The organism is Streptomyces argenteolus, from assembly GCF_042902585.1.
GTDB classification, from domain to species: Bacteria; Actinomycetota; Actinomycetes; order Streptomycetales; family Streptomycetaceae; genus Streptomyces; species Streptomyces argenteolus.
In genome coordinates this window covers 222629-280046 of sequence record NZ_JBIBEG010000008.1, presented here as the reverse complement: position 1 = coordinate 280046, position 57418 = coordinate 222629, and the positions used below count along the sequence as shown (strand labels likewise).

The 57418-nt window shown below is 71.2% G+C and carries 48 protein-coding genes and 1 riboswitch (2 of these 49 cut by a window edge); of the genes, 18 read left to right on the top strand and 30 right to left on the bottom strand.

What is annotated here, in order from left to right; genetic code table 11:
* The 4 genes from ACFY8O_RS26755 to ACFY8O_RS26740 all read right to left on the bottom strand — a co-directional run.
* On the bottom strand, positions 1–269 hold the 5' portion of the coding sequence (locus ACFY8O_RS26755) for an ABC transporter ATP-binding protein (protein ID WP_145808975.1). Its footprint begins 676 nt before the window's first position; 269 of the gene's 945 nt are visible here — the first part of the coding sequence; its start codon is at positions 267–269; the stop codon falls past the left edge of the window.
* Positions 270–273: 4 nt separating this feature from the next.
* Complete coding sequence (locus tag ACFY8O_RS26750; protein WP_387906548.1) at positions 274–1179, bottom strand: ABC transporter permease; 906 nt, start codon at positions 1177–1179, stop codon at positions 274–276.
* On the bottom strand, positions 1176–2171 hold the full coding sequence (locus tag ACFY8O_RS26745; RefSeq protein ID WP_387906545.1) for an ABC transporter permease: 996 nt from the start codon (positions 2169–2171) through the stop codon (positions 1176–1178). The genes ACFY8O_RS26750 and ACFY8O_RS26745 overlap by 4 nt, the downstream gene beginning before the upstream one ends.
* An 85-nt stretch (positions 2172–2256) precedes the next feature.
* Entirely contained in the window at positions 2257–3990 is a 1734-nt protein-coding gene (locus ACFY8O_RS26740; RefSeq protein WP_387906542.1) for an ABC transporter substrate-binding protein, read from the bottom strand.
* A 224-nt stretch (positions 3991–4214) separates the two neighbouring features.
* On the opposite strand from ACFY8O_RS26740, the gene ACFY8O_RS26735 reads away from it, so the two are divergent.
* The 3 genes from ACFY8O_RS26735 to ACFY8O_RS26725 all read left to right on the top strand — a co-directional run bounded on the left by ACFY8O_RS26735 (position 4215) and on the right by ACFY8O_RS26725 (position 8754).
* Positions 4215–5234 (top strand): LacI family DNA-binding transcriptional regulator, encoded by a 1020-nt coding sequence (locus tag ACFY8O_RS26735; RefSeq protein WP_387906541.1) that lies wholly within the window; start codon positions 4215–4217, stop codon positions 5232–5234.
* 124 nt (positions 5235–5358) lie between these two features.
* Positions 5359–6171: an ABC transporter ATP-binding protein gene (locus tag ACFY8O_RS26730; protein ID WP_387906537.1), complete on the top strand. Its 813-nt coding sequence runs from the start codon at positions 5359–5361 to the stop codon at positions 6169–6171.
* A 57-nt stretch (positions 6172–6228) separates the two neighbouring features.
* Positions 6229–8754 (top strand): ABC transporter permease, encoded by a 2526-nt coding sequence (locus ACFY8O_RS26725; RefSeq protein WP_387906534.1) that lies wholly within the window; start codon positions 6229–6231, stop codon positions 8752–8754.
* 67 nt (positions 8755–8821) lie between these two features.
* Here ACFY8O_RS26725 and ACFY8O_RS26720 read toward each other — a convergent pair whose 3' ends face one another.
* The 14 genes from ACFY8O_RS26720 to ACFY8O_RS26655 form a co-directional block, all read right to left on the bottom strand.
* Positions 8822–10126 (bottom strand): class I SAM-dependent methyltransferase, encoded by a 1305-nt coding sequence (locus tag ACFY8O_RS26720; protein ID WP_387906532.1) that lies wholly within the window; start codon positions 10124–10126, stop codon positions 8822–8824.
* 251 nt (positions 10127–10377) lie between these two features.
* Positions 10378–11784 (bottom strand): NAD(P)/FAD-dependent oxidoreductase, encoded by a 1407-nt coding sequence (locus tag ACFY8O_RS26715; RefSeq protein ID WP_145808986.1) that lies wholly within the window; start codon positions 11782–11784, stop codon positions 10378–10380.
* A 448-nt stretch (positions 11785–12232) separates the two neighbouring features.
* Positions 12233–13174 carry a Ppx/GppA phosphatase family protein gene (locus ACFY8O_RS26710; RefSeq protein ID WP_387906530.1) on the bottom strand — a complete coding sequence of 314 codons (942 nt, stop codon included), beginning with the start codon at positions 13172–13174 and terminating at the stop codon, positions 12233–12235.
* 34 nt (positions 13175–13208) lie between these two features.
* Positions 13209–13745: a DUF501 domain-containing protein gene (locus ACFY8O_RS26705; RefSeq protein WP_387906690.1), complete on the bottom strand. Its 537-nt coding sequence runs from the start codon at positions 13743–13745 to the stop codon at positions 13209–13211.
* Positions 13746–13815: 70 nt separating this feature from the next.
* Complete coding sequence (locus ACFY8O_RS26700; RefSeq protein ID WP_145808989.1) at positions 13816–14286, bottom strand: FtsB family cell division protein; 471 nt, start codon at positions 14284–14286, stop codon at positions 13816–13818.
* 94 nt (positions 14287–14380) lie between these two features.
* The gene (gene eno, locus ACFY8O_RS26695) at positions 14381–15667 is read right to left on the bottom strand and encodes a phosphopyruvate hydratase (RefSeq protein WP_145808991.1); all 1287 of its coding nucleotides are present in this window, start codon (positions 15665–15667) and stop codon (positions 14381–14383) included.
* 362 nt (positions 15668–16029) lie between these two features.
* Positions 16030–16716, bottom strand: a complete 687-nt coding sequence (locus ACFY8O_RS26690; protein ID WP_387906527.1) for a transglycosylase family protein — start codon at positions 16714–16716, stop codon at positions 16030–16032.
* A riboswitch (cyclic di-AMP (ydaO/yuaA leader) is annotated at positions 16717–16856 on the bottom strand.
* 322 nt (positions 16857–17178) lie between these two features.
* Complete coding sequence (locus ACFY8O_RS26685; protein WP_387906524.1) at positions 17179–18174, bottom strand: transglycosylase family protein; 996 nt, start codon at positions 18172–18174, stop codon at positions 17179–17181.
* Positions 18175–18279: 105 nt separating this feature from the next.
* Positions 18280–19575 (bottom strand): cytochrome P450 family protein, encoded by a 1296-nt coding sequence (locus tag ACFY8O_RS26680; RefSeq protein WP_387906522.1) that lies wholly within the window; start codon positions 19573–19575, stop codon positions 18280–18282.
* Positions 19572–20558, bottom strand: coding sequence for a nucleoside triphosphate pyrophosphohydrolase (locus tag ACFY8O_RS26675; protein WP_145808999.1), 987 nt, complete (start codon positions 20556–20558; stop codon positions 19572–19574). The genes ACFY8O_RS26680 and ACFY8O_RS26675 overlap by 4 nt, the downstream gene beginning before the upstream one ends.
* Positions 20559–20587: 29 nt before the next feature.
* On the bottom strand, positions 20588–21244 hold the full coding sequence (locus ACFY8O_RS26670) for a SurA N-terminal domain-containing protein (RefSeq protein WP_387906519.1): 657 nt from the start codon (positions 21242–21244) through the stop codon (positions 20588–20590).
* Between the two features lie 169 nt (positions 21245–21413).
* Positions 21414–22970: a serine/threonine-protein kinase gene (locus ACFY8O_RS26665; RefSeq protein ID WP_387906516.1), complete on the bottom strand. Its 1557-nt coding sequence runs from the start codon at positions 22968–22970 to the stop codon at positions 21414–21416.
* Positions 22967–23590, bottom strand: a complete 624-nt coding sequence (locus tag ACFY8O_RS26660) for a hypothetical protein (protein ID WP_387906513.1) — start codon at positions 23588–23590, stop codon at positions 22967–22969. The genes ACFY8O_RS26665 and ACFY8O_RS26660 overlap by 4 nt, the downstream gene beginning before the upstream one ends.
* A gap of 148 nt (positions 23591–23738) precedes the next feature.
* On the bottom strand, positions 23739–25847 hold the full coding sequence (locus ACFY8O_RS26655; RefSeq protein WP_387906510.1) for an N-6 DNA methylase: 2109 nt from the start codon (positions 25845–25847) through the stop codon (positions 23739–23741).
* A 214-nt stretch (positions 25848–26061) separates the two neighbouring features.
* On the opposite strand from ACFY8O_RS26655, the gene ACFY8O_RS26650 reads away from it, so the two are divergent.
* Positions 26062–26883, top strand: coding sequence for a DUF4190 domain-containing protein (locus tag ACFY8O_RS26650; protein WP_387906507.1), 822 nt, complete (start codon positions 26062–26064; stop codon positions 26881–26883).
* 212 nt (positions 26884–27095) lie between these two features.
* On the opposite strand, the gene ACFY8O_RS26645 is transcribed toward ACFY8O_RS26650, so the two are convergent.
* Positions 27096–27854 carry an N-acetyltransferase gene (locus ACFY8O_RS26645; protein WP_145809010.1) on the bottom strand — a complete coding sequence of 253 codons (759 nt, stop codon included), beginning with the start codon at positions 27852–27854 and terminating at the stop codon, positions 27096–27098.
* A 214-nt stretch (positions 27855–28068) separates the two neighbouring features.
* Entirely contained in the window at positions 28069–28395 is a 327-nt protein-coding gene (locus tag ACFY8O_RS26640; protein WP_387906504.1) for a hypothetical protein, read from the bottom strand.
* A gap of 152 nt (positions 28396–28547) precedes the next feature.
* Between ACFY8O_RS26640 and ACFY8O_RS26635 the strand changes: the two genes are divergently transcribed.
* Positions 28548–29318, top strand: a complete 771-nt coding sequence (locus ACFY8O_RS26635; RefSeq protein ID WP_387906688.1) for an HNH endonuclease family protein — start codon at positions 28548–28550, stop codon at positions 29316–29318.
* 15 nt (positions 29319–29333) lie between these two features.
* Here the strand turns inward: ACFY8O_RS26635 and ACFY8O_RS26630 are convergent, their stop codons facing one another.
* On the bottom strand, positions 29334–30200 hold the full coding sequence (locus ACFY8O_RS26630) for an SCO6745 family protein (protein WP_387906502.1): 867 nt from the start codon (positions 30198–30200) through the stop codon (positions 29334–29336).
* A 102-nt stretch (positions 30201–30302) separates the two neighbouring features.
* Here ACFY8O_RS26630 and ACFY8O_RS26625 point away from each other — a divergent pair, with 102 nt between their 5' ends.
* Positions 30303–30905, top strand: coding sequence for a TetR/AcrR family transcriptional regulator (locus ACFY8O_RS26625; RefSeq protein ID WP_387906499.1), 603 nt, complete (start codon positions 30303–30305; stop codon positions 30903–30905).
* Here the strand turns inward: ACFY8O_RS26625 and mfd are convergent.
* On the bottom strand, positions 30883–34413 hold the full coding sequence (gene mfd, locus ACFY8O_RS26620; RefSeq protein ID WP_145809016.1) for a transcription-repair coupling factor: 3531 nt from the start codon (positions 34411–34413) through the stop codon (positions 30883–30885). The genes ACFY8O_RS26625 and mfd overlap by 23 nt on opposite strands.
* A 181-nt stretch (positions 34414–34594) precedes the next feature.
* Here mfd and ACFY8O_RS26615 point away from each other — a divergent pair, with 181 nt between their 5' ends.
* Together ACFY8O_RS26615 and ACFY8O_RS26610 are read left to right on the top strand one after the other, a co-directional pair.
* Complete coding sequence (locus ACFY8O_RS26615; protein WP_351270147.1) at positions 34595–34837, top strand: type II toxin-antitoxin system Phd/YefM family antitoxin; 243 nt, start codon at positions 34595–34597, stop codon at positions 34835–34837.
* Positions 34837–35211, top strand: coding sequence for a type II toxin-antitoxin system VapC family toxin (locus tag ACFY8O_RS26610; protein WP_387906494.1), 375 nt, complete (start codon positions 34837–34839; stop codon positions 35209–35211). The genes ACFY8O_RS26615 and ACFY8O_RS26610 overlap by 1 nt, the downstream gene beginning before the upstream one ends.
* 99 nt (positions 35212–35310) lie before the next feature.
* Here ACFY8O_RS26610 and ACFY8O_RS26605 read toward each other — a convergent pair whose 3' ends face one another.
* Together ACFY8O_RS26605 and ACFY8O_RS26600 are read right to left on the bottom strand one after the other, a co-directional pair.
* Positions 35311–37890, bottom strand: coding sequence for an ABC transporter permease (locus ACFY8O_RS26605; protein ID WP_387906491.1), 2580 nt, complete (start codon positions 37888–37890; stop codon positions 35311–35313).
* A complete protein-coding gene (locus ACFY8O_RS26600) occupies positions 37887–38675 on the bottom strand; it encodes an ABC transporter ATP-binding protein (protein ID WP_145809020.1) in 789 nt (262 codons plus the stop codon). Before ACFY8O_RS26600 ends, ACFY8O_RS26605 begins: the two co-directional genes overlap by 4 nt.
* A gap of 338 nt (positions 38676–39013) precedes the next feature.
* Here ACFY8O_RS26600 and ACFY8O_RS26595 point away from each other — a divergent pair, with 338 nt between their 5' ends.
* A complete protein-coding gene (locus ACFY8O_RS26595; protein ID WP_387906487.1) occupies positions 39014–40633 on the top strand; it encodes an MFS transporter in 1620 nt (539 codons plus the stop codon).
* A gap of 21 nt (positions 40634–40654) precedes the next feature.
* Here ACFY8O_RS26595 and ACFY8O_RS26590 read toward each other — a convergent pair whose 3' ends face one another.
* Positions 40655–41269 carry a helix-turn-helix domain-containing protein gene (locus ACFY8O_RS26590; protein ID WP_145809023.1) on the bottom strand — a complete coding sequence of 205 codons (615 nt, stop codon included), beginning with the start codon at positions 41267–41269 and terminating at the stop codon, positions 40655–40657.
* Between the two features lie 333 nt (positions 41270–41602).
* Here ACFY8O_RS26590 and ACFY8O_RS26585 point away from each other — a divergent pair, with 333 nt between their 5' ends.
* Positions 41603–43045, top strand: coding sequence for an NCS2 family permease (locus tag ACFY8O_RS26585; protein WP_145809025.1), 1443 nt, complete (start codon positions 41603–41605; stop codon positions 43043–43045).
* 285 nt (positions 43046–43330) lie between these two features.
* Here ACFY8O_RS26585 and ACFY8O_RS26580 read toward each other — a convergent pair whose 3' ends face one another.
* From ACFY8O_RS26580 to ACFY8O_RS26570, 3 genes are all read right to left on the bottom strand, one after another.
* Complete coding sequence (locus ACFY8O_RS26580) at positions 43331–44227, bottom strand: cellulose-binding protein (protein WP_387906484.1); 897 nt, start codon at positions 44225–44227, stop codon at positions 43331–43333.
* 189 nt (positions 44228–44416) lie between these two features.
* Positions 44417–46969, bottom strand: coding sequence for an SUKH-4 family immunity protein (locus tag ACFY8O_RS26575; protein WP_387906685.1), 2553 nt, complete (start codon positions 46967–46969; stop codon positions 44417–44419).
* 5 nt (positions 46970–46974) lie between these two features.
* Complete coding sequence (locus ACFY8O_RS26570; RefSeq protein ID WP_387906481.1) at positions 46975–47952, bottom strand: SMI1/KNR4 family protein; 978 nt, start codon at positions 47950–47952, stop codon at positions 46975–46977.
* A 238-nt stretch (positions 47953–48190) separates the two neighbouring features.
* Between ACFY8O_RS26570 and ACFY8O_RS26565 the strand changes: the two genes are divergently transcribed.
* Both ACFY8O_RS26565 and ACFY8O_RS26560 read left to right on the top strand, forming a co-directional pair.
* Entirely contained in the window at positions 48191–48712 is a 522-nt protein-coding gene (locus tag ACFY8O_RS26565; RefSeq protein WP_145809026.1) for a YwqJ-related putative deaminase, read from the top strand.
* Between the two features lie 10 nt (positions 48713–48722).
* Positions 48723–49241: an SUKH-3 domain-containing protein gene (locus tag ACFY8O_RS26560; RefSeq protein WP_145809027.1), complete on the top strand. Its 519-nt coding sequence runs from the start codon at positions 48723–48725 to the stop codon at positions 49239–49241.
* 58 nt (positions 49242–49299) lie between these two features.
* Here ACFY8O_RS26560 and ACFY8O_RS26555 read toward each other — a convergent pair whose 3' ends face one another.
* Entirely contained in the window at positions 49300–50619 is a 1320-nt protein-coding gene (locus ACFY8O_RS26555; RefSeq protein ID WP_145809029.1) for a sensor histidine kinase, read from the bottom strand.
* 155 nt (positions 50620–50774) lie between these two features.
* Between ACFY8O_RS26555 and ACFY8O_RS26550 the strand changes: the two genes are divergently transcribed.
* From ACFY8O_RS26550 to ACFY8O_RS26525, 6 genes are all read left to right on the top strand, one after another.
* A complete protein-coding gene (locus ACFY8O_RS26550) occupies positions 50775–51659 on the top strand; it encodes a hypothetical protein (RefSeq protein WP_387906476.1) in 885 nt (294 codons plus the stop codon).
* Positions 51660–51841: 182 nt separating this feature from the next.
* Positions 51842–53290, top strand: a complete 1449-nt coding sequence (gene glmU / locus ACFY8O_RS26545) for a bifunctional UDP-N-acetylglucosamine diphosphorylase/glucosamine-1-phosphate N-acetyltransferase GlmU (protein WP_387906473.1) — start codon at positions 51842–51844, stop codon at positions 53288–53290.
* Positions 53291–53409: 119 nt separating this feature from the next.
* Positions 53410–54387, top strand: a complete 978-nt coding sequence (locus ACFY8O_RS26540; protein ID WP_145809032.1) for a ribose-phosphate diphosphokinase — start codon at positions 53410–53412, stop codon at positions 54385–54387.
* Positions 54388–54605: 218 nt separating this feature from the next.
* The gene (locus ACFY8O_RS26535; protein ID WP_145809033.1) at positions 54606–55193 is read left to right on the top strand and encodes a 50S ribosomal protein L25/general stress protein Ctc; all 588 of its coding nucleotides are present in this window, start codon (positions 54606–54608) and stop codon (positions 55191–55193) included.
* A 111-nt stretch (positions 55194–55304) separates the two neighbouring features.
* Positions 55305–55898, top strand: a complete 594-nt coding sequence (gene pth / locus ACFY8O_RS26530) for an aminoacyl-tRNA hydrolase (protein WP_145809035.1) — start codon at positions 55305–55307, stop codon at positions 55896–55898.
* 75 nt (positions 55899–55973) lie between these two features.
* Positions 55974–56444: a hypothetical protein gene (locus ACFY8O_RS26525; protein WP_145809036.1), complete on the top strand. Its 471-nt coding sequence runs from the start codon at positions 55974–55976 to the stop codon at positions 56442–56444.
* Positions 56445–56471: 27 nt separating this feature from the next.
* On the opposite strand, the gene ppc is transcribed toward ACFY8O_RS26525, so the two are convergent.
* Positions 56472–57418 carry the end of a phosphoenolpyruvate carboxylase gene (gene ppc, locus ACFY8O_RS26520; RefSeq protein WP_145809038.1) on the bottom strand. Its footprint extends 1783 nt past the window's final position, so 947 of the gene's 2730 nt are visible here — the last part of the coding sequence; the start codon falls outside the window, past its right edge; its stop codon occupies positions 56472–56474.

Sequence of the window (57418 nt, the reverse complement as noted above, 5' to 3'; positions counted from 1 at the left end):
GAGATCTTGTGGAAACGGTAGGCGTTCATCGCCCGGTCGTCGGACAGCGGCAGTTCCTCGCCGTCCAGCGTCACGGTGCCGCCCACGTGCCTCATCCGGCCGTCGAGCCGGATCAGGGCCTTGCCCAGGGTGGTCTTGCCGCAGCCGGACTCGCCCGCCAGGCCCAGGATCTCGCCGTCCGCGAGGTCGAAGCCGACGCCGTCCAGGGCCCGGACCTCGCCGCGCAGCGTGCGGTAGTGGACGCGCAGATCGTTGACGGTCAGGGTCATCTGCTCAGGACTCCCTCAGCTTCGGGTTGAAGACCTCGTCGAGGCCCACGTTGGCGACGTAGAGCGCGCCGACGATCGCGGTGATCCCGGCGCCCGGTGGGATGAACCACCACCACATGCCGAGTTGCAGGGCGCTCCACTGCTGGGCGCTCTGCAGCATCAGCCCCAGCGAGACGCCTTCGGTCGGGCCGAGCCCGATGAAGTCCAGCGAGGAGGCGATGAGGATGGAGCCGCCGAAGAGCAGGATGAACATCATGAAGAGGTACGAGCTCATGTTGGGCGCGATCTCGCGGAAGACGATCCGCCAGGTCCCGCTGCCGCTGAGCCGGGCCAGGTCCACGAACTCCCGGGTGCGCAGCGAGAAGGTCTGCGCGCGGATCGCGCGGGCCGCCCAGGGCCATGAGGTGAGGCCGATGAACAGGCCCTGCACGGCGACGCTGCGCACCCCCATGTAGGCGTTGATGATCAGCAGGACCGCGAGGGCGGGGATCACCAGCACGACGTTGGTGAGCATGTTGAGGATCTCGTCGGTGATGCCGCCCCGGTAGCCGGCGAGGAAGCCGACGACCATGGCGATGACGGCGGCGATGGCTCCGCCGACGACGCCCACCAGGAAGGTGGCCCGCAGCCCGTGCACGAACTGCGCGTACACGTCCTGGCCGAAGGTGGTGGTGCCCATCCAGTACGTGCCGTCGGGCGCGGACGCCTGGGGGCCGACGTACTCGTTGGGGTTGCCGTTGCCGAGCAGCATCGGCCCGACGACGCCGATCGCGAGCAGGATCACGACCAGGCTCACACCGATGATCAGCTTGGGGTTGCGCACCGCGTAGTGCAGCGACTCGCGGCCCGGCTTGGCCACGGGCGCCTCGGCCGAGGGGGCCTCCGGCGCCGGGTCGGGCAGTGTGCTCATGACGTGCCTCCTGCCATGCCCGTACGGGTGCGGGGGTCGACGACGACGTACACGATGTCGATGAGGAAATTGGCGATCAGTACGCCGATGACGATGAACAGGAACGCGCCCTGGAGCAGGAAGAAGTCCTGGTTCTGGATCGCGGCCAGGATCAGCGACCCCAGCCCCGGGTAGGCGAACACGATCTCGGTGACGAGCGCGCCGGCGACCAGCACGCCCAGCTGGAGCGCGAGACCGGTGACCTGGGGCAGGACGGCGTTGCGGAACGCGTAGCGGCGGATGAGGCGCTGGGGTGCGCCGAGGGCCGCCAGATAGGACGAGTAGTCGGACTCCAGCTCGTAGATGATCATGTTGCGCATGCCGATGGCCCAGCCGCCGAGCGCGACCAGGAACAGTGAGAGGAACGGCAGCACCCAGTGGTGCAGTGCGTCCAGCGCGAAGTCGGCGTTCCAGCCGGGCTGGATGTCCAGGCTGTAGCCCCCGGATATGGGGAACCAGCCCGCCTTGGCCCCGAGCGCCCAGGCGAGGATGACGGCGATCCACATGTACGGCATGGCGGTGAGCAGGTAGCCGGCCGGCAGCACGGTGTTGTCCAGGACCTTGCGGCGGGCGGACAGCGCGCCGATCCAGTTGCCCACGAACCAGCTGAGCAGGACGGCCGGGATCATCAGGCCGAGGGTGTACGGGAGCGCGTCGAGCAGGACGTCGCCGACGGGCGTGGGGAAGACGAAGATGGAGATACCGAAGTCGCCCTGGAGCAGCGCCCCCCAGAAGTGGAGGTACTGCTGCCACAGCGGCTCGTCGAAGCCGAACAGGTTGTTGTAGTACGTGCGCATCGCCTCCGCGGCCTCGGGCTGCGAGACCCGGGCGCGGGCGACCATGGCGGAGACCGGGTCTCCGGGCATGAAGCGCGGGATCATCCAGTTGACGGTGACGGCGACGACGAAGGTCAGTCCGTAGATGAGAAGTTTGCGGGCGAAATAGCGGCGCAAGGGTGTGCTCCCCTGGTGGAGAGCCCCGCCGTGCGCGCACGGTCAGGTGTGCGCACACGGCGGGGCGGTCATGGAGTCGGCGTCGTCACTTGGCGGGCTTCAGCTGGGTGAGCGTCTCGAAGCCGCCCATCTCCAGCCAGTTGCGCCACAGGGCCGGTGCGGTCTTCGGCGCTCCGGCGGCGTCCGACGGCCAGTTCTTCCAGGTCCCCGTGGTGGACTGCGACCACAGGCCGTTGTACCAGAGGGGGATGATGGGCATCTCGGTCAGCTGGATGTCCTGGATCTTCGACACGGCGGCCTTCATGCCCGCGGTGTCGTCGGTCTTGATCCCGCCGAGTTCCTGCACCAGCTTCCAGGCCTCTTCGTTCTCGTAGCGTCCGAAGTTGACCGTGTTCTGCTGCTTCTGGATCGGCATCTGGAAGATGTAGTCGTAGTACGTCCAGGGGGTGTTCGACAGCTGGCGCTCGTTGTTGATGACGAGGTCGAAGTCACCCTTGCCGCGCTGCTCGTTGAGGGCGTTCTGGTCGGGGAACTCGGTGCTGATCCTGATGCCCGCGTCCTTGGCCCCGGAGGCGATGACCTTGGCCGCCTCCATCCAGTCGGTCCAGCCCGAGGGCACGGCCAGCTTCAGGCTGAGGGCGGAGCCGTCCTTGTTCTCGACGAAGCCGTCGCCGTTCCTGTCCTTGTAGCCGGCGTCCGCGAGTTCCTTCATCGCCGCGGCGGCGTCGTGCGTGAAGCCCTTCTCCGCGATGAGGGCCTTGTCCTCGTACTGCTCCCACTGCGGCAGCAGACCCGTCGGGGAGGCCGGCTTGACCAGGTCGCCGTACACCCCCTTGACGATCTTCCCGGTGTCGACGGACGCGGCGAGCGCCCTGCGGAAGGCGGCGTCGTCCATCGGCTTCTTGGTGGTGTTGGGCACCAGCCAGGCGGTGTTGGCCGAGAGCATGTACGGGGCCTTGTCGTAATACGACACGACCTTCTTGCTCTTGATCAGCGACGAGGCCCCGGGCAGGAAGTTGTTGCTGAGGTCCAGCTGACCCTGGCCCAGCTGGCCGATGACTACCTCGTTGCTCGGGTTGGAGACGTCGACGATGTACCGCGGGGCCGGCGTCATGCTCAGCGCCTTCGTGCCCCACCAGTCGTCGCGCCGCTCCCAGACGACCCGGTCCTGTGTCTTGCTCTTCAGCTTGTAGGCACCGGTGCCGACGGGCTTGTCGTTGACGCCGTTGAGGATGTCCTCGTCGGTGCGCGAGCTCCACACGTGTTCGGGGACGATCGGCTGCCCGTAGAGGGTGTAGTCCCACTCCTGGTAGCGGGCCTCCTTGAAGGTGAACCGGACGGTGGTGGCGTCCACCGCCGTCGCATCGGACAGCCAGCTCCACAGCGAGTGGAAGGCGGAGGCCTCGATCTTGCCGAGGCCGTAGGAGTACGCGACGTCCTTGGCGGTCAGCGGCTTGCCGTCGGCCCAGGTGATGCCCGGACGCAGCTTCACCTCGTACGTCTTGTCACCGGTCCAGCTGCCCGACTCCGCGAGCCAGGGGGTCAGCTTGCCCTCGTTCGGGTCGAAGTGGAACAGGGTCTCGTAGACCAGCCCCTTGGTGCCGGTCGCGTGGTCCCAGTTGCGCAGCGGGTTGTAGTTGGCCGGGGGCCCCCACTGGGTGCCGGTCGTGTAGAGCGTCTCGTTGCGCGGCAGCGAGCCCCCCTTGCCGACCGGGCCGCCGGTGCCGCCCGAGCCCGAACCGCCCCCCGTGCACGCGGTCGCGGCGAGTGTGAACACGGCGAGTGCGGTGGTGACCCGCAGCCGGGTACGCGTACCCATAGCCCCTCCTTTTTCCCCGCGCCGTCCCTGCCGAGCGGAGTTACTGAACCGGGTAAGTGCCGTGAAGGTATGGGGGCACCGGAATCGTGTCAAGAGAGCGGGAGCGCTCCCATACGAGTTTTTCCAGGGATTCCCGGAGAGGTCTGGACCGCGCGAGGGAAGACAGAGGTCAGGGACCTGCGGGTAGGATGCCGCCGGAACACGAACCGGTTAAGCGAGGTCGCATGTCCAAGCACCGCCCCACGATCACCGACATCGCCCGTCGTGCCGGGGTCTCCAAGGTCGCGGTCTCGTACGCCCTGAACGACCGCCCCGGGGTCTCCCCCGCCACCCGCGCCTCGATCAAGGCCATCGCGCAGGAGATCGGCTGGCGCCCCAACAGCGCGGCCCGCGCCCTCACCCACGCGCGCGCCGGAACCGTGGGGCTCGCGCTGTCGCGTCCGGCCAGGATGCTGGGGGTCGAGCCCTTCTTCATGGAGCTGATCAGCGGCATCGAGACCGAGCTGTCCGCCCGGGGCTGCGCCCTGCTCCTCCAGGTGGTCACCGACCCCGCACAGGAGCTGGAGATGTACCGCCGCTGGTGGGGCGAGGGCCGGGTCGACGGGGTGTTCCTCGCCGACGTGCGCTCCCCCGATCCGCGGATCGAGGGGGTCACCGAGCTGGGCATGCCGGCCGTGGTGATCGGCCACCCCTCGGCGGCCGGATCGCTCACGCCCGTGTGGTCGGACGACGCCGCGGCACTGCGGGACACCCTGACGTATCTGAGCGCGCTCGGTCACCGCTCCGTCGCCCGGGTCGCGGGCCTGCCCGAGCTGATCCACACCCAGCTGCGCGACCGCGCCCAGCGCGAGATCAGCACCGAACTCGGGCTGGACGAGCCCGTGGTGGTGCACACGGACTACTCCGGCGACGAGGGCGCGCACGCCACACGGCGGCTGATCAGCTCGGCCGCCCGGCCGACCGCCGTCATCTACGACAACGACATCATGGCCGTCGCCGGTCTCTCCGTCGCCCAGGAGATGGGCCTCGACGTGCCCGCCGACCTCTCGCTCGTGGCCTGGGACGACTCCCAGCTCTCCCGCGTCGTGAGGCCGCCGCTGACCGCCCTGAGCAGGGACATCTCCGCGTACGGCAGCCACGCGGCCCGCACGCTCCTGGCGATGGTGGCCGACGGCACCGCCCCCGGTTTCGAGGACGCGGCGGCCCGTCTCGTGCCCCGTGGATCCACCGCCCCGCCCCGGTGACCACCCGGGCCTCTCGGGGGCGGTCTCCTACCTCAGACGTACGCCGTGGACGGGCGGATGCGACTCAAGAGGGCCCCCGGAACGGGCACGGGGACTGACGACCGGGCGGGAAACGGCGGAGACGATGGTGGTGTCCCAGCGACCAGCCCGCCGAACCAGGAGTACCCCTGTGACCACCACCACCGTTCACCGCACCACCGCGGTCGCCGCCCGTGCCACGGAGCTGTCGAAGGTCTACGGCCAGGGTGAGACCCAGGTCGTCGCTCTGGACCGGGTGACCGTGGACTTCCCGCAGGGCGAGTTCACCGCGATCATGGGCCCCTCGGGTTCCGGCAAGTCCACGCTGATGCACTGCGTCGCCGGTCTCGACAGCTTCAGCAGCGGCTCCGTGCGCATCGGCGAGACGGAGCTGGGGACACTGAAGGACAAGCAGCTCACCCAGCTGCGCCGGGACAAGATCGGCTTCATCTTCCAGGCCTTCAACCTGCTGCCCACGCTGACCGCGCTGGAGAACATCACGCTCCCGATGGACATCGCCGGCCGTAAGCCCGACGCGGCCTGGCTGCAGAAGGTCATCGACATGGTGGGCCTCTCCGACCGGCTGAAGCACCGCCCCACCGAGCTCTCCGGCGGCCAGCAGCAGCGTGTCGCGGTGGCCCGTGCGCTGGCCTCGCAGCCGGAGATCATCTTCGGTGACGAGCCGACGGGGAACCTCGACTCCCGTTCCGGCGCCGAGGTCCTCGGCTTCCTTCGCAACTCCGTGCGCGAGCTCGGCCAGACCGTGGTGATGGTGACCCACGACCCGGTGGCCGCCTCCTACGCGGACCGCGTGATCTTCCTCGCGGACGGTGCCGTCGTCGACGAGATGACCCGGCCCACCGCGGACGGGGTGCTCGACCGGATGAAGGCGTTCGAGGCGAAGGGCCGCACCAGCTGACGCGACGGCTGCCGTACCTCCCCTCCGCCTCCCGCACCCTCCCCAGGAATTGACGACATGTTCCGTACCGCCGTGCGCAATGTCCTTGCGCACAAGGCCAGGCTGCTGATGACCGTGCTCGCCGTGATGCTCGGCGTCGCCTTCGTCTCCGGCACCCTGGTCTTCACCGACACCCTCGGCAACGCCTTCCGCAACCAGTCCGCCAAGAACTACGACGACGTGGCGGTCGCCGTCACGACGTGGGCCGAGCGCGGCGACGAGGAGACCGCCGCCGTCGACAAGGCCACGCTGGAGAAGATCCAGGGCCTCGACGGCGTGGCCGAGGCCACCGGACGGGTCTCCGGCTTCGCCGGCGTCGCCGACCCCGACGGCAAGCTCATCGGCAACGGCTGGTCCAACACCGGGTCGAACTTCGCCCCGGGAGCGGACGGCGAGGACGCCCAGTACGACTTCACCGAGGGCACGGGCCCGGTCGAAGCCGGCCAGGTCGCCCTCGACCGGGCCACCGCGGACAAGGGCGGCTACCGCGTCGGCGAGAAGGTCCGGGTCGCGACGAACGGGCCGGTGGAGGAGTACACCCTCTCCGGCGTCTTCACCACCGAGGACGGCGCCGTGAACGCGGGCGGCAGCCTCGTGCTCTTCGACACCGCCGTCGCCCAGCGGCTGTACCTGCGGCCGGATGAGTTCCGGGACGTCACCGTCGTCGCCGAGCCCGGCGCCTCCGACAGCGCGCTGCTCGCCGCCGTGAAGCCGCTGCTGCCCGAGAACGCCGAGGCGAAGACCGGGGCGGTCCTCGCCGACGAGCAGGCCGAGGACATCGAGTCCGGTCTGAAGAACCTCAACCAGATCCTGCTCGTCTTCGCCGCCATCGCCCTCTTCGTGGGCATCTTCCTGATCGCCAACACCTTCACGATGCTGGTCGCCCAGCGGACCAGGGAACTGGCGCTCATGCGCGCCGTGGGCGCCTCCCGCCGGCAGGTCAAGCGCGCGGTGCTGCTCGAAGCGGCCGTCGTCGGCGCGATCGCCTCCGTGGTCGGCTTCGCGCTCGGCCTCGGCCTCGCGGTCGGGCTGCGCTCCGCCACGAGTCTCTTCGGCGGCAAGATCCCCGGGGGCCCGCTCGTCATCTCCCCCACCGCCGTGCTCTCCGCGTTCGGTGTCGGCGTCCTGGTCACCGTGCTGGCCGCCTGGCTGCCCGCGCGCCGGGCCGCGAAGATCCCCCCGGTCGCGGCGATGAACAGCGTCAACGCCGTGGCCACCCCCCGCTCGCTGGTCGTGCGCAACTCCATCGGCGGGGCGATCTCCCTCCTCGGCGCGGCGGCGATCGTCTCGGGCGCGCTGATCGGCAACGACGGGCGCATGATCATCGGTGTCGGGGCGTTCTTCGCGCTGATCGGCGTCATCGTGCTGATCCCGCTGCTGTCGAGGCCCGTGATCGCCCTGGTGCGCCCGGCGCTGAGCAAGCTCTTCGGGGTCTCCGGGAAGCTGGCCGCCCAGAACGCCGTCCGTAACCCGCGGCGCACCGGAGCGACGGCCTCCGCACTGGCGATCGGGCTCACCCTGGTCACCGGCATCTCGGTCCTGGGCGTCACGCTCGGCCAGGCGATCGACCGCATGACCACCGATCACATCAAGGCCGACTACCACGTCTCGATGGCCAGTGGCGGCCCGCTCGACGCGTCGGCGCTCACGGCCCTGGAGAAGGCCGACGGCGTCGAAGCCGTCTCGCCCCAGCAGTCCGTCTGGCTCACGGTCGGCGACGAAGGCCTCTCGGCGTCCGGTGTCACCCCCGGTGACGTGGAGAAGGTGCTCGCCATCGACACGGTCTCCGGCTCCCTCGGCTCCCTCGCCGACGGTGAGATCGCCGTCGCGGAGAAGACCGCGAAGTCGAACGGCTGGAAGACCGGCGACAGCGTGCGGGTGACCTTCCAGGACGACAAGAAGGAGACCCTGAAGATCGGTGCGGTCTTCGAGCAGAACGAGTTCGTCTCGCCGGTCCTGGTGTCGACGGACGTGGTCGGCCCGCACGAGTCGATGCCGAGCATCGTCGAGATCTACGTGAAGATGGAGGGCGGCGCCTCCGACGCCTCCGAGCAGGCCGTGGTCGACGCGCTCGGGGACAACCCCGCCATGAGCGTCATGGACCAGCAGGGCATCCGGGACATGTTCGGCGGCTTCGTCAACACCGCGCTGAACCTCATGTACGGACTGCTCGCGATGGCTCTGGTCATCGCCGTGCTCGGTGTCGTGAACACGCTGGCCATGTCCGTCTTCGAGCGCCAGCAGGAGATCGGCATGCTGCGGGCGATCGGCCTCGACCGGCGCAGGGTCAAGCGCATGATCCGGCTGGAGGCCGTGGTCATCGCGCTCTTCGGAGCGGTGGTCGGGGTGGCGCTCGGCACGTTCCTCGGCTGGGCGATCGGTGAGACCATCGCCGCGTCGGTGCCCGGCTACGCCCTGGTCATCCCGTGGGACCGGCTCGCGCTCTTCCTGGCGCTGGCGGGCCTCGTGGGCGTCCTGGCCTCCCTCTGGCCCGCCCGCAGCGGGGCGAAGCTGAACATGCTGACCGCGATCAAGACGGAGTAGCCCGTCCCGCTCCCCGCGGAAAGGGCCGGTACCCACGGGTACCGGCCCTTTCGTGCGCGCGGACCGATCAGCCGTTCGCCGACGCCGTCCACTCACGGGCCCGCAGCGGCATGCCCGCAGCGCCGCCCTCCCGCGGACGCACCGCGAGGATCTGGTTGACGCCGATCTTGTTGTGCTCGAAGGAGAGCGCGGAGGCGGCCATGTAGAGCCGCCACACCCTGGCCCGGCCGGGCGACGTGGCCCGTACGGCCTCCTTCCAGTGCTGCTCCAGGTTGGTCACCCACCGGCGCAGGGTCAGCGCGTAGTGCTCCCGGATCGCCTCGACGTCCCTGGCCTCGAAGCCGGCCGCCTCCAGGGTGGCGACGGTGCTCCCGACCGGGGCCAGCTCCCCGTCGGGGAAGACGTAGGAGTCGATGAACTCGTCGATGCGGTACGCCGACTCGTCCTTCTCGGGGCGACGGGCGATCTGGTGGTTGAGCAGCCGGCCGCCGGGCTTGAGGAGTGCGTAGAGGTCGTCGGCGTACTCGCGGAAGCGGACCGAGCCGACGTGCTCGGCCATGCCGATGGAGGAAATGGCGTCGTACGGTCCGTCCCTGACGTCCCGGTAGTCCTGGACCCGGATCTCGATCCGGTCCGTGAGGCCTTCCTCGGCGATGCGCTTGCGGGCGAAGGCGGCCTGCTCGGTGGAGAGGGTCACCCCGGTGACCCGGGCGCCGTACTCGCGGGCGGCGTGGATGGCCATGGAGCCCCAGCCGCAGCCGACGTCGAGGAGGCGGTCGCCCTCCTTGAGCGCGAGCTTGCGGCAGACCAGGTCGAGCTTGTCGCGCTGGGCCTCCTCGAGGGTGGAGCCGTCCTGCCAGTAGGCGCAGGAGTAGACCATGGACGGCCCGAGGACCATGGCGTAGAAGTCGTTGCCGACATCGTAGTGGTGGCTGATGGCCGCCTTGTCGCGGCGCCTGGTGTGCAGCGGACCCGTGCGGCGCCGCACCTCCTCGGCGGGCGGGGGCGGCGGGGGCCAGGGACCCGCGATCTGGACGAGGCCCCGGGCGAACGCCCGCACCTTCGGGTCCCGGACGGGATGGACGGTGTCCTTCGCGTCGGCGCCGCGCTCCCAGAGCAGCGAGGCCAGGGAGTCCAGCACGGCGTAGAGGTCGCCGTCGACGTCGATCTCACCGGCCACCCATGCGCGGGCCAGTCCCAGTTCGCCCGGCTTCCAGAGCAGCCGGCGCAGGGCGCGGCGGTGACGCAGGACGAGGGTGGGCGCACCCGGCGGCCCGGACTCGCTGCCGTCCCAGGCCCGGATCCGGACCGGCAGGGGTTCTCCCAGCAACTCTTCGGCAAGAGCGGTCAGCCGCGATGCGGCGTCTGCCATGGCGCACACCTCCGTGGTGGTGTTTCCGAACGTGCCTAAATTCGCATAGACGCACCCGAACCGGGCCGCGACACCTCGGGGCCGCGGCGAGGTACACCAGCGTCAACGCGAGCGGGCCGCCGAGCCATCCCGCCGGAGGGCAACGGAACGGCAAAATGCCTGCACATACCAACTAGTTGGGGTGCCGGGACGCGCCGAAGGGGCCGTCCGCACCACGGATGGCGGACGACCCCTTCGGTGACGGGCAGGAGCTAGGAGGCCTTGGCCTTCTCGCCCTCGGTCTTGCTCTTGTCGCCGTCGGCCTTGGCCGCGACGGGCGGGGGGCTCGGCTTGGCGGCCTCGTAGAACTCCTCGCGCGGAGTCTCCATGGCACCCAGCGAGACGACCTCGCGCTTCAGGAACATCGCCAGCGTCCAGTCCGCGAAGATCCGGATCTTGCGGTTCCAGGTCGGCATCGCCATGCCGTGGTAGCCACGGTGCATGTACCAGGCGAGACGGCCCTTGAGCTTGATCTTCACCTTGCCCATGACGATCATCGCGACGCCCTTGTGCAGGCCCAGTCCGGCGACCGCACCCTTGTTGGCGTGGCTGTACTCCTTCTGCGGGAAGCCCCGCATGCCGGAGATGACGTTGTCACCGAGGACCTTGGCCTGACGCAGCGCGTGCTGGGCGTTCGGCGGGCACCAGGCGTTCGGGTTGCCCGCACGGCGGCCGACCATGTCCGGGACCTGGGCGTTGTCGCCCGCGGCCCAGATGTAGTCGGTGCCCTGCACCTGGAGCTTCTCGGACGTGTCCACGTGGCCACGCGGACCGAGCGGCAGACCGAAGCGGGCGAGCGCCGGGTTGGGCTTCACACCGGCGGTCCACACGATCGTGCTGGAGTCGACCTCGAGGCCGTTCTTCAGGACGACGTGGCCGTCGACGCAGGAGTCCATGGACGTCGAGAGGTAGACCTCGACCCCACGGCTCTCCAGGTGCTCCTTGCCGTAGGCGCCCAGCTTCGGGCCGACCTCGGGAAGGATCTTGTCTGCGGCGTCGACCAGGATGAAGCGCATGTCCTCGCGCTTCACGCTGGTGTAGTACTTGGCCGCGTCGCGGGCCATGTCCTCGACCTCGCCGATGGTCTCCGCACCGGCGAAGCCGCCGCCCACGAAGACGAACGTCAGCGCCTTGCGGCGGACGTCCTCATCGGTCGTCGAGTCGGCCTTGTCGAGCTGCTCGAGGACGTGGTTGCGCAGGCCGATGGACTCCTCGATGCCCTTCATGCCGATGCCCTGCTCGGCGAGGCCGGGGATCGGGAAGGTACGGGAGACCGCGCCCATCGCAATGACCAGGTAGTCGAAGGGCAGCTCGTAGGCCTCGCCGACGAGCGGCGCGACCGTGGCGACCTTGCGGTCCTGATCGATGGTCGTGACTCGGCCGGTGAGAACCTCGGCCTTGGGCAGCACGCGTCGCAGCGGGACGACGACATGCCGAGGCGAGATGCTGCCGGCAGCAGCTTCGGGGAGGAAGGGCTGGTACGTCATGTACGAGCGAGGGTCGACGACCGTGACGGTCGCCTCCCCGTACCGCATCTTCTTCAGAATGCGACGAGCTGCGTACAGGCCTACGTACCCACCGCCTACAACGAGGATCCTGGGACGCTCCGTGGTGCTCATGCCATCGAGTATCCACCCCCCTCGGGGGGCATGCTCGTGAGCCCCTTCACAAGGTATGCGCGACCCTCTGCTACACTTCGCCGCCCACGTGACCCAGGTCATGGCGCCGACGGGGAACCCGAGCGCCCTGGCGAACGTTGTTCACCGCTTGTGAGCTGGCTCTTGAGGCGCCGGGCGAGGTGAACCGGCGGCCCGGGACACGCCCCCGCCACACCCGCGAAACACCCCTGTGGCACCACCGCAGGGCCCCGCGAAGGACCCGCGCGGCCCTGCGGGGAAAGAACTTCCCCCGCAGGGGCCGAATTCCTTGTGAAGAAGTTCACGAAGTTCGTGGCGACGCGTCGCGAAAGGCCCCTCCGGAGGGGTCCGGAGGGGCCTTGGTCAGCTCAAAGGTGCAGGCCGCGATGCGTATGAGCGGCATCTCACCGCGCCTGCCGCCCCCCTGTGATCAGGCGGCCGACCAGGCGATCCCGTCGAGGATGTCGTGCTCGCTGACGACGACCTCGCCGGCCCCGCTGCGCTCCATCACCGCGAGCAGGACGAGCGCGCCCGAGGCGATCACGTCGACCCGGCCGGGATGCATCGCGGGGATCGCCGCGCGCTCCTCGTGCGTGGAGGCGAGCAGCCGCGCGGTGATCTCCCGGACCTGCCCGAGGGAGACCCGGGAGTGGTGGATCGCCTCGGAGTCGTACTCCTCCAGCCCCAGCGCGATCGCCGCGATCGTGGTGACCGTCCCGGCCAGGCCGACGAGGGTGGCCGCGGAGGAGAGCGGCACCGTCTCCTCGGCGTGGTCCAGGGCGGCCCCGACGTCCGCGCGGATCGCGGCGATCCGGTCGGGCGTGGGCGGGTCCACGACCACGCCGTCCTGGACGAGATGACGCTCGGTCATGCGTACGCAGCCGATGTCCACCGACCGCGCGGCGCGTACCCGGTCGTCACCGACGACGAACTCGGTGGAGCCTCCGCCGATGTCCACCACGAGGTAAGGCTTCTCCAGGTGGTCGCTGCCCACCAGTTCCTTGGTGGCACCGTCGAAGGAGAGCTGCGCCTCCTGGTCACCGGTGACGACCTCGGGCTCGACGCCCAGGATCTCCAGCACCCCCTGCACGAACACGGCGCTGTTCTCCGCGTCGCGGGAGGCGGACGTGGCGACGAACCGGATGCGCTCGGCGCCGAGCTCCTTGATCACGGCCGCGTACTCGCGGCAGGCGTCGAAGGTGCGCTCCAGTGCCTCGGGGGCCAGTCGGCCGGTCCGGTCGACCCCCTGGCCGAGCCGGACGATCCGCATCCGCCGGTCCAGCTCGGCGAACCGCCCGGTGGCGGGGTCCACGTCCGCGACGAGCAGGCGGATGGAGTTGGTACCGCAGTCGATGGCGGCTACGCGAGTCATGGGGCTCCTGTGGTCGGGCGTGGGCCGCGTGGCGTCAGGACGCGTCGGACTCACCGCAGGGCGGCGTGACGCACGGGCCCTTCGCCCACCACTGCGGCAGCATCGCGATCGCCTCGTCGCCCAGCGGGTTCACCCCGGGGCCGGCCGCCAGCGAGTGGCCGACGAGGACGTGCAGGCACTTCACCCGGTCCGGCATGCCGCCGGCGCTCGGGAAGCCCTCCAGGACCTCGATGGCGTCACGCCGGGCGATGTAGTCCTCGTGCGCGGCCCGGTAGGCGGCGGCCAGTTCGGGGTCGGTGGCCAGACGCTCGGTCATCTCCTTCATGACCCCGTTGGCCTCCAGGGTGCCGATCGCGGACGCGGCACGTGGGCAGGTCAGGTAGTACGTCGTCGGGAACGGCGTGCCGTCCTCCAGACGGGGCTGCGTCTCGACCACGTCCGGGTTGCCGCACGGGCAACGGTGCGCGATGGCGCGCAGACCGCGCGGCGGGCGGCCGAGCTGGAGCTCGAACGCGGCGATGTCCGCATCGGTGGGCGTGGTGGATTCGGTCTGCGGAGGGGGCGTGTCCATGCCTGCCTTGAATGTCATCGGTCGGACTGTATGAATCGGTGCGGAAAGAGGGCTCGGGGCGTCCGGAAGGTCATTCCCGGTCCGCGCTGTCGACGCCGTCCCAGAGGTTGGAGTGCCAGGGCCGTCCCGTCGCCCCCGGCTCGCCGCGGCGCACCTCGGCGGCGTCCGGGTCGACCACCGTATATCCGGTCTCGCCGGGCATCACGTAGTGCAGATGCTCGCGCGCGAGCCGGCGGATGTACGCGTCATCCTTGAGCCGGGCCTTCTCGTCGCGCAGCTCCTCGGTGCGCGAACGCGCCTCCCGCGAGAGCCTCTCCTGCTCGGCGATCTGGTCGCGCTGGGAGATGTACTGCCGCATGGGGTACGCGAGGGCGACGACCAGGGAGCAGACGATCAACGCCAGGAAGGCGGCCCGCCCGGTGAGCCGGGACCGCCGCGCCTGACGGCGGTTCTGGGACCGGTAGACGCGGGCCGCCGTCTGCTCACCGAGCAGCCGCAGCCTGGTCGCGGTGGAGAACCGGTCGCGGTCCTTCCCGCCCATGTCTCACGCCTCCCCGTTACGCACGTCCGTCCCCGCACACGGTACGGGACCGGATGCGGGGACGGACGGAGGCTGGTGCCCCGGACTCGGGCTGTCAGCCCTCGAAGCGGAACCGCGGGAACGCCGAACGGCCGGCGTAGACCGCGGCGTCGTCGAGGATCTCCTCGATGCGCAGCAGCTGGTTGTACTTGGCGACGCGGTCCGAGCGGGCCGGGGCGCCGGTCTTGATCTGGCCGCAGTTCACGGCGACGGCGAGGTCGGCGATGGTGACGTCCTCGGTCTCACCGGAGCGGTGGGACATCATGCACTTGAAGCCGTTGCGCTGGGCCAGCTCGACGGCGTCCAGCGTCTCGGTCAGCGAACCGATCTGGTTGACCTTGACGAGCAGGGCGTTGGCCGAGCCCTCCTCGATGCCACGGGCGAGGCGCTCGGGGTTGGTGACGAACAGGTCGTCACCGACGATCTGCACCTTGGAGCCGATCTTGTCGGTGATGACCTTCCAGCCGGCCCAGTCGTCCTCGTACAGCGGGTCCTCGATGGAGACCAGCGGGTACGCGGAGACGAGCTCCTCGTAGTACTCGGTCATCTCGGCGGCCGAGCGGGACTTGCCCTCGAACTCGTAGACGCCGTCCTTGTAGAACTCGGACGCGGCGACGTCGAGCGCGAGCGCGATGTCGCGGCCGGGCACGTAACCGGCCTCCTTGATGGCCTCGACGATGAGGTCGAGGGCGGCACGGTTGGACTCGAGGTTCGGGGCGAAGCCGCCCTCGTCGCCGAGACCGGTGGACAGGCCCTTGGTCTTCAGGACCTTCTTCAGCGTGTGGTAGATCTCCGCACCCCAGCGCAGGGCCTCGGAGAAGGACTCGGCGCCGATGGGCGCGATCATGAACTCCTGGATGTCCACGTTGGAGTCGGCGTGCGAGCCGCCGTTCAGGATGTTCATCATCGGAACGGGCAGCAGGTGCGCGTTCGGGCCGCCGAGGTAGCGGAACAGCGGGAGGTCGGAGGCCTCGGACGCGGCGTGCGCCACGGCCAGCGAGACACCGAGGATGGCGTTGGCGCCGAGGGAGCCCTTGTTCTCGGTCGCGTCCAGGTCGAACATCGCCTGGTCGATGAGGCGCTGCTCGGTGGCGTCGTAACCGACGAGCTCCGGGCCGATCTGCTCGATCACGGCGAGGACGGCCTTCTCGACGCCCTTGCCCTGGTAGCGGTTGGGGTCGCCGTCGCGAAGCTCAATGGCCTCGAACGCACCGGTGGAGGCGCCGGACGGAACAGCAGCACGTCCCGTGCTGCCGTCGTCGAGGCCAACCTCGACCTCGACCGTGGGGTTGCCCCGGGAGTCGAGGATTTCCCTGGCTACGACGACGTCGATGGACGGCACGAGGCATCTCCTTCTGGGATCTGACACTGGTTGTGCAGGGTCACTGTGGCCTTGCGGCACGAGCCTAACCGGCTCCGCCTGATCCGTCGGCCGTCCGCCCGTCCCCTGGGACGAAAAAGGACCCAAGGACCTGCATTACGGGCAAAGCTCCAGAATTTTACTGGCAAGTAACTACAACAGTTGAACGAAAGCCCGCCCCGAGGGCCCCGCCGGCCTCCGCCGGGCGAAGCGCTCCGGGGCCCGCCCCCGGGCCCCTCGGAGCCCTGGACACGGCACGGCCCGGCGCGCAGGGGGGTGAGCACGCCGGGCCGGGCCGCCGGGGCAGGAGGAAGGAACCCCGGGCCCCTTCGGGTGGAGCCGGACTACTTCAGGTGGAGCTGCTGACCCGGGAAGATCAGGTCGGCGTCGTCGACGATGTCGTCGTTCAGCTCGAACAGCTTCTCCCAGCCGCCCTTGACCTTCTTCGCGTCGGCGATCTTGCTGAGGGTGTCGCCGGCCTTCACCTTGTACTCGCCGTCACCCTTCTCGACCTTCTCGCCGGTCGGGGTCGTGACGGTCTCCTCGGCCTTCGGCTCCGTGCGCTTCTCGCTGCGCGAGGCGGGCTGCTCGGCCGTGCGCTCGGGCTGAGCCTTCTCGGCCGAGCCGGAGCCGGTGTCGACACCCGGGTCCACACCGTCATCGGTCAGACCGCCGGCACCGGCACAGGCCCAGGCGCCCGGGCCCTGGAGGTCGAGGAGCTTCTCGGCCACGGCTATCTGCTGGTCCTTGGTGGCCAGGTCGGCACGCGAGGCGTACTGCGTACCGCCGGCGGCGGCCCAGCTGGACTGCGAGAACTGCAGCCCGCCGTAGTAGCCGTTGCCGGTGTTGATGGACCAGTTGCCACCGGACTCGCACTGGGCGACGGCTTCCCAGGTCTCGACGGAGGCGGCCGAGGCGTTGGTGGCGCCCATCAGCGGCACGGCGACGGCGGCACCGGCGACACCCGCCAGGGTGGCGACACGGACGGCCATGGACGGGCGGCGGTGCTTGCCCTTGCTGGAAAGCAGCATGGTTCTCCTCACCGACGCCTACGAGGTGAGCTGTCGGGTTCGGGCCTGTGAGTTGCCCGGTCGCCCGCACTCGCGGACGACTTCACCCCGAGCCTTCCCCGTGCCCGTCTTCCGACGGCCGGGTCCGGCGCTTACCTGGGTCCCCCGCTCCTGCCTACGGCGCTTTACGCGTCGGTTCCCTTCGGCCGACGGCAGGATTCGGCGTGACGGTCGAAGGTGCCCGCGGTGCGAGCGGCTCCGACCGTAAACACACCCAACCCCGACATTCAAAGGTGGACATAACGGTTAATCAGCCCGTACCGGAACGACACTCGATGCCGTTTGCGCAGGTCGGAGCCGATATGGGCGGACGGGACGGGCCGGAGGTACCGATCGAAGCAAAGAGACCCATGTCTCACTTACGCATAAGTGGACATAGGCCTCTGAACTACCCCTGGTTTCGGGGTGTTTTGCCGCTTTGGATCAGTTGTCCGCCGAGGCCTTCGCCTGGGCGTCCTGACCACCCTGGGCCCCCTGGGCGTCCTGGCCCTCCTGCTGCTCCGCCGCGAGGCCGAGGTCGAGGTTCTGGCCGGGAAGGATCAGGTCCGGGTCGGAGCCCAGCTCGTCCTTGTTGGCCTCGTAGAGCGCGGGCCAGCCGCCGGGGAGCTCCTGGGCGTCGGCGATCGCCGAGAGGTTGTCACCCGTGCGCACGGTGTACGTGCCCGCCGCGTCCTGACGCGCGTCCGCGTCGCCGCGGGAGGCGTGCCGGCCGGACTCGCGGCCGTCCTCCAGGCCCGTCTCCACGCTCGACTCGGGGGCGGGCGTGCCGCGGTGCTTGCCACCCTTCGACGCGTCGCCCTTCGAGGCGTCCGGGGTCTCGGACGTCTCGCGGGACGGCGGGGCGGACGGCGAGGCGTCGGAGTCCGCCGACGGACCGGTCCTGCCGGACGTGTCCGTCGTGTCGTCCGAGCCGCCCTCGACCTTGCCGCCGGCGCCCTTCGAGGCGTCCCGCGAGGCCTCGGAGGAGGGGGTCTCGGACGGGGTCGCGCTCTCCGTGGTCCCGTCGGAGGGCTCGCCGCCCGGGTCGACACCCGGCAGCGTCCCGTCCAGGGCGAGCCCGGAGATGACCGCGCAGCTGGGCCAGGCCTGAGGCCCCTTGTCGTCCAGCACCTTCTCGGCGACCGCTATCTGCTGCGAGCGGCTCGCGAGGTCGGCCCGGGGCGCGTAGTCGGTGCCACCGTAGGCCGACCAGGTGTCCTGCGAGAACTGCAGCCCGCCGTAGTAGCCGTTGCCGAGGTCGGCGCTCCACATTCCGCCGCTCTCGCATTCCGCGACCCGGTCCCAGGTCGTGGCCTCGGCGGCCTGGGCGCCGCCCGCGCCGAGCAGCGGGATGGCGATGGCCGATCCGGTGACGCCTGCGGCGACGACGATGGCGGGTGCCTGGCGAGGGCGACGGTGTCTGCCGGTCGCGGAGCCCATGGGATTGCCTTCCGTGTGACTGACATGTGACGGGTGAGTCGAACGGTGAACCTAGCCCTACTCGAACGTGTGTCACAAGTCGATGCAGCGGAGATCACGTGAAAGTCACAGACTTGACAGAGTGTCACTTCTTTCGCCGGAGACACCCGGCCGGAACTCGACGGGAAGCGTGCGCAGTCCACGCATGATGAGCCCGCCACGCCATCGCAAATCGGCAGGTTCCACGGCGAGCCGCAGGTCGGGGAGGCGCCGGAGCAGCGTCGCGAGAGCCACCTGGCCCTCCAGCCGGGCGAGCGGGGCGCCCAGGCAGTAGTGGATGCCGTGCCCGTATCCGAGGTGCTGATTGTCACTGCGCGCGAGATCCAGCGTGTCCGGATCCTGGAACCGTTCCGGGTCCCGGTCCGCGGCGGCCAGCACCACCAGGACGGGGTCCCCCGCCGCGATGTCCCGGCCGCCGAGCGTCACGGGTTCGGTGGCGTAACGCCATGTCGCGAGCTCCACCGGCCCGTCGTACCGCAGCAGCTCCTCGATGCCCGTGGCGAGCAGATCCGTCTCCCCGGCGGCGAGCGAGCGCTCCAGGCGCGCGCGCTGGGCGGGATTGCGCAGCAGCGCGTAGGTGCCGTTGCCGATGAGGTTCACGGTCGTCTCGAAACCGGCGAACAGCAGGATGAAGGCCATGGCGGCGGCCTCGTTCTCGCTGAGGTGCTCGCCGTGGTCGCTCGCCCGGATCAGCCCGGAGATCAGGTCGTCGCCGGGATTCTTCCTCTTGCGGTGGATGAGTTCAGCGAGATACCCCCGCATCTTCTTGACCGACCGGGCCACCCCGCCGCGCGGCCCGCCGCCGTGCCGGATCATCATGCCCGCCCAGTCGCGGAAGTCGTCCTGGTCCTCGGGCGGCACTCCGAGCAGGTCGCAGATCGCGTAGATGGGCAGCGGGAAGGCGAAGTCGTGGATCAGGTCCGCCTTCCCCTCCTCCACGAACGTGTCGATGAGGCGGTCCGTCAGCTCCTGCACACGGGGCGCGAACTCCGCCACCCGGCGCGGGGTGAACGCCTTCGACACCAGCCGGCGCAGCCGGGTGTGGTCCGGAGGGTCGATGTTGAGCAGATGGGTCATCAGCTCCGCCTTGCGCTCCCCCGGGATGCCCGTCTTCCCCTTGGCGTTCGCGGGCCCCGCGTGGTGCGCCGGGTTCTTGGAGAGCCGGGTGTCCGCGAGGGCCTGCCGGGCGTCCGCGTACCGGGTCACCAGCCAGGCCTCGACCCCGCTGGGCAGCGCCGTGCGGTGCACGGGGCTGTTCTCACGGAGCCAGGCGTAGGCGGGGTACGGGTCGGTCGCGAACTCCCAGGTGAAGAGTTCGGGTGCCGCGTCGGGCGCGGAGGGGGTGCCGGGGCTGTCGTTCACTCCTCGACGCTATCGGGACCGGTCCCGAGCCCTTCCGCCGCCCGGATCGCGTCACGGTAGGCCCGGGCGGCGGCCCGCAGCGCGGCCTCCGGGTCGACGCCGTCCCGCTCGGCGCCCACGGCGAGGGCGAGCAGCCGGTAGCCGACCCCTTCGCCCTGGGGCAGCGCGGCGTCGAGTCCCGCCGTACGGGCGCGGCTGCCCAGCTTGGCCGCCAGCGCCAGACCCGGCTGGCCCAGCGGCACCCCGTCGGTGACGGAGGCGCGCTGCTTCTCGATCGCCTTCGTCCGCAGCCAGTGCGCGCGGACGTCCTCCGGGGTCTCGGCGGTCTCGTCGCCGAACACGTGCGGGTGGCGGTGGATCAGCTTGTCGACGATCGTCCCCGCCACGTCGTCGATGCCGAACGGCTCCTGCGGGTCCTCCTGGGCGATGCGCGCGTGGAAGACCACCTGGAGCAGCACGTCCCCGAGCTCCTCGCGCAGCTCGTCCCGGTCACCGTCCTCGATGGCCTCGACCAGTTCGTAGGCCTCCTCGATGGCGTACTTCGCGAGGCCCTCGTGGGTCTTCTGCGAGGTCCACGGGCAGGCGAGCCGGATCCGGTCCATCACCTGCACCAGGTCCAGGAGCCGCGCCCCGGGCAGGTCGTACGAACCGGGCAGCAGCTCCAGGTCCGGCATCTGCACCCGGCCGGAACCGCCGAGGCGCGCCAGCCCGTCGGTGAGCGGCTGGTTGCCCTCGCCGCCCACCAGCACCACCACGGTCCGGCCGCCCGCGCAGTCGTCCACCAGCTCCTCGGCCGAGGGCGAGGCGTACTCGACGGCGACGCCCGCCTCCCTCAGGTACGGCAGCTGCGGGTGGTCCCGTTCGGCGCACACCACCCGCTCCGCGGCGCGCAGCGTCTCCCAGGCGGGCCAGGACAGCAGCCCGGGCGCGACCCGGTGGCTGGCGGTGAGCAGGACGATACGGCCGGGGTCTTCAGCGTTCACGCCTCGAACCTACCTCCGGCCGGACGGGGTCAGGCGCCTGCCTCGGGCTCCTGCGCCTGGAAGGTGGTGACCTGGGTGATCCACGGCGCCTTGTACGTGCTCAGCTGGACCTTCTCGTCGTCCCAGCTGCCGTAGCGCGGATTGACGTCGATGTGCAGGGCCTTCGACGCCTCGGTGAGCGCCTTCCCGACGGCCGCCTGGCCGTCCGGGGTCTGCAGGTCGGCGCCGAGGGCCTGCGCCAGCTTCGGGAGCTGGACCTCCTTGCGCAGGTCGTCCTCGATCTGGTCCGGGGCCACCCAGCGCTGCTCCAGCATCACCGTCCGCAGCCCCTCGTCCCCCCCGGACTGCTCGGCGGCGGCGGCCTGGACCTGCTGGATCTCCTTACGGCTGACGCTCACCCCGGCGTCCTTCGCCGCCCGGTCCAGGACCCGGCCGAAGATCAGGCTGTGCAGCTTCGCCCGGTTCAACTGCCCGGACTTCTTCACCAGTTCGTCGGACTGCCCGGACGTCCGCTGCGCGCTGCGCACGTCGGACGCCTGCGCCTGGACCGTGGCCACGTCGATCCGGTCGCCGCCGACCACGGCCGCGGCACCCGGATGGGCCTCGCTGCCGCAGGCGGTCAGGAGCGGGGCCGCGAAGAGCGTGGCGGCGGAAAGGGCGAGCGCGGTGCGACGACGGCGGTGCAAAGGAGCCTCCCGGGGAGAGTTTGTGCATCAGTGCACAAAGCCTTGCGGTGATCGATGTTAGGCAGTGGACGTGATTCGGGCCACTGCTTGGACCAACGATTTCCGGACCGGTCAGTGTGGGGTCGCGGCCGAAAACCCCTTCGGCTCACCTTTTCGGCCACCGCCGGGCTCACACCGAGCCGCGGACGTCCTGGTGATGGGTCAGTTGACGGCGCAGCTCCGTGGGGAGCGGATGGTGGGGGCCGTAGGCGCGCTCCGTGTCGTACAGGAGGGCCTGCAACTGGGCGCGTCCCGCCGCGTGGTCGCCCACCCCGAGCAGCAGGTGGCCGATGCGGTGGCGGATGTCGAAGGCCCGGCCGGGGCCCTCGGAGTGCGCGTAGGCGTTCTCGTAGTACGGGAGGACGGCGCGGTACTCGGCCAGCGCGGCGGCGGCCTCGCCGAGCTGCTCCAGGCACTGCGCCGCGTCGTAGCGGAACTGGAGGGTCTGGGAGTCCGCGGGGCCCGCCTCCGCGGTGCGGTCGTCGGCGAGCCGGCGGAGCTCGGGGAGGGCGCGGCGGTACTGGCCGTCGTCCATCAGCGTGGCCGCGTACTGCTTGCGCAGGATCCGCACGACCGGTGAGTGCTCGCCGTGCTCGGCCGCGGCGGCCGGAAGGATGCCCCCGAGGATGTCGACGGCCTGGGTGATGCGGCCCTCCCCCAGGAGCCGCTTCACGTCGTCGACGGCCTGCGCCACGTTCGGGCGGGCCGGCGGCTCGTGCGGTGGGGACGGGACCTGCTGGGCGGGGACGGGCGAGGACGCCGGGACCGCCGCGCGGTCGGGCCAGGGTGCCTGCGGGCGGAGGAAGGGGCGGGTGGGGTCGAGCGGCCCGGCCGGTGAGCCCCCCGACGGCAGCAGGGGCCGCAGGCACTCGTAGACCTCCTGCGCGGAGGCGGGCCGGTGCTGCGGATCCTTGGAGAGCAGCCGCAGGACGAGCGCTTCGAGCGCCTCGGGGACCTCGGGCCTGAGATGGCGGACCGGGAGGGGCGGCTCGTAGAGATGGCGGTGCAGGACCCCCAGGGCGGTGGAACCCGCGAACGGCACGTTCCCGCTGAGGAGTTCGTGCAGGAGCACCCCGAGGGCGTACAGGTCCGTGTACGGGCCGACGGCGCCGCCCATCGCCTGCTCGGGCGCCATGTAGGCCGGGGAGCCGATCGGCGAGCCCGTGTGCGTCAGACGGGTCGTGTCGGTGTCCATGACCGAGGCGATGCCCAGGTCGAGCACGGTGAGCGTGCCGTCCGGCTTGACCATCGCGTTGCGTGGCTTGAGATCGCGGTGGACGATCGGCACGGCGTGCACGGCGGAGAGCACCGCGCAGAGCTGTGCGGCGATCGCGACCGCCCAGGGCCACGGGTAGGGGTCGTGCTCGGCAAGGTGGTCGGCGAGGTCGGCGCCCTCGACGTACTGCATGACGAGGTAGAGGTCCTCGCCGTCGCTCCCCGCGTCGTGGACGGTGACCAGACCGGGGTGGTCGACCTGCGCGGTGACCCGGCACTCCCGGACGAACCTGCGGCGCAGGTCGTCGGCGGCGACGCTGCCCGACGGGCCCGCGACCCGGTCGGGGCGCAGGAGCTTCACCGCGACCCTGCGGTCCAGGCGCTGGTCGTACGCCGTCCAGACCTGCCCCATGCCGCCCTGGCCGAGAATGGTCGCCAGCTCGTAACGCCCGGCGATGACACGTCCGTTCACCGGCCGTCGCCCTCCTTGCGGAGGTAGTCACTCAGCTCGTCGAGCTCGGCACGCACCTGGTCCAGACGCTGGGGCGCGGCGGGCCTGGCGGGGTCGGACGGGGCGGTGGCGGCGGGCCGTTGCGGCGGGGTCTGGGGGTAGCCGTAGGACGGGGTGGGCGTCACGGGCGGGACGGGGAGGGTCTGCTGTCCGTATCCGGCGGCCGGCTGCGCGGCGACCCCCGGGTGCGGGGCCCCGTAACCGTACGGGACGGCCTGCGGGCCGCCGTACGGGCCGTAGTGGCGGATCTCGGCGTAGAGGTAGTAGGTGACCGTGCCGGCGAAGAGGACCAGCATCCAGGTGAGCGTGATGAGCGCCTGGGCGTCCGACATCACCTCCTCCTCGTCCGGCAACGACCCGAGATAGGCGATGAGTCCGACGTTCAGCGCGAACACGAGGGCGAGCAGCCACCAGTCACGCTGCTTGCGGGTCACGATCGCCAGTCGCAGCATGGCCGCCCAGGCGAGGAGTCCGCAGCTCAGGAAGGTGAGCGCCACGAAGACCACGCGCAGCGTGACCAGCGCGGCCGAGGACGGACGACGCTTCGGCTGCTGCTCCGGCGGATAGCCGTAGCCGTGCATGTGCTGCTCCCGGAGGGCGTGGATCGGACGTGTGCAGTGAGCGTATACACCGACACGGACAACCGGTCCCGGGTTGTGCACAACCGTTGTGGTTCCCGTCACGGTTCACCGCGAGCGCTCCACCTCACCCGTCGCCTCAGGGCTCACCTCACCCGGGGGCGACCGTGCCCTCGGTGAGCCCGTCGTACATCCCCTGCACCAGCTGCCCGCCGAGCCTCCCCGCCGTACGCAGGGCGTCCTCGAAGTCGGCGAGGGCCTTGAACTGCTCCCCGTAAGCGCGCTGTTCGGCCAGGGGCAGGCGCGGCACCTGGAGGCGGCGGGCGTCGAGCCGTGTCGCGGTGGAGGCGTAGCTGCTGGCCTGCCTGCTGTTGGCGGTGGCCCGCAGGAAGCCGGCGAGGAACCAGGGGTCCAGCGCGGCCGGATCCGGGCGCAGCAGCTGGAGGTTGCGGCCCAGCGCGGCACCGGCGGTGGCCTCGTCGACGACCCTGGCCACCGAGCCGCCGCCCAGGACCGGCACGACGACGTCCCCCTGTTCCAGGAGGAGCGGCTCGGTCTCCGGAGATGCCGGCGGCGCGGAGGCCGTACCGCTCGGGGCCGTACCGCCGAGGACGTCGTGCTCGGTGAGGACCCGCGTGGCACCGCTCGGCGCACCGGTGCCGGTGCGCAGGTGCAGGGCGCCCGCGCGGGCCAGTTCACCGACGGTGGTGAAGGGCCGCCGGGCCGGGTCACCCGGCACGGCGGGCGGCGGGGTGAGCCGGGTGGTCAGCTTCAGGGTGTCGTCCAGCCGCTTGCGTACCCGGACCAGCTCGGCCGCTCCCCCGCCGGCGGCCTGCGGCGGCAGGTGGCGGGCGGGGGCCAGGTCCACGTCGTCGTCGAGCAGTTCGATGACGGGGACCGCCCGGCTGGTCCCCGGGCGCTCCTCGACGGGCTCCCGGCGCCCCGGCACGTCGAAGGCGGCCCAGGCGTCGAGCACCGCGCCGCGCAGGGCGGGCCAGTCCAGCCGGTCACGGCCGGAGGGGGAGCCCGCGGACTCGGGCTCCGCCGTGTCGACGACGAGCAGTTCGGGCGCCGGGGGCTGCTCGGCTCCGGGCTTGCGGAGCACCCAGATGTGGAGCGGAATGCCGTACGGGGGCGCCGCGCCGGCCGGGAGCGCGACGACGGCGCGCAGCGCGCCGCGGCGCAGCAGATCGGCGCGGATGCGGCGGCCCGAGCGCCGCGAGGCGGCGGCCGGAGGCATCAGCACCACGGCGGTTCCGCCTTCGCGGAGGTGGGCCAGGGCGTGCTGGACCCAGGCCAGTTCGGACTCGGTGCGGGCGGGGAAGCCGTACTCCCAGCGCGGGTCGTAGGCCAGCTCGTCGTGTCCCCAGTTGCGCTCGTTGAACGGGGGGTGGCACAGCACCGCGTCCACGGTGAGCCCGGGGAAGGCATCGGTGCGCAGGGTGTCACCGGTCCGGACGGCCGGAGTGGACCCCTCGGCCCCGCCCCCCGGGGCGTGCAGGGCGAGACGGAGCGCGGTGAGCGCGGCCAGGTCGGGGTCGGCCTCCTGTGCGTACAGCCCGGTGGGCCGGCCCACGGCGCGCAGCAGGGCGCCGGTTCCGGCGGCGGGGTCGAGCACCGTGCGCGAGACCCGCCTGCCGTTCGTGCCGGCGGCGTCCCGGGGCGGCTCCGCGAGGTCGGCCATCAGCTCGGCGAGACCCGGGGGCGTGAGTGTGTACTGGCGCGGATTGGCGTCGAGCTGCCGTCCGAAGAGGAAGTCGAAGGCCTGCCGGGCCCCGGTCTCCGCGGCGAGTTCGGCGACGGCGCGCAGCAGCGGCACGGACGGGAGGAGCGCGGCCTCGGTGGGGGTGGGGACGGCCCGCACGGCTCCCAGGCGGTCCGCGAGGACGTGGTCGACGGCGTCCGGCAGGACCCCCGCCATCCGGGCGTCCGACACGGCGGTGATCTCCAGCCAGGCGGTGGGCCTGTCCCGTACGAGCAGGAGGGCGCAGCCCGCGTGGAGGAGGCCGGTGACAGCACCGGCGGGGTGACCCGCCAGCTGCTGCCAGACCCGTTCGCGCAGCGGGATCTCCGCGAGCTTGCCCTGGTCGCGGAGCCACTCCTCGACCTCGGCGAGGGCGAAGGAAGGGCTGGCCTCCGTCCCGCCGACGGGCTTCGGGAAGTCGGCGTGCCTGCGGCGCCAGTTGCTCACGGCGGCACGGCCGACGCCCGCGAGCCGGGCGATTCCGGCGGCGGTCACCTCTGTCGAGTTCTCCGGCACTGGCCTGTCTCCCGTTCCGCGCACATCCGTGTCGCCTGCTGTGTGGGTGAGCATACCGATCTCGCCCTACCCATCGGTTCACAGGACACACAACCAGTACCCGATGTGAACAGTGTTGACTTGGTTCACAGCAACTGGTCTCATTGACCCACCGCACACCGCAAAGGTGCGCGACACCGCTCACATCTCCCGGTCTTCCCCGAAGGGCACATCCATGTCCCAGTTCACGCAGCAGCCGCAGCCCCAGCCCCAGCAGCCGTACGCACCGGCACAGGCGCCCGGCACGCACCCCGCCCGCAACGGCCTCGGTATCGCCGCTCTCGTCCTCGGCATCATCGGCACGGTCTCGGGGCTCATCCCGCTGCTCTTCTGGCTCGCGGGGATCCTCGGCCTCATCGCCCTGATCCTGGGGCTCTCCGGGCGCGGACGGGCCAAGCGCGGTGAGGCCACCAACAAGGGCGTGGCCACCTTCGGCGCCGTTCTGGGGCTCGTGGCGCTGGTGCTGTCGGTGGTGGGCGCCGTCCTCACCTTCAAGGCGGTGGACGACGTGGTGGACGAGATCAAGGACTCCGCCCCGGCGAGCGCGGCGGCGAAGCCGGCGGAGTCCGGCGGCGACGCGGCGAAGGACGACGCCAAGGGCACGGCCGAGACCCTGGAGGCCGGGGACACGGCTGTGTACGAGGACGGCCTGGAGGTCACCGTCAGCGCCCCCACCGCGTACACCGCCGACGAGTTCGCGATCGGCCACACCAAGGGCAACAGCGCCTACACGGTCTCGGTCGTCATCGAGAACAAGGGCAAGGAGAAGTTCGACGCGACGCTCGCCTCCGTCGACGCCCGTGCGGGACAGGACGGCGTGGACGCCGAGCAGATCTTCGACGGCGCGGTGGGCGAGGGCTTCAGCGGCACGGTCCTGCCGGGCAAGAAGATCACGGCCGAGTTCGCCTTCGACGCCCCGGCCGACGCGGAGAACCTCACCGTGGAGGTCTCGCCCGGCTTCGACTGGGACGCCGACCAGTGGGACCTGAAGCTCTGACATGACGCCCGGCCACATCCGAGGACGCCCCTCCGCCGCTCACCGGAGGGGCGTCCTCGGATGTGGCCGGCCCGGCTCATGGCGCGGAGGTCACCGGCCCGGCCCCGCTCCCCGGCGCGGCCGGCCCGCCCCGGGCCGGACGTGCACGACGCGGGCTTCCGGCCGTCCGGGGCCGGCGGGGCGGCCCGGTCCCGGGACGCGGCCGGTACGCCCTACCGACCGCCGCTGGTGGAGTGCCGCACCCAGACGTTCGGCTCGACGTACACGGCGTACCCGTGCGCGGGCGAGCAGAGCACCGGAACCAGCGCTCCCGGGACCTCCACCGGCCCCTCCGCGTCGAACGGCAGCCCGGTCCACGCCCGCCAGCGCTCCAGCGAGCCGCTCACGGTCATCGACACGGGGGCCACCGACTCGACGACTCCGCCCGCCCGTACGTGGACCCGCAGCCAGGGGTCGACGGGCAGCCCGTCCTCCGGCCGGGTCCGCCGGGCGTACTCCTCCATCGGCACGGCGGCGTCCGCGTGCTTCGCGCTCGGCCGGACGGGGGCCACGAGGTCCCGGAATCCGAGGCGCCGCGTGTTCTCCCGCATCGCGGCCACCATCTGCCCGGATATGCCCTGGCCGAGCCGTCCCGCCGCGACCGTGATCTCGATCGCGCTCACGGTGTCCGGAGTGCGCCCGTGCCGCAGGTCCGAGAACGCCCACAGCAGCACCTGGTCCCAGCCGCCCTCCGGCAACTGCCCGCGTCCGGGCACCCCGAGGGCGAACGGCACGCTGTACCCCCTGGCCGCCACGGCACCCTCGGCATCGGTGGCGACGAGGACGTACTCGGGGAACTCCACGGCGATGCGGGGGAAGTTCGCCCAGCCCACCAGGTCCTCCAGGACGAAGGCGGGCCAGGTGTCGGGCATGTCGTCCAGCGCAGCGGCGAGTTCGGGCCGCTCGGCGAGCGTGGTGATCTTCACGTCCATCCGGCCACCGTAGACAGGGCACCCCCCGGCTCCAACCGGTTTTGGCGCGCCCGCGGACGCGCGCCCGCAGGTCGGGCATGCCCGGCCGAGCGCTCCCCGTACGGCCGGGGGCTCCGGATGCGAACGAGCCGCTCAGCAGGCCGCTCCGGCCACGAACGAGCCGCTCAGCGGGCCGCTCCGGGGGCCGACGGGCACTCCGCGGGCCGCTCCGGTCTCACACGTAACTGCCCACCACGAGCGCGCCCGTCGGCACGAGACTCAGCAGGACACAGGCCGGCCAGTACAGCCGCGCGTCCAGCGCAGCCCTGCGGCCCAGCGGCTCGTTGACCAGCCACCGGATGATCCCGAACACCGCGACCACCGGCACGACGACGATCAGCCAGAGCATCATGCCGTCGTTCTCCGTGGGCTCCCGCACGGTCCAGCCGGCGTCCGCGAACGGGCCGTTGGCCAGGACGTACCAGACCAGCCACGCGGGAACGACACCCGGAACCCCGAGCAGCAGGTTCACGCCCACCGCCGTCAACCGCCATCTCACCATGGTGCTCAGTATCTGCACCGCCGCCCGGCGTCTCGCGCCCCCCTCCGGCCGGCCCAGGATGCCCCCTCCCGGCCTCCCGCCTCCTGCGCCTACCCTGATGCCTCGTGACCCGTCTCCGTGCAACGCCCTCGTCCCCCCGCCCCGCAGGGCGCATCCGGCTCTCCCGAGGCCGCGCCGCCGGCTGCGCCGCCCTGGCACTCGGGGCACTGCTGACCGGGTGCGACGGGACCGGCCTCCCCGACGGCGGCGGCCTCCCGGGCGGCGGGGTCTCCTCGGCGGCCTCCGGGGGGCAGGGGACCAGCCCGCTGGACGACCCGGACGGCACGAAGCCGGGCCTCGCGGCGATCTCCTCCCAGGAGGACGAGGCGACGGGCCGCGCCCTCATCGAGAAGCTGTCCACCAAGGGACGCGGACCGAAGACGGGGTACGAACGCGACAGGTTCGGCTACGCGTGGATGGACACGGCCGACGGCGTCCCCCTCGCCAGGAACGGCTGCGACACCCGTAACGACCTGCTGAAACGGGACGGCCAGGACATCGAGTTCCGCTCCGGCTCCGACTGCGTGATCGTCTCGATGACCCTCCACGACCCGTACACGGGCAAGGACATCGCCTGGAAGAAGACGGACGCCTCAAAGGTCCAGATAGACCATGTGGTGCCGCTGTCGTACGCCTGGCAGATGGGCGCCGCCCGCTGGCCCGAGAGCAAGCGCAAGCAACTCGCCAACGACGTGCTCAACCTGCTGCCGGTCGAAGGCCGGGCCAACAGCGCCAAGAGCGACTCCGGGCCGGCGTCCTGGCTGCCGCCGGACAAGGCGATCCGCTGCTCCTACGCCGTGCGGTTCGCGCAGGTCGCCCGGAAGTACGAGCTGTCCGTGACGACCGCGGACAAGCAGGCGATGCTGACGCAGTGCGGAGGGTGAGGCGGCACCTGCCCCTCAGACCTTCCCGATGCCGAGCGTCGTCTCGGACGGCAGCAGCCCCGAGCCGATCACCTCCACCCACAGCGGCCCCAGCAGCTCCGCGAGCCTCTCCCGCTCCTCGCCGTCGAGCGCCGCCCAGGGCCCCGAAGCGGCCTCGTCCGTACGCCGTTCGACCTCCGCCCGCAGGGCCCGCCCGGCCTCCGTGGCCGTGCCGTCCGCCTCCAGCAGTCCCCGCCCGGCGAGCCGGCTCCGGGCCGCCTCCCACTCCTGCGCGCTCCACCCCCGGCTCGCGAACACCTCCGGGCGTGCGGCGCCGACGGCCGCGAAGGAGACCAGCGACTCCACCGGGTCCAGGCCGGCCTCGATGAGCGCCGCGACATGGCCGTCCCCGCGATGCTCCCGCAGGACCGTCGCCGCGTGCCAGAGCGCCAGGTGCGGTGCCTCGGGCCACGGGAGCGCGGCGTTGGCGGCGGCGAGCGGACGCCCCGTCACGTCAGCGGCCCGCGCCGCACGGCTCACGAGCGCGGCGGCCTCGGCGAGCTCCGGACCCTGGACGCGCTCGCCGAACAGCGCGCGGTAGGCCCGGTCCACCGCCCGGCTCCGCGCCGCGAGCACCTCGTGCGGGGCGGCCACCGACCAGCCCCCGGGAACGTAGGACCCGGTCATCGCCGGGCTGAAGCTGTGGAACACGGCGGTCACCCGCTCCGCCCCCGCCGCGCCGAGCGGGGAGGCACGCCACGCGAAGTAGCTCGGCCAGCGCTCGTCCGTGGCATGGCCGAGCGCGGCGGCCTCCTCGAAGGCCTCCGGTGCGTAGTAGACGACGGCGTGCAGCGGCTCCAGCAGATGCCACATCCGGCGTGCCGCACCCAGATCGTCGGACATGTCCAACCTCCCGCTCGACCACATCTTGTCGGTGACTAGATCCCCAGGGTGCGCCCGTCCCGCGAACTTGTCAATGCCTAGATTCCGCGTACCGTACGTCCCATGACCAGTGAGCGCAGCTACCACCACGGCGACCTGCGGCGGGCCGTCCTCGCCGCCGCCCTCGACGTCATCCGGACCGACGGCCCCGACGCCCTGTCCCTGCGCGACCTGGCCCGCCGCGCGGGCGTCTCGCACGCCGCGCCGGCCCACCACTTCAAGGACCGCACCGGCCTGCTCACCGCCGTCGCCGCCGAGGGCTACACCCTCTTCGCCGACGCCTTGGCCGACGCCCCCGGCCTACGGGAGCGAGGCGTCGCCTACGTCCGCTTCGCGTCGGGGCACCCCGCGCACTTCCAGGTGATGTTCCGTCCGGAGCTCCTGCGCGTGGACGACCCCGCCCTGCTCGCCGCCAAGGCCCGCGCCACCGAGGAACTGCGCGCCGGGATCGGCGAACTCCCGCACTCGGGCCGGGGCCGCGACGCCCGGCTCGCCGGCATCGCCGCCTGGTCCCTGGCCCACGGCTTCGCAACCCTGCTGCTCAGCGGCAACCTGGACGAACCGGTCGGCGGCCGGGACCCCGGAGAGGTGTTCCACCAGCTGACCGGCTTCCTCTTCAGCGGCCCCGCCCCCCTCGACGGCCCTACGACCCCAGGATCGTCGTGAGGAACTCCCCGGTCCACGACAGGAGTTCACGCCCCACCACCGGCTTGCCGCCGATCCGGCCCGCCGTCGGCCGGGGTACCAGGATCTGGCGCGCGGCCGGCTTGAAGACCGTCTTCGGGTGCAGGCGCTTCAGCCGCAGCTCCTGTGACTCACGCAACTCCACCGGGGCGAAGCGGATGTTGGGCCCCTGGAGCACGATCTCGCCGACACCGCAGGCCCGGGCGAGCATCCGCAGCCCCGCCACCAGCAGCAGGTTCTCCACCGGCTCCGGCAGCTTGCCGTAGCGGTCGGTGAGTTCCTCGCGCACCGCCCGGATGTCCTCCTCCGAATTCGCCGAGGCGATGGCGCGGTACGCCTGGAGGCGCAGCCGCTCCCCCGGGGCGTAGTCGTGCGGGACGTGCGCGTCGACCGGGAGCTCGATCTTGACCTCCAGCGGCGGCTCCTCCTCGACCCCGCCGTCCACGGCCGCCCGGTAGTCGGCCACCGCCTCGCCGACCATCCGGATGTACAGGTCGAAGCCGACCCCCGCGATATGGCCGGACTGCTCGCCACCGAGCAGGTTTCCGGCGCCACGGATCTCCAGGTCCTTCATCGCCACGTACATGCCCGCGCCCATCTCCGTGTGCTGGGCGATCGTCGCCAGCCGCTCGTGCGCGGTCTCCGTCAGCGGCTTCTCCGGCGGATACAGGAAGTAGGAGTACCCCCGGTCCCGGCCACGGCCGACACGGCCGCGCAACTGGTGCAGCTGGGACAGCCCGAAGTTGTCGCCGCGCTCCACGATCAGCGTGTTGGCGTTGGAGATGTCGATGCCGGACTCGACGATCGTCGTGGAGACCAGCACGTCGAACCGCTTCTCCCAGAAGTCGACGACGACCTGCTCCAGCTGGCTCTCCCCCATCTGCCCGTGCGCCGTCGCGATCCGCGCCTCGGGCACGATCTCGCGCAGCCGCGCCGCCGCCCGGTCGATGGACTCGACGCGGTTGTGGATGTAGAACACCTGGCCCTCACGCAGGAGTTCACGCCGCACGGCCGCGCCGATCTGCTTCTCCTCGTACGGGCCGACGAAGGTCAGGACCGGGTGCCGCTCCTCCGGGGGCGTCGTGATCGTCGACATCTCCCGGATGCCCGTGACGGCCATCTCCAGGGTTCGCGGGATCGGCGTCGCCGACATGGTGAGCACGTCCACGTTGGCCCGGAGCTTCTTCAGCTGCTCCTTGTGCTCGACACCGAAGCGCTGCTCCTCGTCGACGATGACCAGGCCCAGGTCCTTGAACTTCGTCTCCGACGAGAACAGCCGGTGCGTGCCGATGACCAGGTCCACGGACCCGTCCTTCAGGCCTTCCAGCGTCGCCTTGGACTCGGTGTCCGACTGGAAGCGGCTCAGCGCCCGTACGTTGACGGGGAACTGGGCGTACCGCTCGGTGAACGTGCCGAAGTGCTGCTGCACCAGCAGCGTCGTCGGCACGAGGACCGCGACCTGCTTGCCGTCCTGGACCGCCTTGAAGGCGGCGCGCACCGCGATCTCCGTCTTTCCGTAGCCCACGTCGCCGCAGATCAGCCGGTCCATCGGGACGGACTTCTCCATGTCCTCCTTGACCTCGGCGATCGTGGACAGCTGGTCGGGAGTCTCCGCGTACGGGAAGGCGTCCTCCAGCTCGCGCTGCCAGGGGGTGTCCGGGCCGAAGGCGTGGCCCGGGGCGGCCATCCGCGCCGAGTACAGCTTGATCAGGTCGGCGGCGATCTCCTTGACCGCCTTCTTGGCCCGCTGCTTCGTCTTCGTCCAGTCGGCACCGCCGAGCCGGTGCAGGGTCGGGGCCTCACCGCCGACGTACTTGGTCACCTGCTCCAGCTGGTCGGTCGGGATGTACAGCCGGTCGCCGGGCTGGCCGCGCTTGGCGGGGGCGTACTCGACGAGGAGGTACTCACGCGTCGCGCCCTGCACGGTGCGCTGCACCATCTCGATGTAGCGGCCGACGCCGTGCTGCTCGTGGACGATGAAGTCGCCCGCCTGGAGCGTCAGCGGGTCGATGGACTTGCGGCGGCGGGCCGGCATCCGGCCCAGGTCCTTGCTGGCCGTGCGCTGCCCGGTCAGGTCCGTCTCCGTGAGCACGGCGAGCTTCAGACCCGGGTCGACGAAGCCGTGGTCGACGGCGCCGCACGAGACGTGGACGAGCGACGGCGTGATCTCGCCGAGCTCCGGGTCGAGCCGGGCCGCGATCCCCTCGCCGCCGAGCACCTCGACGGTACGGGAGGCGGGCCCCTGCCCCTCCGTGACGTACACCGTGCGCCAGCCCTCGGCCAGCCACCCCTTGGTGTCCGCCAGCGCCCGGGCGGTGTCGCCCCGGTACGCCTCCGGGGCGTGCATCCCGAGCTTCAGGGTGTCGTCGTCCAGCTCGTCGTCCGCGGCGAACGGGGAGACCGACCACCACAGCATGCCCAGCTCGCGCGCCCGGTCGCGTACGTCGGCGATGCCCCACAGTGAGGCCGCGCCCACGTCGATCGGCGCCTCGCCGCCGCCGGCGGTGGCCGCCCAGGATGCCTGGAGGAACTCCTGGCTCGTCGCGACGAGGTCCGCCGCCCGCGTCCGCACCCGCTCCGGGTCGCAGACCACCGCCATCGAGCCCTCCGGCAGGACGTCGAGCAGCAGCTCCATCTCGTCCACGAGGACCGGGGCCAGGGACTCCATGCCCTCGACGGCGATCCCCTCCGCGATCTTCCCCAGCAGCTCACCCAGCTCCGGGTGCTCCTCGGCCAGCGCCGCCGCCCGGCCGCGTACGTCCTCCGTGAGCAGCAGTTCACGGCAGGGCGGGGCCCACAGGCCGTGTTCGGCGACCTCCAGGGACCGCTGGTCGGCGATCTTGAAGTACCGGATCTCCTCGACGTCGTCGCCCCAGAACTCCACCCGCAGGGGGTGCTCCTCGGTCGGCGGGAAGACGTCCAGGATGCCGCCGCGCACGGCGAACTCGCCGCGCTTCTCGACCAGCTCCACGCGGGCGTACGCCGCTGCCGCGAGCGCGTCCACGACCTCGCCCAGATCCGCGGTCTGCCCGCCCGACAGCGCGACGGGCTCCAGGTCGCCGAGGCCCTTGACCTGGGGCTGGAGCACCGAGCGGACCGGGGCGACGACGACCTTGACGGGGCCGGTCTCCGGGTCGTCCTGCCGGGGGTGCGCAAGCCTGCGCAGCACGGCGAGGCGGCGGCCCACGGTGTCCGAGCGGGGCGAGAGCCGCTCGTGGGGCAGGGTCTCCCACGAGGGGAACTCCGCCACGGTGTCGGGGGGCAGCAGGGTCCGCAGCGCCGCCGCCAGGTCCTCGGCCTCGCGGCCGGTCGCGGTGACGGCGAGCACCGTGCGCCCGGCGTCACGGGCCAGTGCGGCCACGGCGAAGGGGCGTGCGGCGGGCGGACCGACCAGGTCGACATGGGCCCGGTGGCCGTCCGTCGCGGCCTTCACCGCTTCTTCGAGCGCCGGGTCGGTGACGACGACGTCCAGCAGACCGTGCAGGCTCATGAAGGTTCCGTCCGGTGTGGCGAGTGAGCAACGCGAAGGGCCCGACACGTGGCACGGGCCGGGGGCTCCAGCGTACGACGCCGGTGTGTCACTCGCGCGAGGGAACGCCGTTGTCCGTACGGCGGCAGCGGGGCTAGCCTTAGTCCGGTAGCTAGTCCACTTATGGCCCGAGCGAGGCGTCATGGAAGCAGCCCGGCAGTACAACGTGCACGAGGCGAAGACCCACTTCTCCCGGATCCTGCAACAGGTCGAGACCGGCGAGGAGGTCGTGATCAGCCGGGCCGGGGAGCCGATCGCCAAGGTCGTACCGCTGCATCCGAAGGTGCGACGGACCGGCCGCGGTTCGCTCCGGGGGCAGATTCACATCCCCGACGACTTCGACGAGCTCCCGGACGACATCGCCGAAGCCTTCGGGATGCGCTGATGCGTCTTCTGCTCGACACCCATATCGCTCTCTGGTGGCTCGACGACTCCCCCGAGCTGTCCGAGGAGGTGAAGGACCTGATCGACACGGAGCCCGCAGTGTTCCTCAGCGCCGCGAGCCCCTGGGAAATCGCCATCAAGCAGTCTGCCGGAAGGCTCGCGGGACCCGACGACCTGGCTGAGCGGGTCCGTGACTGCCAGCTGACGAGCCTCGCGATCACCGCGGGACACGCGGTCGAGGCCGGCCGCCTCCCCCCGCTCCACCGTGACCCCTTCGACCGCATCATCGTCGCCCAGGCCCAGACCGAAGGGCTGACGGTCGTCACCCGCGACAAGTGGATCCCCCAGTACGACGTGCCGGTCCTGCACGCCTGACGAAGCGGAAAGGCAGACGAAGGCAGCGGACACGGACCGGCCCCGGGGTGTTTGGAGGAACACCCCGGGGCCGGTCCGGTCATCCTACGTCCGCCGCCGTCACCCGTCCGTGGCGATCGCGTTGAGGACGTTCATCCGGCCGGCCCGGAAGGCCGGGACCAGTGCGGCGAACAGCCCGACGAAGGCGGAGGCGACGAACACGGTGAGGATCGTCGGCCACGGGATCTCCAGGACCCCGAGGCCCTCCAGCGCCAGCAGCTTCTGCGCCGAGGTGCCCCAGCCCATGCCCAGGCCGAGTCCGAGCAGGGCGCCGAACAGGGCGATGACCACCGACTCCAGCCGGATCATGCGGCGCAGCTGGCGGCGGGAGAGGCCGATCGCCCGCATCAGGCCGATCTCCCGGGTCCGCTCGACCACCGACAGGGCCAGGGTGTTCACCACACCGAGCACCGCGACGATGATCGCCAGGGCGAGCAGGCCGTAGACGATGTTCAGCAGCTGGCCGATCTGGTCCTTCAGGTCCTCCTTGAAGTCGGCCTGGTTCTGCACCTTGTACTGCGGGTACGCGGCGAGCGAGCTCTTGAGGGCCGCGTACGCCTCCTTCTCCTTGCCGTCCTCCGCCGCCGCGAACATGATCATGTTCTGGGGCATCGTGTCGGCGTCGACGTACCGCTCGGCGGTGGTGATGTTGGTGTACATCGCCCCCTGGTCCACGTTCGTGTCGTCCGAGGTGATCGCGGCGACCTTCAGCTTCGCGGTGTCACCGGCCTTGAAGGCGACGGTGATCTCGTCACCGACCTCGATCTTGTGCAGCGTGGCGTAGTCGGAGCCCACCGACATGGCGTCCGTCCCGTACGCCTTCGCCAGGTCGCCGGCGACCGTCGTGCGCCGCAGGTCCCGCGGGTACGTCGGATCGGCCGCGGTCACGTGCTCGTCGGCGGTGGAGCCGTCGGGGTTGGTGAACGTCGCCGCCAGCACCTTGTAGTCCGTCACGTACTCGATGCCGGGCACCTTCTCGATGGCCTTCGCGGCCTGCGGCACGATGAGCTGACCGGTGTTCGACTGGACGATGAAGTCGGTGCCGACCGACTTGTCGAGCTCGTCGGTGGCGGAGGCGACCATGGACGAGCCGACGACCGACAGGCAGGCCACCAGGGCGAGGCCGATCATCAGGGCCGCTCCGGTCGCTCCCGTACGCCGGGGGTTACGCAGCGCGTTGCGCTCGGCGAGACGGCCGACCGGACCGAACAGCCGCAGGACGACGGCGCCCAGCGCCCGCACCACGATGCCCGCCAGCAGGGGGCCGATCACGATGAAGCCGATGAGGGTGAGGACCACGCCCAGCCCGAGGTAGAGCGAGCCCTCGCTCGCCTTCTCCGCCTGGGTCGTCGCCCACAGGCCTGCGGCACCGGTCCCGGTCAGGACCAGGCCGATTCCGGCACGGACCCATCCGGACCTGGCGTCCGCCGGGGTTCCGGCGTCCCGCAGGGCGGCCATCGGGGAGACCTTGCCGGCCCGCCGGGCGGGGACGTACGCGGCGAGGACCGTGACGACGATGCCGAGCGCCAGCCCGATCGCCGGCGTCGTCCAGGCGACGGTGAGGTCCTTGGTGGACAGCTCCATCCCCATCGCGCCCATCAGCTTCATCAGCCCGACGGCGAGCCCGATGCCGGCCCCGACACCCAGGACCGACCCGACGACACCGAGGAGCACCGCCTCGACCAGCACGGAACGGTTGACCTGCTTGCGGCTGGACCCGATGGCCCGCATCAGGCCGATCTCGCGGGTGCGCTGGGCGACCAGCATCGAGAAGGTGTTGACGATCAGGAAGATGCCGACGAGGAAGGCGATCCCGGCGAAGCCGAGCATGGCGTACTTCATGACGTCCAGGAAGGAGCCCATGGAGTCCTTGCCGGCCGCCGCCGCCTCCTTCTGGGTCTGCAGCTTGTACGCACCCGAGTCACCCAGGGCCGCGGCGACGTTCTTCTTCAGTTCGGTGTCGGTGACGCCGGGTTCGGCGGTGACCGAGACGTGCGTGAAGACGCCGGACGCGCCCAGCAGCCTCTGCTGCGCGGTGGCGGTGTCGAGGTAGACGACGGCCGCACCGGGGTTGGTCACCGTGAACGAGGCGATCCCGGTGATCTTCGCCCGGATGTCACCGGTGACGGCGATGGTGCGCACCTCGTCGCCGAGCTTCAGGTGGTGCTTCTCGGCGGTGTCGGCGTCGATCATGGCCTCGGTCGGCCCGCGCGGGGCGTGGCCGGAGGTGATCTCCATGGACCGCAGGTCGTTGCGGGTCCAGTTGCCCGCGATCGTGGGGGCCCCGGAGTCGGACCCGAGGTTCTTGTCGTGGCTGTCGACGAGGGTGACGGACATGCTCGTGACCGCGCCCTCGGCCCTCTTCACCCCGTCGGCGCCGGCGACCTCGGCCACGACGGAGGCGGGGAGCGCCTCCGGCTTGCCGTTCTCCGGGACGTCGGTGACCTCGGCCTTCTTCGGGCTGACCGTCACATCGGCGGACGTCGCGGCGAAGAGCTTGTCGAAGGTGGTGTTCATCGTGTCGGTGAAGACGAGCGTGCCGCACACGAACGCCACCGACAGCAGGACCGCGACGGCGGAGAGCGCCATCCGCCCCTTGTGCGCGAGGAAGTTGCGCCTCGAGGTTTTCCACACGGTCATGACGTCCGCCCGCGCGCGTCGAAGTCCTTCATCCGGTCCAGGACCTGCTCGGCCGTCGGGTTCTGCATCTCGTCGACGATGGAGCCGTCCGCGAGGTAGAGCACCCGGTCCGCGTAGGAGGCGGCCACCGGGTCGTGGGTGACCATGACGATCGTCTGGCCGAGTTCGTCGACCGACTTCCGCAGGAAGGACAGCACCTCGGCGCCGGCCCGCGAGTCCAGGTTCCCCGTGGGCTCGTCACCGAAGATGATCTCCGGCCGGGCGGCGAGCGCGCGGGCCACCGCCACCCTCTGCTGCTGGCCTCCGGAGAGCTGGGTGGGCCGGTGCTTCAGGCGCTCGGAGAGACCGACGGTCTCCACGACCTGGCGCAGCCACGCGGCGTCGGGCTTACGGCCCGCGATGTCCATCGGCAGCGTGATGTTCTCGATCGCGTTCAGGGTGGGAAGCAGGTTGAACGCCTGGAAGATGAAACCGACGCGGTCCCGGCGCAGCTGCGTGAGCTTCTTGTCCTTGAGGCCGGTGATCTCGGTGTCGGCGAGGTGGATCTGCCCCGAGGTCACGGTGTCCAGGCCGGCCAGGCAGTGCATCAACGTCGACTTGCCGGACCCGGACGGTCCCATGATCGCCGTGAACTGCCCGCGGGCGATGTCCACGTCGACGTGGTCGAGCGCGACGACCCGGGTCTCCCCCGACCCGTACGCCTTCACGACCTGCCGAGCTCGCGCGGCGACGGCCGTACGCCCTCCAGTGTCCCCGTGCCTGGGAATGGTTACAGCCGTTGTCACGGTAAGTCTCCTATGTCGGTCGATGCCTGGACGTCTCTGTGTACGTTCCGAGTCTGGGTCGCGAGGGGGGTCGGGCGCGCTGGTGCCCGGCGCAGTCTTCGAGGGGGGTTTTCCCCACCCCGCCCCCTGCGGCCGGCTGCATCCGCCGTACAGGAACACCGTAGGGAACGGGGCCTTCGCCCCTCGTCCTCCGCCGGGAGGAACCACCCCCGGCCTGAAGTACGGAGCTCCCCCTAGGGGTTCGGGCACCTCGTACGGAAGGGGAGTAAGGGTCTCAGCCCTCGACCTCCGTCTCCCGTACGGCCGCGTGCGGTGAGACAGTGTCCTCCGGGAAATAGATGCATAGGGAAGGAAACCCTGTGGGCGGCACGGACGGCGTCGGAGGTACGGAGAGCCAGGAGGCGCTGCCCGGGGAGGCCACCCCCGGGCCGGCGGCAGCGGAAAGGGCGCGTGGCCGCCGCCCCGTCGCCGCGGCCCTCATGCTCGGCATGGGCCTCGCCGCCATCGACGGGACCATCGTCGCCACGGCCGTGCCCCAGATCGTCGGCGACCTGGGCGGCTTCGCGGTCTTCTCCTGGCTGTTCTCCGGCTATCTGCTCGCCGTGACCGTCACCCTGCCGGTGTACGGGAAGCTCTCCGACACCTTCGGCCGCAAGCCCGTCCTGGTCGCGGGCATCATCCTCTTCCTGGCCGGTTCGGTCCTGTGCGCCGCCGCCTGGAACATGGCCGCCCTCATCTCCTTCCGCGTCGTGCAGGGCCTGGGCGGCGGCGCGCTCCAGGGGACGGTGCAGACCATCGCGGCCGACCTCTACCCGCTCCGGGAGCGGCCGAAGATCCAGGCCAGACTGTCCACCGTCTGGGCCACTTCGGCCGTGGCGGGCCCGGCCGTCGGCGGCCTGCTCGCCGCCTACGCCGACTGGCGCTGGATCTTCCTGATCAACGTGCCGGTCGGCGCCCTCGCGCTCTGGCTGGTGGCCCGTCACCTCCACGAACCGGCCCGGCCACGCCCCGAGGTCCGCCCGCGGATCGACTGGGCGGGCGCCCTCGCGGTCTTCGCCACGGGAGCACTGCTGCTCACCGCACTCGTCCAGGGCGGCGTCGCCTGGCCGTGGCTCTCCGCCCCCTCGCTCGGACTGCTGGGGGCGAGTGCCGCGCTGGCCGTGCTGACCGTCGTGATCGAGCGGCGCGCCGCCGAACCCGTCATCCCCGGCTGGGTCTGGCGGCGCCGCACCATCGCCTCGGTCAACCTCGCCCTCGGCGCGATGGGGCTGCTCATGGTCGCGCCGACCGTCTTCCTGCCCACCTACGCCCAGTCGGTCCTCGGGCTCGGCCCGATCGCCGCCGGTTTCGTGCTGTCGGTGATGACCCTGAGCTGGCCGGTCTCCGCGGCCCTCGCGGACCGGGTCTACAACCGGATCGGCTTCCGCCGCACCGCGATGACCGGCATGTGCGGCGCCCTGCTGGTCCTGCTCTGCTTCCCGCTCCTGCCCTACCCCGGCGCCGCCTGGCAACCCGCCCTGCTCATGCTGCTGCTCGGCGCGACGCTCGGCCTCTTCCAGCTCCCGCTGATCGTCGGGGTCCAGTCGACGGTCGGCTGGACCGAGCGGGGCACGACGACGGCGTCCGTACTGTTCTGCCGCCAGGTCGGCCAGAGCCTGGGTGCCGCCCTCTTCGGTGCGGTGGCCAACGCCTCCCTCGCCTCCCGGCTGGCGGACGCCCCGGTGGACGGGCTCCCCGGTGACCTCGACGGCATGTCCCACGCCCTGGAGGAACCCGGAGCCCTGACGGCCGAGGCGACCGACTACCTGCGCCGTGCCGTCGACACCGCCACCGACCACGTCTTCACCGGCGCGGCGGTGGCGGCCGGACTGGCCCTGCTGGTCGTGACGTTCGTCGCCCCGCGTCGCTTCCCGGTGCTGGCCGAGCACGAGGAGGCCACCGCGGCCTCCGAGCGGTGAGCCGCCCGCTCCCGGCCGGGGCTACTCGGGAATCCGGGCCCAGAAGTGGTCGACGATCTCTTCGAGGTAGCGCCGCCCGTCCTCACCGGAGGCGGTGGTGCCACCGGCCCGGCTGAGCGTGGCCGCCATCAGCGCCTGGTATTCGTGGTACATGCCGTCCAGCGGCTTGTGCAGTTCCTTGCGCTCCATGGAGATGAGCTTGGCGATGGCGCGGACGTGCGCCTGCCACCGGGTGGTGACGGCCTCGGTGAGCAGCCGGGCGAGCTCGTCCTCCAGCCCGGTGACGGCGACGAAGTCACGCGGGGGAAGCCTGAGCACACCGCCGAGCTTCGCGGACTGACGGCTGTCCCCGGACCAGCGGCCGGCCTCCTCCATACGGAGGTACTCGTGCAGGGTCAGGCCCGTGCCCCGGGCGACGTCCTCGGGCGCGATCCCCTGGGCGATGCGGTGCTCGCGCAAGGTCCGCGGGCGCCCCATGAGTTCGCGGGGATGACACCACAACGCCCCTGCGAGAGCGGCGAGTTCACTCGGATCGGGGAGCGCCGCGCCGCGCTCCCAGGCTTCGACGTGCTCGGGGGAGACATGGGACATCCCGAAGGAGGCCCGCATGCCGTAGGCGACGTGACCGTGTGCCATCCCGAGCTTTTCACGCAGGGCTCGGGCAGCACGCGCATTGAAGGGGAGTGGAGGGTGCACGCACAGAACGTAAGGGGAGCGTGACGGAAAAATCCATGGCCGCTGTCGCCTGCATGACGGTTTGGAGTGATAGATCACCGCCGATTCCGTAGGAAGCGACAGAAGTGTCTGAACAGCAACTTCCTGCAAACACAGGTGACTTGTGGGCGGACGCGATGCGCATATGATCCGCTCGCAAGGCACCGCATGTGTGTTCGCACAACTGCCTGCCGCCCCCGGGGCAGTGGCGGTTCCCTGTATCCCCTTTCGATCGCAGGCCCAGGAGACACCGTCATGCACACCAGCACCAGCCCGGTTGACATACCACCGAACAGATCAGGTAGTGGTCTCGACCGGTTCTTCCGCATCACCGAACGCGGCTCGACGTACGCCCGGGAAGTCCGCGGTGGATTCGCCACCTTCTTCACCATGGCGTACATCCTCGTGCTCAACCCCATCATCCTCGGTGGCGCGGAGGACAAGTTCGGCGAGCAGCTGGACCCCGTCCAGCTGGTCACCGCCACCGCCCTCGTGGCCGCGGTGATGACCCTGATCATGGGCGTCGGCGGTAACCTCCCGCTCGCCCTGGCCGCCGGACTGGGCATCAACGCCGTCGTCGCCTATCAGGTGGCCCCCCTGATGGCCTGGGACGACGCGATGGGCCTCATCGTCCTCGAAGGCCTGCTGATCTGCGTCCTGGTGATGACAGGTCTGCGCGAAGCGATCATGACCGCCATCCCGCAGGCGCTGAAACAGGCCATCAGCGTCGGCATCGGCCTGTTCATCGCCTTCATCGGCTTCGTGGACGCCGGGTTCGTCACCCGCATCCCGGACGCGGCGAACACCACCGTGCCCGTTCAGCTCGGCACCGGCGCCCTCACCGGGTGGCCCATGTTCGTGTTCTGCCTCGGCGTGATCCTGACGGTCGTCCTCCTCGCCCGCAAGGTCAAGGGCGCCATCCTCATCAGCATCGTCCTGATGACCGTGCTCTCGATCATCGTCAACCAGCTCGCCACGGTCACGTCCTGGGGCCTGACCGCGCCCACCCTGCCCGACAAGCCCGTCGCCGCCCCCGACTTCGGGCTGCTCGGCCAGTTCGACCTGTTCGGCTCCTTCGGCCAGATCAGCGTCCTGACCGTCGTCCTGCTGATCTTCACCCTCATCCTGTCGGACTTCTTCGACACGATGGGCACCGTCGTCGGCGTCACCGCCGAAGCCGGGCTGCTCGACGAACGGGGACAGGTGCCGGGTCTGGGCCGCGTCCTGCTCATCGACGGCGCGGCAGCCGTCGCCGGCGGCGCCGCCTCCGCCTCGTCCGCCACCACCTACATCGAGTCCGCGGCGGGTGTCGGCGAGGGCGCGCGCACCGGCTTCGCCAACCTCGTCACCGGCGGCCTGTTCGCGCTGGCCCTCTTCTTCACCCCGATCCTGACCATCGTGCCGATGCAGGCCGCCTCCCCCGCTCTCGTCGCGGTCGGCTTCCTGATGATGACGCAGGTCAAGCACATCGACTGGGACCGCTACGAACTCGCCGTCCCGGCCTTCCTCACCATCGTCGTCATGCCGTTCACCTACTCCATCACCAACGGCATCGGCGCCGGGTTCATCGCCTACGTCGTCATCAAGGCGTGCCTGGGCAAGGCGCGCGAGGTCCACTGGCTGCTCTGGGGCACCGCGGTGCTCTTCCTCGTCTACTTCGCCATCGACCCGCTGGAACAGGTCCTCGGCCTGAAGTGACGCGGGCACCCGCCACGAGGCGGGCCCCCGGGGGTGCGCGCCACGCGCCGCCCCGGGGGCCCGCCTCCGCGGGCGTCCTCCGGCAGGAGCCCCACACCACCCGGACCCGCTCCGGCAGGAGAGCACCGCCGAGCCGTTCGCATCCGCGCGAACCCTCCGGCCGACCGGCCGGCACGCACCGCCGAGCCGTACCGCACCCCGGGCGGGGAACACCGGCCCCGCGACCCCTCCGGCGACTCCCCCACCGGTCGCCCGCGCAGGCCGGCCGGCCTGTCGGCGCCCGTACTACTCCGCCGGCCCCACGGCCGCCCGCCCCGTGAGCGCCGCCAGCGAATTGCGTACGTGCGCCATGTGCGCCTGCACCTCCTCGCGGCCCTCCTCGTGCTCCCGCAGAATCCTCTCCGTCTCCCGCACGACCCGCTCCTCCGCCATCCTGGCTCCGGCCAGCAGCTCCGCCGCGCGCGCCTCCGCGTCCTCCTGACCGTGCCGCGCCGCCTCCTCGGCCTCCGCCAGCCGGCGCCGCGCCTGCGCGAGCACCGCCTCACCCCGCGACGTCAGTTCCGCCTCGCGCTCCGAAGCGGCGGCCTCCGCCGCGGCGAACTCCGCCTCCGCGGCCTTGCTCCGCTCGGCGTGCTCCTGCTCCTGATGCGCCAGCACACCCGCCGTACGGCGACGCGTCTCCGCCATCTCCGCCTCAGCCGCCCCACGCGCCTCGGCCGCCTCCTCACGCGCTTGGTCCACCAGCGCGCCGGCCGCAGCCCGCGCCTCGGCCAGCGACTCCTCCGCGCGGGCCTCCGCAGCCGCCCGTACCGCCCCCGCGTCCGCACGCGCCGCCTCGCGGAGCTCCCGGCCCGCCGCGTCCGCCGCGTCCCGCAGCGCCTGGCCCTCCTCCTGCGCCGTACTCCGCACCGACTCCGCCTCGGCCTGGGCCAGCGCCAGGATCTGCTGCGCCCGCTCCCCCAGCGACTGATACGTCTGCGGCGCGAGAGAGGCCACCACCTCACCCAGCCGCGCGGACTCCGCGGCCAGCTCATCGGCCAGGTCCGTCAGCCGCGCCAGCCGCTCCAGGGCCTCGTCCCGCCCGGCGGACAGCTCGGCCACCACCCGGTCCACCTGCTCAGGGCGGTACCCACGCCCCCGTACACCGACGAAACCGTGCCCGGACACCGGTCCACCACTCATCCCTGAAGCCCTCTTTCCCGCTCTCCGACACCCCGACCCTGACGCATTACGTCAAGGATGCGGTAATTGGCACGGAAGTCGGAATCGATCAGCAGCATTCAGGACCGAAGCGTTCCGCGTCACACGGCTCCACACGAAAGGCGCCCGCCCCCACAGGGGACGGACGCCTCTCGCACACAACCGGCCGGATCAGAGCAACCCGTCCCACATCTGTTCCAGCAGGACCGACCACCAGCTCTCCGGAGACGCCAGCGCCGCCGGATCGATCGCCACCAGCTGCGCCTGGAAATCGACCGTCCAGCGACCCGCCTGCTCGGGATTCAGCCCGAACCGCAGCCGCCACATCCGGCCCAGCAACGCCATGGACCGCACGAACTCGGGCAGCCCCGTGTTCACGAACTGCGGGGGCACCGGCTGACCGCCCGGACCCGCCTCCACCGGCACGGCGACGATGTTCGCCGTCCCGTACTGCACACAGATCGCCCGGCCGAAGTCCGAACCCATCACCAGGTACGAACCCGCGTCCGACGCCGCCTGCACCTGCCGCTGCGCCGCGAGCTCCGCCAGCGTCGGCACGACCGGATGCCCCGGCTGCGCCCAGAAGAACGGCCCGAAATCAGCGGGCAGCCCCGCCCAGACCAGCGTCCGCGCCACGACCTCCGGCACGCCCTGACGGGACACCGCCCGCTGGTCGAACCGCAGCACACCCGGCCCGAACGCCCCGTGCAGCTCCTCGGCCAGCGCCTCCGGAGGCACCGGCATCGCAGGCGGCATCTGCGGCAACGGCGCACGCACCGGAGCCGGCCGCGCCGGACCGTCCGCCACCTGGTGCAGCTCACCCTGGTGCGTCAGCAGATGCTGCATCCCCTGCTGTCGGCTCGCGTGATCGGTGCCGTACGGAGCCACGCTCGTGATCCGGACCTGCGGCCAGGTCTCCCGGATCATCCGCGCACAGTAACCACCGGGCAGCTCACACGACTCCAGCTCCGTGTGCAGCTCGATGACCTGCTGCGGCGGCACGTTCATCGCCCGCAGCTCGTGCAGCATCTGCCACTCGGGGTGCGGCGTGCCCGGCGCCGAACGCCGGATCAGCTGCTGCTCGCTGCCGTCGGCCGCACGGAAACGCAGCACGGCCTGATACCCAGGACCGACCGTCGGCTGCCCCGTCGGCTGCTGCGGATACCCGTACGCACCGGGAGGCGGCGGAGTGTGCGGCCCGGGCATGCCAGGAGGACCGGGCGGACCGGACGGCGTCACGCCGGCCGGGCCCACCTGCCCAGGACCCGCGAGCATCGTGGCCGCGTGGTGCACCCCACCGGCCGGCGGCGGCGTGGCACCCGGAGGCGGTCCGGGAGGACCGGGCGGACCCGGAGGACCCGGAGGAGGGGTGGAGCCGGGCGGAGGCGGCGTCGCACCCGGCGCACCCGGCGGTCCGGGAGGACCGGGCGGACCCGGCGGGCGCGGCGCGTTCGGACCGCCGATGCTCGCGTCGGCGAACATCGTGGCCGCCTGATGCATCCCGCCACCCGGAGGCGGCGTCGACCCGGGAGGTCCCGGCGGGCCAGGAGGGGCGGGCGGCTGCGGCGCACCCGGAGGCGGCGTCGCACCCCCCGGAGCCGGCGCGCCCGGAGGGCCCAGCTGGGAGACGAGCTGCGTCGGTACGTAGCCACCGGCCGGAGCACCGGGCGCACCCGGCCCCGAGGGCGGCGGCGCCACTCCCGGCGCACCCGGCACACCGGGCGGCGGCGGAGGCGTCGGCCCCGTCCCCCGGGCACCCCGCGGCGGCACGGCGGCCTTGCTCGTCGCCGCGTCCGCGATGTCGCCCCCGGCCGGGCGGGGCCCCGCCGGCGGTGCCGGAACGGGCGGACCGGCGGGGCCACGGGGCCCGGGCGGCGGCGCGTTCGGATCCAGACCGGGCACCAGCGCCGTCGGCGGCAGCTGGCTCCCGCCCGACATCAGCGCCGTGGGAGCCTCCGCCGAGACCACCGGCGGCGGGGCCCCGTCGTCGTCCGACCCCGAAAGCGGCGGAGCGAAGACCGTCGCCGGGAGCGGCACGCTCCCCTCGTCCTCGTCCGCGTTCGTGTCCGTACCCGCCCAGGGAGTCCCCCCGGCCGGCACCCCGTCCGACGCCGTCGGCTCATGATCCTGCTGCCCAGCGGCGACCGGCCAGTCGTCCGCACGGGCCGGAGCGGCGGCCGGCCAGTCGTCCGCACCGGCAGGCGCGGCGGCAGGCGTGGCGGCAGGCCAGTCGTCCGCAACGGCAGGCGCGGGGACGGAAGGAGCGGGGGCAGCCGGGGACGGAGCAGAAGCAGCGGGGGCAGCAGCCCCCCCGCCGGAGGACGGCTCGTCCGACGCCGCGCGACGGTCCGGAATGCCCAGCTTGTCCGCCGCCTCCTGAAGCCACTCGGGCGGACTCAGCAGGAACGACGTCTGGTTCAGATCGATGCGCTGCGGCGGCTCCGGAGCGGGCTCCGCACCCGCGGGCGCCCCGTACTCCTCCTCGTACCGCCGGATCACCTCGCCCACCGGCAGCCCCGGCCACAACGTGGCCTCACCGCTGTCCCGGGCGATCACCAGCCGCTGGCGCCCACCGTCCGAGACCGGGCCCTCGGCACGGTCCTCGGCCCAGACCACGAAACCGAGCTCGAACTCCCGGACCCTGACCTCACGGTGCTGATACGCGGGCACACCACCGTTGACCCACTCATCCGCACGCTCCTGCGCCTGCGCGAACGTCACCACCGCGCTCACCCCTCCACCGGGACGGCCCGCGCGAAGCCACCGTCCACCATCAGGTTCGCCACCGTCTCCAGCTCCGGCGGATTGCCCGCCAGACGCTGGAGGAAAGCATCGAAGTCCTCACCACACGGCAGCAGAAGCCGGTCCACCCGCTCCTGCACACCCCAGCCGTCCTGATCCCGCGCGTCGTCGTACGCGCAGAACCACACCGACCCCACGTCCGCACCCCGCACCTTCACCGCCAGGATCCCGCCCTGGACGAAAGCCACACCCAGGAAATCCTTCGTGAAGTGATCACGCAGACACTTGTTCACATACACCAGGTCATTCATCGCCGCTTCCTCACGCACCGTGAAGAACGGCTGGTCCACCAGCAGACCCAGCTCGGCGTCCAGCGCGGCACCCACGGGAGCGGAACCGCCCGCGGCCTTCAGGAACGACCGGTACGCACCGGGAAGCCGGTAACCGAGATCCTCCTCGACCCCCAGGATCTGCTCCTCGCCCACCGCCACGGCACCCTTCGGCAGCCGGAAGTGAGCGGGACGCGTCTCCTGAAGCGGACGCGTACCCCGGCGGTGCTGATCCACCGGAGTCGTCGCCAGCCCGCCGTGATGACGCAGCAGCGCCTTCACCTCGACCGGCACCAGCTCCATCCGCCGGCCACCCGCCACGTGATGCCACGTCCAGCCGTGCGGGGTCGCCACCGCGGGAATCGTGTCCCACAGCTCATGACCGCTCGCCGCCAGCGCCGCGTTCGCCGACACGTAGTCCGTCAGCCGCAGCTCGTCGATCCCGAACCCCGGAGGCGGATCCGCGATCTCCGCGGCGGCACGCGCATACGGCGAAAGCACCGGATGGCCGTTGCCGTCCACGTGCACACCCCTGGGGTGGCGGGACGCCCGGACAGGATCCGGGAAATGCACGACCTGCCCGGCATAGGCCGCGTTCGGTGGCGCGGCTTGCTGCCCGAGCCGACCTGTCGTCATGGCGGTAGCCCCCTGCTGCGTCTGGTGTTCCGCACAGCCTATGCGGTGGCGCAACACGGCCCCCCGCCCCCGCACCCCCGCTCACCGACCGTCACCGCCGGGTGACGGACACGCGACAACAGGGGCGCCCGGCCGCGACACGCGATCACGTTTCACCCACCCAGCTTCCCGACCACCCTGCATATTTGGCAGGCTGTCCCCCGCAACTCGGGGGATTGCAGGGAGGGACACCAGCGCCATGCACACAGCACAAACAGTCACATCCGGAGATCCGCGACTCAGTTGGAGCACCACCGAGCCCAGCCGCCCACCCCAGCTCCACCACCGCCGCGACGGCATCCTGCCCGCCGTGGCCGCAGCCTTGTCCGTACGCGGAGAGACACTCACCTGCACCGCGGGCAAGGGCGACCAGCCACCCGTCCTCCACCCCCTCGTGCAGGACTTCCTCGACACCCTCACCAGCAACCAGCGCGAACGCTTCACCGGACGCTGCCCCGAGGCCATACTCCTGTCCCGCCAGCTCACCGCGGCCGACGCGAGCCGCTCCAAGCGCGCGCAGCGCAAGCCCCTCACCAACGGCGAGGCCCGCCGCGCCCTCAAGCACGCCCGCCTCACCGCCCGCCGCATCCGCGAGGACGGCGACCCCCTGCACGGCAGCTACGCGCCCCCCTGCCGCTCCTGCACGGAGATGCTCGCCCACTTCGGCGTACGCCCCGTCGACCTCACCACCGGTACGGCGACCACAGCCGAGAAGGGCTGAGCACAGCACCATGCACGGACGACCCGACGTACCCGCCCAGCAGAGCCGCACCTCCACCACCCGTTTCCCCGTCGCCGTCGACGCCGCGCTCCGCGACGCCGGATGGCAGCCCGGACGCTGGGACATCCGCCAGGCGGAGGAATGGGCCGACGCCCTCCGCTCCCACGCCTCCCCGGCCGGCCACCAGCACGCCGTCTTCCCCGCGGCGGTCGAGGCCTGGGCCGAGTTCGGCGGGCTCCGCATCACCTCGACCGCACCCGGCCGGCAGATCGCCACCGCCACCGTGCGCATCGACCCGCTCAGCGGACTCCACCTGGCACGCACCCTCGGCGACCTCGGCCGCGCCCTCGAGACCGAGGTCGCCCCCCTCGGAGAGGAAGCCGACGGCCAGGCCGTCCTCGCCATCGACAGCGAAGGACGGGTCTACTCCATCGACCACACCGGGGACTGGTACCTCGGCTCCGACATCGACCGCGCCCTCGAAACCCTCATGACCGGCGTCCAGCCCGCCCGCCTCACCTCCGGCTGAGACCCGGCGCGATACCCACCCCCAGGGCCGGGACGACCCGGCCCCCGGCGGAGCAGGCTCAGGCCGCCTCGCCGTCCGGCAGCACCGCCGACACCCGGAAGCCCCCCGCGTCCGTCGGCCCCGACACGAACACACCACCGAGCCCCAGCACCCGCTCCCGCATCCCCACCAGGCCGTTCCCCCCGCTCGGCAGACCGGCGTCCGCCGCGGCACCGTCCGAGGGGCCGTTCTCCACCTGCATCGCCACCTCGGCCCCCCGATGCGCGAGCCGCACCCACGTCTTCGCTCCGGCCGCGTGCTTGTGCACGTTCGTCAACGCCTCCTGCACCACCCGGTACGCCGTCTGCTCCACCTCCGGCGCATACGGACGCAGTTCCCCCTCCACCGACAGCTCCACCGTCATGCCCGCCTCGCGCGACTGCGCGACCAGCGCCTCCACCTCGCACAACCGCGGCCCGTCCTCCACGGCGGCAGCGGCAGCCGCGGCAGCGGCCACCCGCCCCACCGAGGCCAGCGGCACCCGGCCCGCCCGCGGGACCGCCAGGGCGTCCCCGCTCCGCAGCACCCCGAGCATCTCCCGCAGCTCCGTCAGCGCCTGCCGCCCCATGTCCCCCACCAGCGCCGCGTTGCGCACGGCCTTCGCGGGATCCTTCGGGGCCACCGCCTGCAACGCCGCCGCGTGCACCACCATCAGGCTCACCCGGTGCGCCACCACGTCGTGCATCTCCCGCGCGATCCTGGTCCGCTCCTCCGTACGCGCCCACTCGGCCCGCTCCTCCGCCCGGTCCGCGAGCAGCGACAGCTCCCGCTCCAGCGAATCCGCGCGCTCCCGCAGACTCTCCATCAGCCGGCGCCTGGCCCCGATGTAGAGACCGAAGAGCACCGAGGGCGCCGTCAGACCCAGCGACATGAAGAGGGACACCCCCGGGACGTACCAGTCGCCCGGCCCGAACTCCGTGTCACCACTCACGCTCTGCCGCAGCCGCACGTACGACACGATGAAGGTGCCGACGAGCGTCATCCCCGTCAGCACCACCGTGATCCTGCGCGGCACATCCGAGGCGGCCAGCGTGTACAGCCCGACGATCGCCATCAGGAAGCCCATCTCGGCCGGCGTCGTCGCGATCGACACCAGCACCACGGCGATCGGCCAGCGCCTGCGCAGCACCAGCACCGAGCCCGCCAGCAGCCCGAAGAGCACCCCCAGCGGAACCGGCAGCCCCGTGTCCCCGGCGAACGTCACCCCTTCCAGCGCACACTCCAGCGCCGAGACCAGCGCCAGCCCCACGTCCAGGGCGACACTGCGCCGCCGCTCCCACCACCAGTAGCCGCGGGTGGTCGGACCCGCCGCTTCCCGGTCTGCCCCCGTTGCGGTCATGGCATCCAGCCTACGGGCGGACGCACCCCATTTTCCGGAGACTCCGACAGCACAGAAAGTGACCGGTCGTGCCAGGAGCGCAGGCAGATCGCCTGATCCGGGGAACCGCGCACCCTTTCGAGCCGGACGTCCGCTTTCCGGACGAGGCTGTCCCTATGACACATGCCACCGGCAAGTACGCGGACTTCGAGGGGCTGCGGGAGCGGGCGATCGCGCTGCGGCGGGAGGGGCTCAGCGTGCGGCAGATCAGGGACCGGTTGAAGGTCTTCAACAACGACATGCTCCACCGCCTCCTGGAGGGCGAGCCCGCCCCCGAGTGGACGAAGCGACCCAACGCCAAGGACGACCTACGCGCCAAGGCCCGGGAGCTGCGACTCCAGGGGATGACCTACGACCAGATCCAGGTGGAGCTGGGCTGCTCGAAGAGCTCCATCTCGCTGTGGGTGCGGGATCTGCCGAAGCCGGAGCCGCGCTACTCGGAGGATGAGCGGCTCGCCCGCATGAACGCGGGCTTGGCCAGCCTGCGGGCCAACCAGGACGCGGAACGACTGGAGGCGAAACGGATCGCGCGCGAGTCGGTGGGCGAGGTCTCCGACCGGGAGCTGTTCCTGACCGGTGTCGCGCTTTACTGGGCCGAGGGCATGAAGGACAAGCCCTACAGCCGCCGGGAAAGCCTGCTCTTCATCAACAGCGACCCCAATGTGATCAAGGTCTACCTGAGTTGGCTCGACCTGCTCGGCGTCGCACGCGAACGCCTGCACCTCCGCGTCAGCATCCATGAGACGGCGAACGTGGCAGAGGCGGAGGACTTCTGGGCCGACCTGACGGGAGTCCCCCGCACAGACTTCATGCGGGCCACCCTCAAGAAGCACTCCCCGAAGACGACTCGAAAGAACACAGGTGAGGCGTATCGCGGCTGCTTGGTCATCTACGTGACCAAGAGTGCAGAGCTCTATCGTCGCGTAGAGGGTGCTTGGTACGGCATAGTGTTGGGTGCCAAACCGGCAGACCGGCGCAATGTCCGGTTTAGTCGGGATTGATCCCCCATGGTGTAATCAGGCAGCACTGCGAGTTTTGGTCTCGTATGTCCAGGTTCAAATCCTGGTGGGGGAGCCCCAGCCAGCGGGCCCCGACCTCACCGGTCGGGGCCCGCGCTCGTTTCGGGCATATACGCCCCCGGTATCCTGCGGGTGTCCACCACCCGAAGCCGAAGGGCACATCCGTGAGCGCCAACAGCCCGGCAGCCGTCGTCGTCCTCGCAGCGGGTGAGGGCACCCGCATGAAGTCGAAGACCCCCAAGGTCCTGCACGAGATCTCCGGGCGCTCGCTCGTCGGACATGTCGTCGCCGCTTCCCGTGAGCTCGACCCGCAGCACCTCGTCGTGGTCGTCGGCCACGCCAGCGAGCAGGTCACCGCCCACCTCTCCGCCGGGGACACCCCCGTACGCACGGCCTACCAGGCCGAGCAGAACGGCACGGGTCACGCGGTCCGGATGGGACTGGAGGAGCTCGGCGGCACCGTGGACGGCACCGTGATCGTCGTCTGCGGGGACACCCCGCTGCTCTCCGGTGAGACCCTCTCCGCCCTCGCCGCCACCCACGCGGCCGACGCGAACGCCGTCACCGTGCTGACCGCCGAGGTCCCGGACTCGACCGGCTACGGCCGGATCGTCCGGGACGCGGCCACCGGCGCCGTCACCGAGATCGTCGAGCACAAGGACGCCACCGACGCCCAGCGCGCCATCCGGGAGATCAACTCCGGCGTCTTCGCCTTCGACGGCCGGCTGCTGAGCGAGGCGCTCGGCAAGGTCCGTACGGACAACAGTCAGGGCGAGGAGTACCTCACCGACGTGCTGTCGATCCTGCGCGAGGCCGGGCACCGCGTCGGCGCCTCGGTCGCGGGCGACCACCGGGAGATCCTGGGCATCAACAACCGGCTCCAGCTGGCCGAGGCCCGGCGGCTGCTCAACGAGCGGCTGCTGGAGCGGGCGATGCTGGCCGGCGTGACCGTCGTGGACCCGGCGTCCACGCTGATCGACGCGACGGTGACGTACGAGCGTGACGCGGTCGTGCACCCGGGCACCCAGTTGCTCGGCTCCACGCACCTCGCGGAGGACGCCGAGGTCGGCCCGAACTCCCGGCTGAAGGACACCGTCGTCCACGCGGGCGCCCGGGTGGACAACACCGTCTCGGACGGCGCCGAGGTGGGCCCCGGAGCGACGGTGGGCCCCTTCGCCTACCTGCGCCCCGGGACGCGCATGGGCGCGAAGTCCAAGGCGGGCACGTACGTCGAGATGAAGAACGCGACGATCGGCGAGGGCACGAAGGTGCCGCACCTCAGCTATGTCGGTGACGCGACGATCGGCGACCACACCAACATCGGTGCGGCCAGCGTGTTCGTGAACTACGACGGGGTGGCCAAGCACCACACCACGATCGGGTCCCACTGCCGGACCGGGTCCGACAATATGTTTGTGGCGCCTGTCACGGTCGGGGACGGCGTTTACACGGCAGCGGGGTCGGTCATCACCAAGGACGTACCGTCCGGTTCCCTGGCCGTCGCCCGGGGCCAGCAGCGGAATATCGAGGGCTGGGTCGCCCGGAAGCGCCCCGGGAGCGCGGCAGCTCAGGCCGCTCAGGCCGCCGCGCAGGAGACCGACGGCGAAAGCTGACCGGAAACAGGTGCGCCGAAGGCGGCGTACCGTGATAGATGCTCACCCATTTCGGCTGGCTCGTCGCTCATCGGGACACATGCGCGCGGTGCCAGATACACGTCTGAGGAGACTGTGCTGTGACCGGGATCAAGACGACCGGCGAGAAGAAACTGATGCTCTTCTCCGGCCGCGCCCACCCCGAGCTGGCCGAGGAGGTCGCACACCAGTTGGGTGTCGGTCTCGTGCCGACGAAGGCCTTCGATTTCGCCAACGGTGAGATCTACGTCCGCTTCCAGGAATCGGCCCGTGGTGCCGACTGCTTCCTGATCCAGAGCCACACGGCTCCGATCAACAAGTGGATCATGGAGCAGCTGATCATGCTGGACGCGCTCAAGCGCGCGTCGGCGCGGTCGGTGACGGTGATCCTGCCCTTCTACGGTTACGCCCGTCAGGACAAGAAGCACCGTGGCCGTGAGCCGATCTCGGCCCGTCTGGTGGCGGACCTGATGAAGACGGCGGGTGCGGACCGCGTCCTCACCGTCGATCTGCACACGGACCAGATCCAGGGCTTCTTCGACGGCCCGGTGGACCACCTCTTCGCGCTGCCGATCCTCGCGGACTACGTGGGCGCGAAGGTCGACCGGTCGAAGCTGACGGTCGTGTCTCCGGACGCGGGCCGGGTGCGGGTCGCGGACCGCTGGTGCGACCGCCTGGACGCGCCGCTGGCCATCGTGCACAAGCGCCGCGACAAGGACGTGCCGAACCAGGTCAGCGTCCACGAGGTCGTCGGTAACGTCGAGGGCCGGGTGTGCGTCCTGGTCGACGACATGATCGACACGGGTGGCACGATCTGCGCCGCTGCGGACGCCCTGTTCGCGCACGGTGCCGAGGACGTCATAGTGACCGCGACGCACGGCGTGCTGTCGGGTCCGGCGGCGGACCGGCTGAAGAACTCGAAGGTGAGCGAGTTCGTCTTCACGGACACGCTGCCGACGCCGGGTGAGCTGGAGATCGACAAGATCACGGTGCTCTCGATCGCCCCGACGATCGCGCGTGCGGTCCGTGAGGTGTTCGAGGACGGTTCGGTGACGAGCCTGTTCGAGGAGCAGGGATAGTCACGTCCGGGCCCTCGGGCTCCGGGAAGACCGCCTTCGGGTGATCGACTTTGGGTGCGGCCTCCCCGCCGGGTAGACTCAGCGAGTTGCTCGGCGAGGGAGGCCGTTCTCATGCGTGGTCATGGGGATCGGTGGTCCGTTATCGACGCGCTCTTCGTAGCAGGCCTGTCGTGGGCCGGGTGACCATCGGTTTTTCGTCACCTCACGAGGAGTGCAGCATGGCTGAGATCAAGCTCGACGCAACGGTCCGTACGGAGTTCGGCAAGGGCGCTGCCCGTCGTACCCGTCGCGCCAACCTGGTTCCCGGCGTCGTCTACGGCCACGGTGCCGAGCCGGTTCACATCAACCTCCCGGGCCACGAGCTGCTTCTCGCGCTCCGTACCGCCAACGTCCTGATCGGTCTGGAGATCGACGGCAAGGACGCCCTGGTGATCCCGAAGGCCGTGCAGCGCAACGCCATCAAGGGCAACATCGAGCACGTCGACCTGCTGACCGTGAAGCGCGGCGAGAAGGTCAACGTCGAGATCGCGGTGCACGTCGAGGGCGAGCTGGCCCCGGGCGGCAACCTGCTGGAGTACGTGCAGAACACGCTGCTCGTCGAGGCCGAGGCCACGCACATCCCCGAGTCCGTGACCGTCTCGATCGCCGGTCTGGACGCGGGCGACTCGATCCTCGCCAAGGACATCCCGCTCCCCAAGGGTTCGGTGCTGGCCGGCGACGAGGACGCCGTGGTGCTCCAGGTCGTCTCCGCGCAGGCGGAGGAGCCGGCCGCCGAGGGCGCCGAGTCCGAGTCCACCGAGGCCTGAGCCTCGCCCCACCTGCTTGACTGACGGGGTGGCGGTTCCCTTCCGGGGGTTCCGCCGCCCCGTTTCCCTGTATCCACCGGTACGTACGCACTGCGAGGAGACCGAGCTCTGATGTCCGAAGCCACCGACCCCTGGCTGATCGTGGGCCTCGGCAATCCCGGCCCCGACTACGCGGCGAACCGTCACAACGTCGGCTTCATGGTCGCCGATCTGCTGGCGGAGCGGATCGGCGGGAAGTTCAAGCGGGCGCAGAAGGCGCAGGCGCAGGTGCTGGAGGGCCGGATCGGTCCGCCCGGGCCGCTGAGCCGGCGTGTGGTGCTGGCGAAGCCGATGTCGTACATGAATCTGTCGGGGGGCCCGGTGACCGCGCTGCGGGACTTCTACAAGGTGCCCACCGATCATGTCGTGGCGGTGCACGACGAGCTGGACATCGATTTCGGGATGCTGCGGCTGAAGCTGGGCGGCGGTGACAACGGGCACAACGGGCTGAAGTCGATGACGAAGGCGATGGGTCCGGACTATCACCGGGTGCGGTTCGGGATCGGGCGTCCGCCGGGGCGGATGCAGGTCGCCGATTTCGTGCTGAAGGACTTCTCGTCGGCGGAGCGCAAGGAGCTGGCGTATCTGGTGGACCGTGCGGCGGATTCGGTGGAGTCGTTGCTGGCGGAGGGGCTGGAGCGGGCTCAGTCCGCGTACAACTCCTGACATTCCCGCTGCTTCCTGGGTGATTTTCGGCCACAGGTTGACCGACGGCAGGGCTCTGCCCAAGGATCGGCCCCCATGAAGCGGACTTCCTCCCACCGGCTGCTCGCCCACGGCCGTACGTTCGCGGCGGGGTGTGTCGTCCTGTTGCTGCTGGCCGCCGGTGTGTGGTCGTCGTGGGACAGCGCGCACCACATCGTCCTGGCGAAGGGCCGCGAGCACGGGACGATGGTGGTGACGTCGTGCGGTGAGGACGCGTGCACGGGCTCGTTCTCGCCGGAAGCGGATGCGCGGGAGCGGCCGGCCGTGACGATCGAGCGGTCCGTCGCGGTGAAGAAGGGGGAACGTTTCCCCGTCGTGGTGAAGCCCGGGACCGGGCACGTCGTGCGTACCGGGGTCCCGGGCTTTCTGCATGCCTGGGTTCCGCTGGGTGGTGCGCTGGTGCTGGCCGCCCTGGTGATGGGCGGCGGCATGCGGCTGACGCGGACGGCCTGGGGTACGGGGATCGCGGGTGCGGCCCTGCTGACGGCGACGTTCATCGCCCTCTGACGGGTCCGCACCCGCTTCCCGTACGGGTCAGCCGGTGTTGCGCAGGCCCGCGGCGACACCGTTGACGGTGAGCAGCAGGGCCCGGGCGAGCAGCGGGTCGGCTTCCTCGCCGCGCTCGGCCGCCTGGCGCTGGCGGGCGAGCAGGGACACCTGGAGGTAGGAGATCGGGTCCAGGTAGGCGTCGCGGATGGCGAAGGTCTGCTGGAGCACCGGGCTGGTGCCGAGGAGTTCCTTGCTGCCGGTGACCTTGAGGACTTCCTGCACGGTGAGCTCGTGCTCGGCCCGGATGACGTCGAAGACGTGCTTGAGCTCGTCGGGGACGAGCGTGTCGACGTAGTGCTGGGCGATGCGCAGGTCGGTCTTGGCGAGGGTCATCTCGACGTTGGAGAGGAAGTTCTGGAAGAAGTGCCACTGCTCGTGCATCTCTTCCAGGACGGTGTCGAGGCCGGCTTCGCGCAGTGCCTTGAGGCCGGAGCCGACGCCGAACCAGCCGGGGACGATCTGCCGTGACTGGGTCCAGCCGAAGACCCACGGGATGGCGCGCAGGCCGTCGAGCGAGACGCCCGAGCCGGGGCGGCGGGAGGGCCGCGAGCCCAGGTGCAGGTCGGCGAGCTGGTCCACGGGGGTGGAGGCGAGGAAGTAGGCGGGCAGGTCCGGGTCCTCGACGAGCTTGCGGTAGGCGTCGTGGGCGGCGTCGGAGACGGTGTCCATGGCCGCGTCCCAGCGGGCCAGTGCCTCGTCGGACTGGCGGGGCGCGGTGTGGAGCGCGGAGGCCTGGAGGGTGGCCGCGACGGTCAGCTCCAGGTTCTCCCGGGCGAGGGCGGGGATGAGGTACTTGTCGGAGATGACCTCGCCCTGCTCGGTCACCTTGATCTCGCCCTCCAGGGTGCCCCAGGGCTGCGCGAGGATCGCGTCGTGGGAGGGGCCGCCGCCGCGGCCGACGGTGCCGCCGCGGCCGTGGAAGAGGCGCAGGC

Coding starts and splice junctions, on each gene's coding strand:
- ACFY8O_RS26750 (WP_387906548.1), bottom strand. CDS start 1,179: ATGAGCACACTGCCCGACCCGGCGCCGGAGGCCCCCTCGGCCGAGGCG.
- ACFY8O_RS26740 (WP_387906542.1), bottom strand. CDS start 3,990: ATGGGTACGCGTACCCGGCTGCGGGTCACCACCGCACTCGCCGTGTTC.
- ACFY8O_RS26735 (WP_387906541.1), top strand. CDS start 4,215: ATGTCCAAGCACCGCCCCACGATCACCGACATCGCCCGTCGTGCCGGG.
- ACFY8O_RS26730 (WP_387906537.1), top strand. CDS start 5,359: ATGGTGGTGTCCCAGCGACCAGCCCGCCGAACCAGGAGTACCCCTGTG.
- ACFY8O_RS26725 (WP_387906534.1), top strand. CDS start 6,229: ATGTTCCGTACCGCCGTGCGCAATGTCCTTGCGCACAAGGCCAGGCTG.
- ACFY8O_RS26720 (WP_387906532.1), bottom strand. CDS start 10,126: ATGGCAGACGCCGCATCGCGGCTGACCGCTCTTGCCGAAGAGTTGCTG.
- ACFY8O_RS26715 (WP_145808986.1), bottom strand. CDS start 11,784: ATGAGCACCACGGAGCGTCCCAGGATCCTCGTTGTAGGCGGTGGGTAC.
- ACFY8O_RS26710 (WP_387906530.1), bottom strand. CDS start 13,174: ATGACTCGCGTAGCCGCCATCGACTGCGGTACCAACTCCATCCGCCTG.
- ACFY8O_RS26705 (WP_387906690.1), bottom strand. CDS start 13,745: ATGGACACGCCCCCTCCGCAGACCGAATCCACCACGCCCACCGATGCG.
- ACFY8O_RS26700 (WP_145808989.1), bottom strand. CDS start 14,286: ATGGGCGGGAAGGACCGCGACCGGTTCTCCACCGCGACCAGGCTGCGG.
- ACFY8O_RS26690 (WP_387906527.1), bottom strand. CDS start 16,716: ATGCTGCTTTCCAGCAAGGGCAAGCACCGCCGCCCGTCCATGGCCGTC.
- ACFY8O_RS26685 (WP_387906524.1), bottom strand. CDS start 18,174: ATGGGCTCCGCGACCGGCAGACACCGTCGCCCTCGCCAGGCACCCGCC.
- ACFY8O_RS26660 (WP_387906513.1), bottom strand. CDS start 23,590: ATGCACGGCTACGGCTATCCGCCGGAGCAGCAGCCGAAGCGTCGTCCG.
- ACFY8O_RS26650 (WP_387906507.1), top strand. CDS start 26,062: ATGTCCCAGTTCACGCAGCAGCCGCAGCCCCAGCCCCAGCAGCCGTAC.
- ACFY8O_RS26645 (WP_145809010.1), bottom strand. CDS start 27,854: ATGGACGTGAAGATCACCACGCTCGCCGAGCGGCCCGAACTCGCCGCT.
- ACFY8O_RS26640 (WP_387906504.1), bottom strand. CDS start 28,395: ATGGTGAGATGGCGGTTGACGGCGGTGGGCGTGAACCTGCTGCTCGGG.
- ACFY8O_RS26630 (WP_387906502.1), bottom strand. CDS start 30,200: ATGTCCGACGATCTGGGTGCGGCACGCCGGATGTGGCATCTGCTGGAG.
- ACFY8O_RS26625 (WP_387906499.1), top strand. CDS start 30,303: ATGACCAGTGAGCGCAGCTACCACCACGGCGACCTGCGGCGGGCCGTC.
- mfd (WP_145809016.1), bottom strand. CDS start 34,413: ATGAGCCTGCACGGTCTGCTGGACGTCGTCGTCACCGACCCGGCGCTC.
- ACFY8O_RS26615 (WP_351270147.1), top strand. CDS start 34,595: ATGGAAGCAGCCCGGCAGTACAACGTGCACGAGGCGAAGACCCACTTC.
- ACFY8O_RS26610 (WP_387906494.1), top strand. CDS start 34,837: ATGCGTCTTCTGCTCGACACCCATATCGCTCTCTGGTGGCTCGACGAC.
- ACFY8O_RS26605 (WP_387906491.1), bottom strand. CDS start 37,890: ATGACCGTGTGGAAAACCTCGAGGCGCAACTTCCTCGCGCACAAGGGG.
- ACFY8O_RS26595 (WP_387906487.1), top strand. CDS start 39,014: ATGCATAGGGAAGGAAACCCTGTGGGCGGCACGGACGGCGTCGGAGGT.
- ACFY8O_RS26590 (WP_145809023.1), bottom strand. CDS start 41,269: ATGGCACACGGTCACGTCGCCTACGGCATGCGGGCCTCCTTCGGGATG.
- ACFY8O_RS26585 (WP_145809025.1), top strand. CDS start 41,603: ATGCACACCAGCACCAGCCCGGTTGACATACCACCGAACAGATCAGGT.
- ACFY8O_RS26580 (WP_387906484.1), bottom strand. CDS start 44,227: ATGAGTGGTGGACCGGTGTCCGGGCACGGTTTCGTCGGTGTACGGGGG.
- ACFY8O_RS26570 (WP_387906481.1), bottom strand. CDS start 47,952: ATGACGACAGGTCGGCTCGGGCAGCAAGCCGCGCCACCGAACGCGGCC.
- ACFY8O_RS26565 (WP_145809026.1), top strand. CDS start 48,191: ATGCACACAGCACAAACAGTCACATCCGGAGATCCGCGACTCAGTTGG.
- ACFY8O_RS26560 (WP_145809027.1), top strand. CDS start 48,723: ATGCACGGACGACCCGACGTACCCGCCCAGCAGAGCCGCACCTCCACC.
- ACFY8O_RS26555 (WP_145809029.1), bottom strand. CDS start 50,619: ATGACCGCAACGGGGGCAGACCGGGAAGCGGCGGGTCCGACCACCCGC.
- ACFY8O_RS26550 (WP_387906476.1), top strand. CDS start 50,775: ATGACACATGCCACCGGCAAGTACGCGGACTTCGAGGGGCTGCGGGAG.
- ACFY8O_RS26535 (WP_145809033.1), top strand. CDS start 54,606: ATGGCTGAGATCAAGCTCGACGCAACGGTCCGTACGGAGTTCGGCAAG.
- pth (WP_145809035.1), top strand. CDS start 55,305: ATGTCCGAAGCCACCGACCCCTGGCTGATCGTGGGCCTCGGCAATCCC.
- ACFY8O_RS26525 (WP_145809036.1), top strand. CDS start 55,974: ATGAAGCGGACTTCCTCCCACCGGCTGCTCGCCCACGGCCGTACGTTC.